This is a genomic window from Marinobacter sp. C7, assembly GCF_022343555.1.
GTDB lineage: Bacteria > Pseudomonadota > Gammaproteobacteria > Pseudomonadales > Oleiphilaceae > Marinobacter.
Genome location: NZ_JAKQZH010000001.1, coordinates 1643122 through 1698742, shown reverse-complemented (window position 1 = coordinate 1698742; position 55621 = coordinate 1643122). Strand labels below are relative to the sequence as shown.

Below are 55621 nucleotides of genomic sequence, written 5' to 3'. Positions count from 1 at the left end.
TGAAAGGTTCCTGATACCCTCTACGAAATTTGTCTACGCCGGGGGTAATCATAACGGGGGTATACCCCTCAGGCGTCTCCCAGCAGTTTGGAAAGAAGAAAACTTGGTTATCCCTATCTTTAAACCAATCAAAGGAGCCATGAACCTTCCAGATACAGACTGTCCGTACAGGTCTACCAGCCTGATGAACCCTCATATTTTCGTCTCTGGCTCTTCGATTAATGTATCCGTATTCAAACCCAGTGAAATAGGAATACCCCGCTAGGTCGGAAGCATACTCCGCAATGCGGTCATAGTTCGGAGTAACCACATGGATAGTTTGATGGGTACTCTGAAACAGGAAGTGATAAAGCCTTGATAGGGGGAGTGATTCCCTTTCGGATATTGCTCTCAAGAACACATCGTGATCGTGAGGAAACAGGAACGAACGGGTTGAATGGACAATGTGGTCTGTAAGGTGTTCGGGTAATCTTGTCTTGGTCAACGCTGACTCAAGGTCAAGCTGATCAAGCGATTCGCTAAACTGGTTCCAGCCTTGCGCGTCTTCAGAGGACATACCTTTGGGCGGGTTTTCTTTGATATGCGCCCCTAGAGGCCACATTCCTGGTATTCCGTGCGCTGCTGAAGCCCCGCTACCAAGAAGAACTACAGGTGTCTTTGACACACACTCTTGCGCAAACTCGATGGCTTTTTCGAAATCTGACATTTGCTGGCATCCGTTCCCTACCCCGTCCTAAAGAGGTAATACAAATAAACAAAATTGACGAGATTTGCAATCGCCAACTGTCTACATTGCGTCTACATTTCAGTTTATGGATTCAGTGCAGACCAAAAGCTTCAGCTTAACTTATTGATTTATATGGTGCCCGGAGCCGGAATCGAACCGGCACGGCCTTGCGGCCGAGAGATTTTAAGTCTCTTGTGTCTACCAATTTCACCATCCGGGCATTCGGAGGGAGGTTTTGAGGGCGAGAATTGTATAAGGCCATGTGCCGTAACGCAATTCTGAATCCTTTGGGCAATCAGTCTTCTGCAGGTTTCACTGCCCTGCCCTTGTAGATGTAACCGGCGATCTTCGGAGCCTGGGGGATGTACAGGTTTTCAAGTTCCCGGATTTCGAAACCGGCGACACTGAGGAGATCCGCAATATGCCGGTTCAGGTGGCAGCCACCGGCGAGTTTCTTCCAGGCTGGCGTGATGCGGTTTTGCCACTTCCTGACCCCAGGATCTTCGGATTCCCCGTGTTCCAGAAAGAGCAGTTCACCACCGGGCTTGAGCACACGCTTCATCTGTTGGAGCGCTGCCTGCCAGTCCGGAATGGTACACAAGGTGAAGGTGAGCAGGACCGTATCCACGGAATTATCATCCAGTGGTATCTCCTCACCAGGCAGGTCCAGCCACTCCACCTTGATCCGGGAGCGTTGCAGGTTTGGCCGGGCCTTTCGTCGCATACCGTCGGAGGGTTCAAGGCCGTAGACCAGTTCCACCCGGTCGGCATCATAGAACTCAAGGTTGATGGCTGACCCCATCCCCACTTCCAGTACCGTGCCACGCGCGTTGGGGACAACCTGGCTCCGAAGTTTCATCACCTGGCCCATAGAGCAGGCCTTATCTATGATGTGTGGGAGTATCCTGTCTTCGTAAAAGCTCATCGGAGTCACCATAATTGTTTTAAATCAAGCGGTGCGACAATCTGCCCTATCGGTTTGTTTGTGCTGTTTAGTAGCATGTTATCCATCTGCCGGTAATTACAACATAACAATATGAGCTATGGCAGCGGCTGAGCGGGACATAAGGACTCGTTCTTATTGTGATGTGTGGTTTTACCGGAGGTTCCCATGGAACTTGATCCCCTCTTACTATCGCGAATTCAGTTCGCGTTCGTGGTGTCATTTCACGCCATCTTTCCGGTGTTCACCATCGGGCTGGCATCCTACATTGCCGTGCTCGAAGGCCTGGCATTCAAGACCGGCAATCCGGTCTGGCTGAAGCTCTCGGGCTTCTGGACCAAGGTCTTTGCCGTAGTGTTCGGCATGGGCGTGGTCTCTGGCATTGTCATGTCGTTCCAGTTCGGCACCAACTGGAGCAACTTCGCCCAGGCTACCGCCAACTTTCTCGGGCCGGTACTCAGCTACGAGGTAATTACGGCCTTCTTCCTGGAAGCCGCGTTCCTGGGTGTGCTGCTGTTCGGCCGCGACAAGGTTCCCGCGGGCGTTCACCTGTTTGCCGCCATCATGGTGGCCACCGGTACCTTCATCTCCTCGTTCTGGATACTGTCAGCGAATAGCTGGATGCAGACCCCTGCCGGCTTCGAGCTGCGTGACGGTGTGTTCCACGTAACCTCCTGGAGTGAGGCGATCTTCAATCCCTCCTTCCCATACCGGTTCCTGCATATGGGGCTTGCCTCGTTCCTGACTGGCAGCTTCGTGGTCGCCGGTGTCAGCGCCTGGTACCTGCTGAAGGGACGGGAAAAGGAAGCCAATCGCAAGGCGCTGTCCATGTGTCTGTGGCTGATCCTGTTCCTCGCCCCGGCCCAGGCGGTGGTGGGTGATTTTCACGGTTTGAATACCCTGGAACACCAACCCACCAAGGTGGCGGCGATGGAGGGTAACTGGGAAACCTCCTCCAACGTGCCCCTGTTACTGTTTGCAATTCCCGACCAGGAGGCCCAGACCAACCGCTTCGAGATCGGCGTACCGAGCCTTGCGAGCATGATCCTGACCCACGACTGGGACGGTGTGGTACCCGGTCTGAAGGATGTGCCCCGGGAGGAGCAGCCGCCGGTGGCCATCGTATTCTGGTCGTTCCGGGTCATGGTGGGCATCGGTACCCTGATGATCCTGGTGGGCCTGACTGGCCTGGCGCTACGCCGGGGTGGTCGTTACTTCCAGTCTCGATGGTTTCTGCAGGTACTGCGGGTAATGAGCATTGCCCCGTTCCTTGCGGTGCTGACCGGCTGGTTCGTCACCGAGGTGGGGCGGGCGCCGTGGCTGGTGTACGGCATTATGGATCAGGCATCGGCAGTCACGCCGTCACTCACCGGCGGCATGGCATTGTTCACGCTGATCGGCTATATCGTGGTCTATGCCCTTGTGTTCTCCGCCGGCATCTATTACCTGATGCGTGTGCTGTACGTCGGTCTGGAGGATCGTCCCGACGAAGACGAGCATGAGGCGGAACGCCCGGCTCGCCCGTTCTCCGCCGCGCACGTACCGTTCGAATACGGCGATGACGAACACAGAAACCCGGCCGGCCAGGGAGGTCACTGATTATGGAACTGTTCGATCTGCCCCTGATCTGGGCATTCATTATCGGCTTCGGCATCATCATGTACGTTCTCATGGACGGCTTCGACCTTGGAGTCGGCATTCTCTTCCCGTTTGCCCCGAGCGAAGGGGATCGGGACACCATGATGAACTCGGTGGCCCCGGTTTGGGACGGCAATGAGACATGGCTGGTGCTCGGCGGTGCCGGCCTGTTGGCGGCTTTCCCGATGGTGTACTCCATTTTCCTGCCAGCTTTGTATATTGGCGTGTTCCTGCTGCTCGCCGGATTGATCTTCCGGGGCGTGGCCTTTGAGTTCCGGTTCAAGGCGCGGACTTCCCGATACCTCTGGAACTGGGCCTTTGCCGGCGGGTCCACTGTGGCCTCCTTCGCCCAGGGTGCAGTGGTTGGTGCCTACATTCAGGGATTCGAGACGGTCAACGGCGCCTATGCCGGGGGAGCCCTGGACTGGTTGACGCCCTTCACCGTGCTTACCGGCCTTGGCATGTTAGCTGGCTACGCCCTGTTGGGCTCTACCTGGCTGATCATGAAGACCGAAGGACGATTGCAGGAATGGGCTTACAGGATCACTCTGCCATTGCTCGCCGCGGTGCTGGTGATCTTCGGCATCATCAGTGTCTGGACCCCGTTCGTGGACGACCTCGTTCGCGAGCGCTGGTTCTCGAACCTGAGCGTGATCTGGATCCTGCCGGTGCTGACCCTGCTGTGCGCGTTCCAGATTTTCCGCTCGGTGCGTAACCGCTTCGAGGGCATGCCATTTGTGGCCACCATGGGGCTGTTCATCACGACTTACCTGGGCCTGGTGGTCAGCCGCTGGCCGTATGTGGTGCCGCCGGAATACACGCTCTGGGAGGCCGCGTCCGCCTATGAATCCCAGCTGTTCCTGTTGCTGGGCCTGTTGTTCGTCATCCCGATCGTACTGACCTACACGGCCTGGACCTATTGGGTCTTCCGGGGCAAGGTCCGCGCCGGCGAGGGCTACCACTAAATGACAGCTCCGGACCAGCGAAACGTTCGCCGCTGGCTCACGGAGCTCGCCGCTGGCAATCGGCGATGGATACAGGGTGCCGTACTGACCGGCACCCTGGCCGGCATTGCGACTATCGTACAGATGGTCTTGTTGGCACGAATCATTCACCTGGGCGTGCTCGAAGGCGTTCCAGCCTCACAATTGACCGGACTCTTTGTCGCCCTGGTCTTCACCCTTATCGTCCGTGCTGTCTTCCAGGGGCTGCAAACCCGTCTTGCGGCCCAGTGCAGCAAACGGATTCGCCGTTCGGCCCGCAGGCAGATTCATCGGCGTTGGCAGGCGTCAGGTCCGGTCGCCATGGGCCGGGAGTCACCCGGAGCGCTTGCCCGGGAATGGATTGATCACGTAGAAGCCCTGCACGGCTATTACGCCAGGTTTCTGCCCCAGATGCAGTTGTCGGTCATTGTGCCGCTGCTGATTCTTGGGCTGGTTTTCTGGGTCGACTGGCTGGCCGCAACCTTTCTGCTGCTCTCTGCCCCGCTGATCCCCCTGTTCATGGCCTTGGTGGGAATGGGAGCCGAGAAACTCAATCAGCAGCATTTCAAGTCCATCAGTCGACTTTCCGGACAGTTTCTGGACAAAGTGCGAGGCCTCACTACCCTGCAACTGTTCGGCCAGACCGAACCGGCCGCAAACCTCATTGCCCGGCGCTCCGACCAGTACCGGGTCGTCACCATGAAGACCCTGAAGGTCGCCTTTCTGTCCTCTGCGGTACTGGAATTCTTTGCGTCCGTGGCCATCGCGGTCATCGCCATCTACGTTGGTTTTGGGTTGTTGGGATACATCAGTTTTGGTCCCGCCGATGAACTCACCCTGTTCAGCGGATTGCTGATCCTGCTTTTGGCACCGGAGTTTTTCCAGCCATTACGGACTCTCTCTCAGTTTTATCATGACCGCGCGGCCGCGCTCGGTGCCGGCGCCGAGATCCTGGCCCGGCTCCATCAAGGGGTGGAAGGCCCACCGCCACGAAAATCAGTACAATCAGCGCCAGCGGCGAAAGGTTATGAGCATGTCGTTACGATTGATAACGTCACGCTTACCCATCCGGGTGACCAATTGCCATGGTTCCGGAACCTGAATCTGACAATCGAGAAAGGCCAGGCAGTTGCCCTTACCGGACCGTCCGGGGGCGGCAAATCCTCGTTGCTGTATCTGCTGGCCGGCTTTCTGGCACCGGATTCCGGTGAAATCCGGGTGTTTGGTCAGGCTCCCGGGAAGGCCGGCTTTGGCTGGCTGGGCCAGAAAGGATTTCTCGTGCATGGGAGCTGGGCTGATAACCTGAGGCTCACCTCACCCGACGCCTCGGATATTGCCATTGATACCGCACTCCGCCGGGTGGGCCTGGGAGATCTCGTGAACGGCCGCAAGGACGGAATCTACAGCGAGGTTTCCGATCAGGGCCGGGGCCTCTCCGGTGGTGAAGCCCGGCGATTGAGCCTGGCCCGGATATTTGTCGCCGATTACGACCTGATACTGCTGGACGAACCAACCGCCGGGCTCGATTCCGCCAGTGAGATTTTCATTCTGGAAAGCCTCCGCAAGCTGTCTCAGTCCGGCAAGACCCTTATCTTTTCCACTCACCACCATGCCCTGCTCGCCCTGGCCGATCGCGTCCTGACCGTCGACAACGGGGAGGTTGCCGATGCGTGAACTGACGCCCTGGCTTGCCCTGATCTCCCGGCGCCCGTGGCGACTGGTTCTAGGCGGGGTGCTGATTCTGGCGACCCTGGTTTCCGGCATAGCGCTGCTGGCACTGTCGGGCTGGTTCATCACCGATACAGCCATCGCCGGAATCCTGCTTGCCGCCGGCACCCAGGTGGCAGTCAACCTGTATGTTCCCGGCGGTGGTATTCGATTCTTTGCGGTTTCGCGGACAGTGGCCCGGTATCTGGAACGGATCTACAACCACGATACGGTTCTGAGGCTGTTAATGGACATCCGGGTGGCGCTGTTCCGCAAGCTTGCGAGCACCAATCGGGTGGGTCAGTCAAAACTTTCCGGGGCTCAGTGGCTGTCACGCCTGACCAGTGATGTGGATGCGCTGGATACGATCTACCTCAGGGTGATTGCACCTGCCGGGCTAGCCGCGCTCATCACCCTGCTGGTCACGTTGCTCGCCTGGCGTCTCTTCAGTGGCACCGTGGCTCTGGTGCTGCTTGCCACCACCACCCTCAGCTTTGTGCTGGCGACGGCTATCGTCTATGTCCGGACCCGCAAACCATCCTATCGTCAGGCCGATCGACAGGAAGCGCTGCGAACCGCCGTGGTGGAACACATTGAGGGGTTCGCGGAACTGCGCGCGGCCGGACGTACCGGGCGCCACGGCGCCTGGTTGCTTCGCCAGGCCCACCGGATGAATTCGGAGCAAGTTGAAATAGACTCCAGAGTGGGCTGGCACCAGGCCATCAGCCAACTCCTGATCAACCTCAGTGCGGTATTTGCACTCTGGGCCGGCTATGCCCTGTTTGAGTCCGGTGCTATTTCAGGCCCGGTCCTGGTGCTGCTGCCGATTGCGATTCTGGGGCTTGCAGAAGTGTATTCAATGCTACCCGATGCATTCGGCAAGTTGGGCGCTACTGTCTCGTCAGCGGCGCGGCTTAATCGGGATGTCTCGCCAGCCGGCAAAGCTGACAGGATAGCGGTCGACGAACCGTCCGAGGAAATGGCCCTGGTTGCCTCGGACATCGCGGTCAGGCACGAGGGCTTCGCTCCCGTGCTCACCCATTTTGATCTTACCCTGGCCCGGGGCGAACGGATCGGCATTCTGGGGCGGTCCGGCAGCGGCAAGTCGTCACTGGCCGATACTCTGGCAGGACTGTTACCGCCATCCAGGGGGAAACTTGCACGCCAAGCCTGCGTCTACCTGACCCAGCAGACCGTGCTGTTCGACGACACCTTGCGGGCCAATCTGGTGCTCGGGAATCCGGAGGCCAGCGACGCCCAGATGTGGCAGGTGCTGGAACTCGTGGAGTTGGGCGAGCGTTTTGCCCGGGAGCAGGATCAGCTGGATACCTGGCTGGGGAACACAGGCAGCCGCCTTTCCGGAGGGGAGGCCCGCCGGGTAGCACTGGCTCGGGTGCTGCTGAATCCGGCACCCCTGGTTATCCTCGACGAACCCTTTACCGGGCTGGACGCGGACACCAGAGGCCGGATCAGTAAACGACTGGACCGCTGGCTGGAAGGCCGATCTGTACTGAGTCTGGCTCACGGGTCGGAAACTTTGCCGGCAACCGACCGCGTAATTCACCTCGGATGAGCGTTTCTAGCGGGTCTCAACCACTTCGAAGGTCAGGCCCGCTTTTTCCGTTAGCCGTTTAAGCAGGTCGCCATCGAGCAACGACGCGGGAGTCCAGAAACCACCGGGTTTGTCGTCCGGAACGTCGAACGCCAGGCACATGCCGGCTTCACCCAGCATCTTGGCAGTGGAGCCATAGCCGGGATCACGATCACCGGTCACCTTGGTGATCATGGTCTTGCCATCTTCGGTGCGCCCGACGAAGCGAATATCGAAAAAACCGGTGCGTTGCTCTTCGGGGCTCGGCCCCTCTCCGGGCTTGGGCACCAGCTTTTCCACGACCCAACGGGTGGGCTTGATGGCTGAGGCGGTAAAGAACGCACCCAGCGCCGCCGTCATACCGTAGGCACTTGCCCTGCCCTTGAGGCCCCGGCCCGTCATCATGGCCTCGTCATAGGTGAATTCCTTCCCGTAACCTGCGTCCTGCAAGGCGTTTGAACGGTGCACAACACGGGTATTGATCGCACCCATCACAAATGGTGCCAGCCAGACCTGGAAGGTCTTGTCGAATTCTGCGGTCTTCAGGCTCGGTTGGCGGGTTTGCGACCGGTGCTCCGGTGGGCAGATGGAAAAGGGGTTGGCCAGTTCCTTGCGCAGTGCCGGATCGGAGCCTGCTTCCTTCGCAATGTTGATCATGGAAGCGACAGTTCCGCCAGAAAGCCCGCCTTTGGCAGCCTTGACCCGCATACGGACATCCTTGCACGGGGAGCCGAAGGTTTCCCCGGCCTGTTGTTGCAGGAACCAGACACCGAGATCGGAAGGAATCGAGTCAAAGCCACAGCAGTGGACAATACGGGCACCGGAAGATTTCGCCTCCTCTTCGTAGCGCTCAATCATCTTGCGGATCCACTGGACCTCTCCGGTCAGGTCACAATAGTCGGTGCCGGAACGGACGCATGCCCGGACCATGGGTTCGCCATAGAGTGCGTACGGCCCGACAGTGGAAATCACTGCCCGGGTCTGGCCGCAAAGGGTTTCGAGGGAGGCTTCGTCCGATACATCGGCGAGTATGACCGGTAACTTCCCGGCCTTGCTTCCCAGTTCGCTTTTTACGCCCTCCAGCTTATGGCTGGAACGGCCGGCAATAGCCCAATTGACCGATCCGCCTACCCCGTATGTCTCGAACAGGTAGCGGGTCAGGATCTGGCCCACAAAACTGGTTGCCCCGAATACGACGAGGTCATAGGTAGTATTTGGTGTCTTTGCCATCGGAGTTCCTCTCCTTGCATTCAGAATTTGATTATAGGGTTGAGGAATTGGGGCGTGCGCCCATCAGACGGACCAGAATGGCAACGCCCAATCCCCAGAATCCGTTGAGTAACAGTCCGCCAATCCACGTCTGCGCAGTTACCTCCAGCCCTTTAAGAGGAAACACCACAAGCATGGCGACAGCAGTCGGCGCCAGGGCTCCGACGAGGATGTGACCAAGCCAGAACCCGACTCCCGCGAGTCTGCCCAGAGCCAACCAGAGCGCCATACCCCAAAGGCCGCCGAAGAAGGCCAGGGAGACAACCTGGGGCACGCCAAACGGCGGAACCGGTGTCATATTGAATGGCTCGCTGGGCACCATGCCTGCGAGGTAAAAAACCATGAAAAGCCCCTGATGAAAAATCAGGGTCGCCAGAAATCCGGCTATAAATGCCTTGATCCAGACCATTGCTGGGTTCCTTTGTGATAGGGAGATCCGCTAACCGGTTGATTCTCCGTTTACCATGAGACAGCTGCAAATCAAGGTAGCAGCTTTGTGCATTGCTTCCAGTTTCCGAGTTTCTTTCCGGGTCGCGTCTACTCGGCCAATCGTTTGGATTTCAGGTTGCTGCACACTGGCGGCTGATCTCCTGAAACCAACGTGGAGGCCTCCGTTGCTGACATTATTACTGGTACTGAGCGTTATCCTGATCCTGTTCAGTGGTTTTCTCTTCTGGCAGATCCTGGAGCAGAGAAAAGTCATATCCCGGATCATGGAGCAGGACAGCATCGATGAAACCGGATCTGATCCGGAGCTGGTGCTTACGCTCAAAGTGCTTGACCCGATTTCCGTTGCCAAACGGGAATCGCGATCCGCACGGCTGCTTGCCGACCGACTGCCGGTCATGGTGAGCAAGATGGTGTATCAGGAGGTGATGAAGGAGCTCGAGCAGGAACTGCGGGAGCGCGAAATCGATGTCTACATGCAGATCGAATACCGCTGAAGGTGCCGGATATGGTCGCTGAAGTGCTTCTGTCTCTGGTCCTGCTGCTCCCGGCTGCCCTCCTGGCCCTGGTCTTCCGTCAGCTACAGGCCTGCCGGGTTTTGCTAAGAAGAATCAACTCACGGCGGATAGCCAGTCGCAGTGTCATTCAGAAAAGGCGAATGGACCTGATGGAAGTCCGTAACCGGACGAAACTGTTCGAGGAGACGGTTTCCGGTGGCGCGAGTGCGGTGGAAAAGGTGCACAGGGCCATCTCGAGCACTACCTTTGGCCTGATCGACCGATTCTCAAAGGACGACGACTTCAGGGAGAACGCCATGCGGGCACGTGCCACGCACGACCAGACCACCAGTGAGTTCTATGGCGCAGTCCGTACCACCAACCGGGCCCTGCATATTCTGGCGGATACGCTGATTATCAGTAAGGTCGAAAAACGTATCCTCTCCCGTCAGAACCAACGTCCCTCTGACACTGACTGAAAGGCCAAGTGAATCCCGGATTGCTACCAGGCAAGTTCGAGGGAGGTGCCGTCAAGCATTTCCAGCACTGTGCCGTAGTCACGGCAGGTCTCATTCAGCCGGTCACCAAGCCAGGCCGCCTCCCGTGGTGTGGCCCGGTTCAGCCGAAACCGCTCCATGCGCATGGGCACCATCCGAAGGCCTTCCAACAGACCCTTGTCGCGGTCGATCGTTGCCAGATACAGCAGCGACAATTCCGGGTGAAAAGCCTCGTAACCGCGGATGCCTTCGTAGTCATTGATCAGGTCGCCGCAACCATAAAGGATCAGGCGCCCCTTCCACACTTCGATCCCGAGCGGATGGTGAGAGGAATGGCCGTGCACCACGTCGACACCCGCTTCCTCAATCAGCCGGCGCGCAAATAACCGCGCCTCGTCATCCACGTAATAACCCCAGTTGCCACCCCAATGGACCGAGACCACGACCCGGTCATCCGTTCGCCTATATCGTTTGAGGTTCCGGACAATCGCCTCCACCGCCTGATCGTTCAAACCAGGCAAAAGAAACACCCCGCTGCGCCCCTTACCCGCTGCCCAATCCCGGGGAATGCCACTTGATTCGAGCCCGCAGGCAACGACCAGTAGCCTTCCACCGCCGTTCAACGGAAGAGCAGCCGGGGTCATTGCCTCTGTCTTATCCCTGCCAGCTCCGGGCGTCAGGAACCCCGCGGTGCGGAGGACGCGCAGAGTTTCCTCAAGGCCTCCCCGTCCCCAATCGAGTACATGGTTGTTGGCCAGGCTACAAATGTCGAGACGCGCTGCCAGGAGGCAGCCAATGTTGTCCGGGTGCATTCGATAGTGAATGCCTTTGTCGGGCCAGGGGTTATCGTTGGTCGTTAAACTGGTTTCCAGGTTGACGATGCGTGCATCTGGGCGGAACTGATCCAGCACAGGCAGCGCGTCACCCCAGATATAATCACCGGACACCTGTCTCGGTATGGGGCCGGCATCCCTTTCCGCAAGAGCGACATAGTCCCGGGCATCGATCACGCTGGGCTCATATAGCCTTGGTCTGGAGGGAACAGGCATGATCTGGTCGATACCCCGACCGGTCATCACGTCGCCAGCAAAAAAGAGTTTCAGGGGTTGCTTTTTCATCGTTCATCCATCAGCTATTGTCTATAAAATAGACAATAAAGGACGTCGGAGGAATCGCTCATGCTGGATACGAACCCGGACACCGTTTGTCATCTGGTTCAACTGGCGCGGGAGTTTCACGCCCAGGAACAGGTTGTCATACCGACCGACTCCGGTGATGCAAGTGAGGACTGGCATCTGCAGATGCTTGCCTCCCATGCCGGTGACGCCACCCTGGAGGAGTTCCGTTCGGTGATTACCGACCTGGAACCTGATCAGCAACAACAGGTGGTGGCGCTGCTATGGCTGGGCCGCGGCGACTACAGTCTGGAGGAATGGAGCGAGGCGCTATCCTACGCTGCAGACGCGTGGAACGATAAAACCGCCGATTACCTGATCGCCCATCCACTGTTACCGGACTACCTGCTCGAGGGGCTGTCCCTGATGGGCTATTCCTGCGACGACTGATCGATCAGCCTTTGACCACACCCAGGGGACGCAGCCGGGCAACCCGCCGGGCCAGTCCGGCCATCTCCGCGGATTCCACTACCCGGTCTACGTCTTTGTAGGCACCCGGAGCTTCCTCGGCAACACCGCGCATACTGGGGCTCCGGACATGAATGCCCTGGCCCCGGAGGTCATCCACCAGTTTGCGTCCCTGCCACAACTGCCTGGCGTGCCTGCGGCTCATGGCGCGGCCGGAGCCGTGGCAGGCAGACCCGAACGACTTGTCCTCGTTCTCGGCCAACCCTGCCAACACATAGGAAGCCGTGCCCATGGAGCCTCCAATTAACACCGGCTGTCCGCTGTCGCGAAACTCCTGAGGCAACTCTGCGTTGCCAGGACCGAACGCACGGGTAGCGCCTTTGCGATGAACCAATAACTTGCGAGCCCGGCCCTGGACTGTGTGGATTTCCTCTTTGCAGGTATTGTGAGAAACATCGTAGAGCAGGGTCAAAGCCGCCTCGGACACCATCTCCGCGAACGTCTGGCGCGTCAGGTGCGTAATTATTTCGCGGTTCGCCAGGGCACAGTTGGTGGCCGCGCGCATAGCACCCAGGTAACGCTGGCCAACTTCGGACTGTGCCGGAGCACAGGCGAGTTCCCGGTCGACAAGAGCGATACCGGCAGTTTTCGCGGCTTTCACCATTTCCAACAGGAACTCAGTGCCTATCTGGTGCCCGAGTCCCCGGGAACCGCAATGAATGCTTATCACGACTTCGCCGGGTTTAAGACCGAAGCGATTTGCCGTATCGGTGTCATACAGGTCAGTCACCTGCTGCAACTCAAGATAGTGGTTGCCGGACCCGAGGGTTCCCATTTCATCCGCCTGCCGCCTCCGGGCATGGTGAGACACGTGTTCCGGCATGGCCCCGGCCATGCGACCGTGCTCCTCGATATGGTCCAGATCTTCAGCCAGGCCCCAGCCCTGCTCCACGGCCCACCAGGCACCTCCCCTGAGCATTTCGCTCATGCGAAGATCGGACAGGTGAATCTGGCCCACACTGCCAACACCGGCCGGAATGGTATTGAAAAGAGCGTCCATGAGATCCGGGAGTATCGGCCGTACCTGCTCGATCGTCAGTCCGGTGTGCAGCAGGCGAACGCCGCAGGAAATATCAAAACCAACCCCTCCGGCTGAAACCACGCCGCCCTGCTCAGGATCAAAGGCCGCCACCCCGCCTATTGGGAAACCATAGCCCCAGTGGGCATCCGGCATGACATAACTCGCACCCACGATGCCGGGCAGGGTCGCCACGTTCCGGACCTGTTGGTACACCTTCTCATCCATGGCCTCGACCAGTGCCCGGGAGGCGTAAAGCACCCCGGGGACCCGCATATTACCCTTCTGAGGCAGCTCCCATTCGAATTCACTGCGTTGTATAAGCCTGGAAAGGTCCATAATCCGCCTCCGTGCGATCTGCGATCACATAATCAGACGTCCACGACACACTGGGCCCGCCAACGTCCGGACTTCTGACCTACGAAAAGTTCGGTTGCAGTGGCACCTTTAACCTCCACCGCCGGTTGGTGACGATCAATGTCGACAAGCTCGCCATAGGCGGTTCCCCGGAGTTCCGGGCCATCGATGGTGATGTTTATATGATGGAACAGCATACGACGGACGGCCATTTCAAAGATGATGGCATTCAGGAAGGCAAGAAAGAGGAGCTCGGGATCGTCGTCGGACACTTCGATGGGAACAGGAATGCGTGGTATGACAAGATCAGGTTCAGTGACAACTGCGGTAAGGGCAATGGCGGCCTGTTCGAAGGCCTCGCTGAGGGTTTTACCTTCCCCGCGGATACCTTCATCCGCTTCATGATAGAAAAGTTCCCAGCCCATTCCCGGTGGCTCCCTGCCATCTTTACGTCCATTCATTATTGATACCGGGCCAGGGAAATATCAATAAAAAAAGGCACCCTCAGGTGCCTTTTCTCAAGCTATTCTGAAAGTTAGAGAACTTTCTTCAGCTCTTCTTCCAGCTGCGGAACCGCTTCGAACAGGTCCGCGACCAGGCCGTAATCGGCTACCTGGAAGATCGGGGCTTCTTCGTCCTTGTTGATCGCAACGATCACCTTGGAATCGGACATGCCCGCCAGGTGCTGGATGGCACCGGAGATGCCCACGGCAACGTACAGTTGCGGAGCAACGATCTTACCGGTCTGACCAACCTGCATGTCGTTCGGTACGAAGCCGGCGTCGACTGCGGCGCGGGACGCACCAACGGCAGCGCCCAGCAGGTCGGCAACACTTTCCAGCATCTTGAAGTTGTCGCCGTTCTGCATGCCGCGACCACCGGAGATCACGATACCGGCAGAGGCCAGGTCCGGACGGTCGGATTCGGCTTTCTCTTCGCTCACGAAGGCAGACAGACCCGCGTCCTTCACAACGTCCAGCTGCTCAACAGAGGCAGAACCACCTTCAGCGGCAACGGGATCAAACGCGGTCGGACGAACGGTGATGACCTTGATGCTGTCGCTGGACTTCACTGTCGCGATGGCGTTACCGGCGTAGATCGGACGCACAAAGGTGTCGTCGGATTCAACGCGGATGATGTCGGAAACCTGGGCAACGTCCAGCAGCGCAGCAACGCGCGGCATGAAGTCCTTGCCAGTGGTACCGGCAGCGGCCAGAACGTGGCTGTAGCCCTTGCCCACTTCGGCAACCAGCTCGCCCAGGTTCTCGCCCAGGAAGTGACCGTAAGCAGCGTTGTCGGCAACCAGAACCTTGTTCACGCCCTCAGCCTTGGCGGCAGCTTCGGCAACGGCACCACAGTTCTCGCCGGCGACCAGTACGTCGATGTCACCGCCAATGGCCTTGGCAGCCGCTACAACATTCAGGGTAGCCTGCTTCAGGCTGCTGTTGTCGTGTTCAGCAATTACCAGGATGCTCATTTAGATCACCTTCGCTTCATTCTTCAGTTTATCGACCAGCTCAGCTACGTCAGCCACCTTGACACCCGCCTGGCGCGCGGCCGGGGCTTCGACTTTCAGGGTGGACAGGCGCGGAGCAACATCAACACCCAGGTCGGCCGGGCTCATGTTGTCCAGCGGCTTCTTCTTGGCCTTCATGATGTTCGGCAGAGACGCGTAGCGCGGCTCGTTCAGACGCAGGTCGGTGGTGACGACGGCCGGGAGGTTCAGGGAAACGGTCATCAGACCACCGTCCACCTCACGGGTTACGTTGACCTTGTCGCCCTCAACAACCACTTCGGAAGCGAAGGTGCCCTGACCCATGCCGGTCAGCGCGGCCAGCATCTGGCCCGTCTGGTTGTTGTCGGAATCGATGGACTGCTTGCCGAGAATGACCAGCTTCGGCTCTTCCTTCTCAACAACAGCCTTCAGCAGCTTGGCCGCTTCGAGAGACTGGACTTCTTCGTCGGTCTCGACGTGGATACCACGGTCAGCACCCAGGGCCAGAGCGGTACGGATTTGCTCCTGTGCAGCCTTCGGGCCGATGGAAACCACCACGATTTCACTGGCAACACCCTTTTCTTTCAGACGAACCGCTTCTTCAACAGCGATTTCGCAGAACGGGTTCATTGCCATCTTGACGTTGGCGAGGTCAACACCGGTGTTGTCCGGCTTGACGCGCACCTTCACGTTGTAGTCGATAACTCGTTTTACAGCGACCAGAACCTTCATAGATTCCTCGTTCTTCTACGATGGGTTTAATGACTCGCAGTCCCCGCGGAGCCTGCCGAAATTCAGTGCGCACTAATGATGGAGGCAACGCTCAGCAGAATCAATAGCCTCAAACGACGCGCCGGGACTGCTTTAAAAGCCAATTCGACGGTGTTGACCCCGATTGGCAATGAGACGATACTAAAAATCGACTCAAAACACACGATATTTCGGTGTACACGTACAATGCCAAAGCTTAACCCGAATTTCAAACAAACGTTTGTTTGATTTATTAAATGCGGTATGCTTTCGGTTAAATTGGCCGGGTTATTCGGCTCGGGGCAGTCGTCTATAGGCATTTTTACCGGTATGATGACGCCCCTGTAATCGGCCTGCGGGCAAATAATATCCAATAGAAGCTGTTTGAGGAGACCAACGTGGAACGCGAATCGATGGAATTTGATGTTCTGATCGTCGGCGGCGGCCCTGCGGGCCTGTCGGCAGCCTGCCGCGTCATGCAACTGGCGCAGGAAGCCGGCGAAGAACTGACCGTATGCGTGGTAGAGAAAGGGTCCGAGATCGGTGCGCATATCCTCGCCGGTACCGTATTCGAGCCCACTGCCCTGAACGAACTCTTCCCGGACTGGAAAGAGAAAGGCGCTCCGCTGAACACCCCGGTTACCCGGGACGACATCTTCCTGCTGAAAAACCAGGAAAACGCCACCAAGATCCCGAACGCCTTTGTGCCCAAGAACATGCACAACCATGGCAACTACATCATCAGCCTGGGCAACCTGTGCCGCTGGCTGGCCGAACAGGCCGAGCAGCTGGGTGTTGAAGTGTACCCGGGCTTTGCCGCGGCCGAGACCATTGTTGAGGATGGCCAGGTCAAGGGCATCATCACCGGTGACATGGGCGTGGCCCGTGACGGTTCAGAAAAAGACGGCTACATGCCGGGCATGGAACTGCGCGCCAAGTACACCCTGTTTACCGAGGGCTGCCGTGGTCACCTGGGCAAGCGCCTGATCAACGATTTCAAGCTGGACGAAGGCAAGGATCCGCAGCACTACGGCATCGGCATCAAGGAGCTGTGGGACATCGATCCGGCCAAACACGAGCCGGGCCTGGTTATTCACACCACTGGCTGGCCGCTGAACGAGTCCGGCTCTACCGGCGGTTCCTTCCTCTACCACCTGGAAAACGGCCAGGTTTACGTGGGCCTGATCACCGATCTGTCCTACAGCAACCCGCACCTGAGCCCGTTCGAGGAATTCCAGCGCCTGAAGCTGCACCCGGAAATCAGCAAGTACCTGGAAGGCGGCAAGCGTGTATCCTACGGTGCCCGCGCCATCGCCAAGGGCGGCTACAATGCCCTGCCGAAGATGAGCTTCCCGGGTGGCCTGCTGCTCGGCTGTGACGCCGGCACCCTGAACAGCTCCAAGATCAAGGGCTCCCACACCGCCATGAAGTCCGGCCTGCTGGGCGCAGAAGCGGTATTCGAGGCCCTGAAGGAAGGCAAGAGCGGTGAGGAAATCACCAGCTTCCAGAAGCGTTTCGAGGAGAGCTGGCTGTACAAGGAGCTCTACGCCGAGCGTAACTTCGGCCCGGCCATGCACAAGTTCGGTAACGTTGTGGGTGGTGCGATTGCCTTCTTCGAGCAGAACATCCTGCGCGGCAGCCTGCCGATCACCTTCCATGATACCACTCCGGACTACGCCACCCTGAAGCCGGCGTCCGAGGCCAAGAAGATCAACTATCCGAAGCCGGATAACAAACTGACCTTCGACCGCCTGTCCTCGGTGTTCATTTCCAACACCAACCACGAGGAAGACCAGCCGGTTCACCTGAAGCTGACCGATCCGGACATTCCGCTGAAGGAAAACCTGCCCAAGTACGACGAGCCCGCGCAGCGCTACTGCCCGGCCGGCGTATACGAAGTCGTCGAAGCGGAAGACGGCAGCGGCAAGAAATTCCAGATCAACGCTCAGAACTGTGTTCACTGCAAGACCTGTGACATCAAGGATCCTGCCCAGAACATCAACTGGGTAACTCCGGAAGGTGGCGGTGGCCCGAACTATCCGAACATGTAAATTTCGGAGTTCGGAGTGAACATGGGGTCAGATGAACGCGTTCATCTGACCCTTTTTTGTGTACCCCAGGGGTCTGAAGAAAACCTTCTTCTGACCCCATCTTTAACCTTGCCCCCTTTTATTCCAGACACATATTCCAGGCACAAAAAAACGGCCCACAAGGGGCCGTTTTTCGCAAAGGCGGGGATAGAACCTCAAGTTGGGGTCAGACCCCGTTTTCAGGACCCCGCTTCCATTCCCGCCTTCAGGCGCGACTTCAGTGCACGTGGCCGTGCTCCTGCTCTTCGTCAGTCGCGTCACGGGTCTCGACCACTTCCACGTCAAAGTGCAGGGTCTGGCCAGCCAGAGGATGGTTGGCATCGATGGTGACGGTCTCGTCGCCAACTTCCACTACACGAACGATCTGGGGGCCGCCCGGAGTCTGTGCCTGGAACTGCATTCCCGGCTCGATGGTGTCAACGCCTTCGAAGGCAGAGCGCGGAACCGGCTGGATCAGTTCTTCGTTTACTTCGCCGTAGCCTTCTGCCGGCTCAACGGAAACCTTCACCTGATCACCGGAGTTCTTCTCGGTCAGCGCGCTTTCGAGACCACCGATGATGTTCTGCGCGCCTTCGAGGTAAGTCAGCGGCTCACGACCTTCTACACGGGAAGAGTCCAGTTGCTCGCCCTGGTCGTTGGTGAGGGTGTAATGAATGGTAACAACACGAGGTTGGGCCATTTTATCTCCTTGCGTGTCGCAATGACTGCATTTATGAATTAAGGCAATCGAAAGTGATCATGGACAGCCGGACTGCACAGAGGGACTAACGACCACCGGGCCTCGTTAGAGAGCCAGGCTCGATAACAAGTAAGAAAACACAGTTTAACAAGTGACAGGATGCGTTTTCTACCGTGGTTGATGGGGGCAAAGCGGTCTTTTTCAACCGCCCTGCCCGACTTTCCAGAATTTTCCGTGGCTCATAACGCCATAAACGGTTTCTTCGCCAGCGTTTTTTTCAATCACCAGATCCGCCAGCTCGTAGAATGCGGCCGTAACAATCCGGGCTTCGACACCATGGCGAACCTTGACCGTGGGCCGCGGCTCACCCGAATCCGGATACTGCCCCACCTCCAGCGGGTGGTCCTCGCTGATTTCCAGCGTACCACCAACATTGGTGGTAAGGGCCAGCACCTGGTCATCGCCGGAACCACGCACTTCAAGGGAATGCGCCAACAACGGCGTATCCTCAACCTGGATTCGCCACTTCTCGACGGGGGTGACGAGGTAGAATTGGCCATCGTCTTCTCGCCGTAGGATGGTGGAAAACAGCCTGACAATCGCCTCCCGACCCAGAGGCTCACCCTTGAAGATCCATTGGCCGTCCCGGCGAATCACCATGTCCATGTCTCCGGACAGCTCCGGGTGCCACTGTTCCAGCGGCGGAAGGCCCGGCTTGCTGACGGTGTCCTCAACTTCTTTGGCGAAGGTATCCGGATTCTTGCCCATGGCTCAATGCCTCCTAGAGTCCACGCATCCATTCTGCCCGCAGCGGCGCCGCGCCGGGATTGCTGATCGCGAGATTCACCTGATCGAGAAGTTTTGGTTTATCCCTGCCCAGAATACCCTTGAGCACCAGGTAGTTGGAGGCGTGATCACTCCGGAAAACGGTTTTCTCAAGCTCAAGATGCTCCAGGAATAGCCGGATTTCCTCGAACAACCCCTGCTGTGACAAAGGGACGAAATCCTCACCGAAACCGGCGCGGAAGCGATCTTCGCCCTGTGGAAAGCTAACCACCAGGGTGGACAGATAGTCCGGCTGGGTTTCGTTACACAGATGCGCCGTATTAATGGCGTGTTGGCGGGACAGGTTTTCACCCCCCAGGCCATTCAGTACCATAACCGAGCTGGTCAGACCCGCTTCCCGGATCTTGACCAGAGCCGAACGGGTGGACTCCCATGTTTCGCCCTTGTTGACCCGGCGAAGCACCTCGTCGTCGCCGGACTCCATGCCAACGTATAGAATGGCCAGCCCGGCTTCCCGAAGTTCCGCCAGCTCCTCGACACTTTTCTTCGCCAGGTTACGGGGCAAACAATAGCTTGATACCCGCTGAAGATCCGGAAAGGCCGCTTTCAGGTCCCCAAGGATCTCCAGCAGACGACGGGTTGGCAGGACCATCGCATCCCCATCGGCCAGGAAGACTCGCCGGACACCACCGAGCGTCCTGGCAGCGTTCTCGATATCCTTGCGGATTTCATCCGGTTTCCGGGCCCGGAACTTCTTCTGTGGCTGGGTGTACATCTCGCAGAACGTACACTTATTCCAGGAGCAGCCGTTGGTAACCGGCAGTATCAGGGATTTGGCCTCACTCGGTGGACGAAACACCGGCTCGACATAGTCGATGGGAAAGCTGTACATAGGTGCTTCCGAAGTCAGAAAGTGTTTGTGAGTAAGATCAGGGCAAAAACTGGGCTTTCAAGTCCGCGCACCCCGGACCGACCACAGGCATGTCCAGCATTACCGCCTGGGCAGTCATGAAGGGGATACCTCGCCGATGGCCATCAACCAACAGGGTGGACAGGCTCCCGACAAAGGGCATGTGGGAAACGATCAGCAAGCGTGATTCCCGGAACTCCAGCAGGGCATCCAGGCAGGCGCCGGGATCATCATCGGGAGTAATGAAATCCTGCTCATCGATCCGGCAATTCAGAATCTCGGACATGATGCCGGCTGTCTGGCGCGCCCGGACGTAAGGACTGCTCCAGATCAGAGCCGGCCGCCAGGGTGATTCGGCAATCCGGTGCGCCACAGCACCGACTGCATCCCTCCCGGCTTCGGTCAGCTCCCGTTCCTGGTCAAGAGTATGCCAGCTGGCTTCGCCGTGGCGCATGATGCTCAGTTGCACGGCAACCTCCGGGTGATGCAGTTTATTGGCTGATGGTGCGGGGCAGAATGAACTCCACGTCGGAATTCTGTACCGCCATCATCAGGCTATTGATGACCGCCTTGATCGACGCTGTGCCATAGAGAATCTCGTACAGCCCACGCACCAGCGGCATATAGATGCCAATCGATTCGGACTTTTCCTTGACCAGCTTCAAGGTGTAAATGCCCTCTGCCACCTGCCCCAGCTCCTTGACGGCTTCATCCAGGTTCTGACCCTTGCCGACCGCATAGCCGACGCGAAAATTACGGCTCTTGGACGAGGTGCAGGTCACGATCAGGTCACCAACGCCTGCGAGCCCCATGAACGTCATGGGATTGGCACCGAGGCTAACCGCAAACCGGCTCATTTCCGCCAGGCCACGGGTTATCAGCATAGCCTTGGCGTTCTCGCCCATATCCAGTGCGGATGCAAGACCAGCAACAATCGCGTAGATATTCTTCAAGGCGCCCGCCAGTTCAACGCCGTAGACATCAACATTGGCGTACACACGGAAATACTCGCAACCGAGCAGATCCTGCACGGCGCGACGCACATCCGGATCCTTGGCAGCAATCACGGTGGCTGTCAGGTCCCGGGCGGCAATTTCCGCCGCCAGGTTGGGGCCACTCAGCACGCCGATCTGGCAGCGGGGAATTTCTTCCTGCAGGATCTCGCTCATGAGCTTGAAGCCGTGCTCTTCGATGCCCTTGGTGAGACTGACCACGATCTGGCCATCGCGGAAATCGTTGCTGTGCTCCCGGATCACGGCCCGGAAAGCCTTGCTGGGAATGGCGACAAAGACGACCTCGGCCTTGCTGACCGCACCCGCAAGATCCGTGGTGGGCTCGATATCACCCTCGAGTTTGACACCGGGCATGTAGCGACTGTTGATACCCGTTTTCCGAATCTCGTCGGCCTGGGCCTGGTCCCGCATCCAGAAGTGCACCCGGTGGCCGTTTTCACCCAGTACCTTGGTCATCGCGGTTCCGAAACTGCCGCCGCCCAGCACTGCAACGTCATGTGGCGGATTCTGGGCCCCTGAATCGTGGGACGCATTAGTATCAGACATAGTCATTCCGTGTTGTTATCGGATCAGCCGTGCTCTTCACATTCCAGAGCACGCACCAGATTCTTGAACTCTTCCCGGTTCTTCCGGTTCATGCCCATCAGTACCTTGTGGGCGTCGAGAACCTTGTCGCGAACCTGCTGTTCGCTGGCTTTCAGTACCGGAATCTCTTCCAGTTCCTCAATTCGGGAGGCGGGTTCCCGGACAATGATGAAGATCTTGTCGAACCCCATGGAGGTGATGATGCGGGTGATATCAGGATTGGTGGAAATCAGCGTGGGCAGAAAATGGCTCTGTTTCTGGGCTGCCATGGCAATCTTGGCGAGCAGACCGAGCGTCGTGCTGTCGATGATATCGGTCTCGGTAAGATCGATTACCACGGTCTTGAACTGTGGATCCTGGGTAATGGACTCAACCAGATTATCCAGCGTCGAACAAAGGTTCAGCCGGATTTCACCGATAAACTTGAGGACATAAATGCCCTGCTTCTCAGCTTGCAGGATCTTGTAACCAGTCATGTTTCACACTGCCACTATTGAGGGGACGTGCTGTCTGACCTTTTAATGGTATCAGTTACCGATACGATAGCGATATCGTCCGGAAGTTCTGTCATGCCGTCCAGACTCAGCGCCTCGTTGAGAGATGCGATAGTGTGACTACCTCCCGACACGAGTTCAAGTAGTGTCTGCTCCTTTTCATCAAGGGACTTGGCCTGGATGACCTCCAGAATGCCATCGGAAAAGAGCAGGAGCCTGAACGGCTGCTGGAGCGCCACCTCATAGACCTCCCACTGGGGTTCCTCGAATAACCCGACCGGAAGCCCGCTCCCCTCGAGGAATGCCGTTCGGCCTCCTTCAAAGGAGAGGATCGGCATCGGAAAGTGAGCCCCGACAGCATATCGCAGAGTCCGTTCCGACTCTGAGATAATGCCCACAAAAACAGTCACATGCTTGCCAAGCCCTGTATCGAGCAGCTCCGAGTTGATTCGTTCCAGAAAACGGTCCGGGTAAAGAATATCGTCGCTGGATTGCCGCCGCAGGTTACGCTGCAACCGGTTGGTCAGGTTTTTGAGCAGCACGGTCACGAACGCCGAGCTGGCACCGTGACCGGAAACATCGGCGATGTAGACCAGCAATTTATCGTCGGAAATCCGGAAATAGTCGAGGAAGTCGCCGCTGAGATACAGCGAGGGCTTGATCAGATGATCCACATGTAACCCGCCCATCATCTGTTCCCGGTCCGGCAGCATCCGGAGCTGAACCTTTCGCCCTGCCCTCTGGTCAGCCCGCAGTTCCGCAATACCGTTCCTCAGGTCCCGGTTCGCCTCCTCCAGCTCCTGACGGTAAAGCTGGTTCAGGCGGTTTACACGAACCCGGTCCAGGAGCTTCCCGATGACGTCATCCAGGGCACCCTTGTCATCGTTGCATGGTTTGAGAACCACATCCGCCGCCCCGGCACGCAGGGCGCTGATTACCTCGGCACTGGATTCGGTGCTGGTGCAGGCAACGATCGGAGTGAACGTCTCCGACTCTTCAAGCCTGCTGGCGAGTTCGCCAATGGCCTCGGGCCCCAGATCTGCAAAGATGACATCCGGAGTGTTATCGTCGAACAGGCTACGGGCGGCAGCCACATCGGGAAAACCGGTCACATAGAAGCCGCGCGCCTCAAGGTATCGGGAGAGGTCGGTACGGGCCTTTTCGTCGGCGTCAATAATCAGAATGCGCTCGGTGCGCGATGCCATGGCTGTTGCCCTAAACTACCATCGATAAACGATAAATTGGCTTGATAAAGCCTATTCTGGCACGACCCTGTGATATAACAAGGCCAGTTTGGCGATTTGGGGAGATTCCTGACCATGAGACGTGCGGTAAACGATTTGCTCGGAGCTTACGACAAGCTGATCATGGATCCTGTCCACGGTGGTATTCCCCTGTACCGGCACGAAATCGAGGTCATCGATCATCCCCTGTTCCAGCGTCTGCGTAACATCTGCCAGAATGACATCCTGAGCCTGGTATTTCCGGGAGCTACCCACTCCCGTTTCCTCCATAGCGTGGGTGTGATGCACGTCGGAACGCGCATGTTCCGCTCCATGATTGATGCCTACCTGCGCGAACGTCAGCTGAGCGAGCAAACCGATCTGACCCTGAGCCAGCTGGACGCCATCGATTACCTCGCCAAGACGATTCGCCTCGGCTGCCTGCTCCACGACAGCGGCCACTCGAGCTTTTCCCACCAGTTCACCCAGGCCCGTCGCATCCGCGAGCTGATGTCCCGGCCTGACCGGTTCCGCAACCTCTGGACCGGGGTGGATTTTTCGCAATATCACAGTGAGGAACCGGAAGAGCTGGAACACGAACACTATTCAGTGCGGGTTGCGCACGAGGTACTCTGCGCAGTGGATCTTGAAGGCGCCGGACTCGACCGCCGGGATGTCATCGGCATCATGGAAACCACAGAGGTCCGGCCCAGCGAGACCTTCCGCCGCCACGCGGAGACCTTCTGGAACTTTATCGCTGGTGAAGAGGCGAAGTCCGGCTCCATGCCGGACGAAAACATTCCCGGCCTGGTCATGGATCTGCTCTCATCCATCGTATCCGGGGAGATCGACGCGGACCGCGCCGACTACATGCTCAGGGATGGCTTCCATTCTTCCGTCACCATCGGTGGTCTGAACCTGGATCACCTGCTGACCAACTTCCGGTTCGGCTGGGATGTCTCCGAGCCCTGGCTGGGCCTCGCCATCACCCACAAAGGACTGGGCGCACTGGAGGACTTTGTCTACAGCCGCCACCAGATGTACCGGAAAGTCTATGCCCACAAGACTGCACTGGGCTTCGACTGGCTGCTCCGGGAGGCCATCAATGAAGTACTGGAAGATCAGGACAACTTCGAGTGGATCGACACCTGCCTGAGCGACATGCGCTTTTTTGCGGAGCTGACGGACAGTTTCTTCTGGGAAGCCTTCCGCAAGGTGGCGCGCCAGAATCCCCAGAGTTACTCCTTCTGCATCGTCAACCGGGTGAAGCTCGACCACCTGGACACCCGGGAGGATTTCAGCCAAAAGGGAATTGCCCGTCACAGCGAGTGGCTGGCCCGGGAGCTGGGGCTGAACCCGGCGCACGTAGTGACCTGTTCCATGCGTGCCCGGTTTTCCAACATCCAGGATAACTTCAATGGCATCAAAGTCCTGGTGCGCGACCCCATCAACCGGACCCGCTCACTTCGCAAGATCACGGAAGTGAGCGCGTTCTTCAGCAAGTTCAGCGATGGCACCGTCACCCATTTCTATACCCGACCGGATATCACCCTGGCACCGCCCGATAACATGACGGAATAGCAGACTCAGGCCTCCATGGCCTTTACCAACCCGCGGGCACTGTTAAAGGCGCCCTCAACCCGGCCACCATCAAGCCAGTCGCCGGCCAGGCCGATGCCCAGCTGATCGAACCACAGATGGCCCGGGAAATTCTCACCCTCGGCGCGGGCATAGAGCCAGCGATGCGGTACAAGATCGTCCGGCCGGGCATCAGAGCCGGTGAGTTCCTTGAACGCCTTCACCATCTCCGCACCCACCTGATCCGGGGACGCATCGACATGGGCGGTGGTCCACTCCGCGTTCGCGTGCAAGACCCACCACTGCCCGGAATCCTCGCGGCCCGGCTTGCTGGAATTGTTGGCGACCCAATACAACACAGGATGCTGACAGCGGATGCCATCAAAACCGGGGTCCAGATGGTGACTGAAATGCGCCGCCACCGCCCAACAGGGCGCCACAGCCGATACCGATTGCTCCAGGCGGCCGGCAACCTCCCGCAGTCCGCTGGCCTGCATCAGGCCGCTGGTCTGGGCGGGCGGCGCGGTCACGACTATCCGGTCGAAACGACCCACACTGTTGCCGCCGGTATCGACCAGTTCCCACTGACTGTCTTTGCGGGCCATTCTTTCGATGCGGGTCTCGGTGACCAGATCAACATGGGCTGCCAGCGCCCGGCTGATGGCGGTCATGCGGGGAGTCCCGACATAGCGCTCTTCCTCCGGGAAAGGTTCCCGGCTTCCGTCCCGATGCTGGAACACCAGGCGCCCGTGCCAGGTGGTGAAACTGCCTTCCCCTGCGTACCGGGTCAGGAAATCCGGAAAAGCAGGGTTTCTCGAGGTGAAATACTGGGCGCCGATATCTGCAGAACTTCCCGGAACCCGTTTTGCAGCGAGGCGACCACCGGGGCCACGGCTTTTCTCGAACACAGTCACCGAGTGGCCCTGTTCCTTGAGCAGGATCGCCGCAGTCAGCCCTGCAATCCCTGAACCGATGACGGCAATTCGGCGTATAAGGTGTCTGTCGGGTGCTTCATTAAACATCGTGTCTGGTGCATCCAATTTGAGTAACGAATACGTAAAACCCCTCGAGCGTTGAGCGATGCTTCGCCGACTTGGTTTCACACAGAAGTAGAAGGGCAATCAGGGTATGACCCGAGTGCAACACTGGTTTATAAACATTCTGAGGTGGTTCGACTCTGACGCGGGTTCGGATCACATCGACACGAGCTCCCGCTCCTTTAATTTCATCCGGGTGGTGCCATTCATTTTGCTGCATCTGGTATGCCTGCTGGCATTCTACACGGGGGCAAGCGCGTTCGCGGTCGGCTTTGCGGTGGTTTTTTTCCTGATCCGCATGTTTGCCATTACCGGCTTTTATCATCGTTACTTCGCTCACAAGACCTTCAAGACCAGCCGGCCAGCCCAGTTCCTCTTTGGTTTACTGGGCGCCAGTGCCGCGCAGCGTGGCCCCCTCTGGTGGGCAGCGCACCACCGTCATCATCACCAACACTCCGACCGTGAGGAGGATCTCCACTCCCCCCATCACGGAGGCTTCTGGTGGTCGCACGTAGGCTGGTTTACCTGCGACGCCGGATTTTCCATGAATGAACGGCGCGTACGGGACTGGCTGAAGTACCCGGAGCTCCGTTTCATCAACCGTTTCGATTCCCTCGTGCCTGCAGTGGCCGCAGTAGGCATCTATGGCCTCGGTGAGGCTCTGGCGGCCTTTGCGCCCTCTCTGGGGACCAACGGCCTGCAACTGCTGGTATGGGGCTTTTTCATCTCAACCGTGGTGCTTTTCCATGCCACCGTCTCGATCAACTCGCTCTCCCACGTCTGGGGCAAGCGCCGTTTCGACACCAACGATGACAGCCGAAACAACTTCTGGCTGGCGCTGATCACACTCGGTGAAGGCTGGCACAATAACCACCACCGGTGGCCCCAGTCGGTTCGCCAGGGCTTCCGCTGGTACGAGATCGACATCACCTGGTATGGGCTGTGGTTATTGTCCCGTCTGGGCATCATCTGGGACCTGAATCCGATTCCGCGGCACATTCAGGAGGAAACCCGACAGCTCGATGCAATGAGGAGGAAGCAGTCATGACGACAGCCTCAGCGATTGAAGTAGGTACGAGGAATTCAGCCGTTCCTGCCACGATCGAGCACTTTAAAGCGCTATTCAACGAGCTCGATCGCGGAAACCTGAACAGACTTCAGGAGGTTTACAGCGAAGAGATCCGTTTCCAGGATCCTTTTGGCCAAGTCGTCGGGCTTGATCAGCTCACGCATTACTTCGCGGGCGCCTACCAAAACGTCATTTCGTGCCATTTCGAGTTTGGTACACCGGTCGCCAGTGGCCCTTGGGTCGCTCTGCCCTGGGTGATGAAACTCCGGCACAGGCGGATCCGCGGTGGTCGTGAAATCTCTGTGGACGGCATCAGCCACCTTGAAATCGATGACGGCCGGGTAAGGTTTCACCGGGATTATTTTGATGCAGGCCAGCTGCTCTACGAGAACCTCCCGGCTCTCGGGCGGTTCATTCGCTGGATCAAGGGACAGGCAGGATGAGCACACGATTGCAAGGGCCGTCCAACATCTGGATCACCGGCGCAAGTTCCGGTATCGGGGAGGCACTGACCCGGTCACTGGCTCGTGGTGGGCATCACCTGGTGATTACCGGACGAAGGCCCGATGCCCTCGAGAAGCTGGCGGAACTCGCGCCAGGGCGAGTCAGACCGGCGGTTGCAGATACCACGCGCAAAGAAGACCTTGCCTCGATTGCCCCGACTCTCGAGTCGGTCGGAGCGCTGGACATGGCCATCCTCAACGCCGGAACCTGCGAATACCTGGAAATCGACCGCTACAGCAGCGATGTTATCGAAGCGAATATCGTAACCAATGTATTGGGTACCGCCCGTTCGCTGGACATCGCCCTGCCCGCACTCCGCCGGACCCGGGCGTTGGGCCGTCCGGCGACGCTGGTGATCGTCAGCTCTTCGGCCTGGTGGTTTCCTTTTGGCCGGGCGGAGGGCTACGGTGCCTCCAAGGCAGCACTCAGTTATTTTGCCCACTCGCTTCGGGCCGACCTGGCCGCCGAGGGCATTGATGTGGTGGTGGTGTCACCCGGCTTTGTGAAAACACCGCTCACCGACCGCAACGATTTCCCAATGCCCTTCCGGATTTCCGCCGAGGACGCCGCAGAGCGTATCGTCAGCGGCCTGGCAAAGGGCCAGAACGAGATTGCCTTCCCCAAACGGTTCACCTGGACGCTGAAACTACTGGGCGCGCTGCCCGGGGCGCTGGTTGACCGCATGGCCGCCAACATGGCGCGCAAGAGCACTGATCAACAGGAAACAACCGAATGACCAACGAACGTCAGCGTATTGCTGTCATTGGGGCCGGCGTCTCCGGTCTCACCGCGGCCTGGAAGCTCGCGGAGAAACACGATGTTCAGCTGTTTGAGGCCGGCGACTATGCCGGTGGCCACACCAACACCGAGCAGGTGGAGTCCGGCGGCCGCACCTGGCCGGTGAATACCGGTTTCATCGTCTACAACGACTGGACCTACCCGAACTTCATCAAACTCATGGATCGCCTGGGAGTTGCCTCCGAGGTCAGTGACATGAGTTTCAGCGTGGATTGTTCCTCCTCCGGGCTGCAGTATAACGGCACCAGCCTGAACACCCTGTTTGCCCAGCGCAGGAACCTGCTGAACCTGCCGTTCCTGCGCATGATCCGGGAAATCCTTCGGTTCAACCGGGAAACCCGGAGGGATCTGTCCGAGGGCAACATCACCGACGCCGAAACCCTGGGCGAATACCTGAACCGCAACGGCTACTCAAGGTATTTCCGCAACTACTACATCGTTCCCATGGGGGCAGCGATCTGGTCCGCACCCGAGATTGTCCTCGAGCAGTTCCCGATCCGTTTCTTCCTGCAGTTCTTCAACAACCACGGCATGCTGTCCGTGGATGACCGCCCGACCTGGAGGGTGATCAGTGGCGGCTCTGCCGAGTACGTGAAAAAGATGATGGAGCGGATCGGAGACCGCACCCACCTGAACAGTCCGGTCAGTTCGGTGCGACGGCATGAGAACGGTGTGACCATCGAAGTGAACGGCCAGAGCCACGAATTCGACCAGGTCATCCTGGCCTGCCACAGCGACCAGGCACTGGCGATGCTGGCCGATCCGACCGATCAGGAACGGGATGTCCTGGGCGCCATCGCCTACCAGAACAACGACGTGGTCCTGCATACCGACAGCAGCGTGCTGCCTTCCAACCGGTTGGCCTGGGCGGCATGGAACTATTTCATTCCCCAACACAATACCCAGCCGGTGTCGGTCACCTACAACATGAACATCCTGCAGAATTTCCACGATGCCCGGGAAACCTTCTGCGTGACCCTCAACCGCAGCCAGGACATCGACCCGGGCAAGGTCATCAAGCGCTTCGAGTACGCCCACCCCGTGTTCACGCTGGAGGCGGTCGCCGCCCAGCAGCGCTATGAGGAAATCGGTAATCGCAACCGCACCCATTTCTGTGGCGCCTACTGGTTCAACGGCTTCCACGAGGACGGTGTACGCAGTGCGGTACGGGTACTGAGTGATTTCGGGATGGAGATCTGAGTATGGTCAGCCAGTGGCTTGAGGGCTCCGTGCGCCATCGCAGGATGCAGCCAATCAGCCATGCGTTCGAGTATGGCACCGGGATGCTGGCGCTCGATGTGGATGAGTGGAACAGCATCTCCGGGATCAGCCGGTTCTTCTCCCTTGAGCGATTCAACTGGATGTCCCTGCGCCGGGACGATTACTTCCGCCCGAACGTGCGGAACCTGTCGGCGGCGATTCGTGATTACGTGCAGGATGCAACCGGCTGGTATCCGGACGGAACGGTGGAACTGATCACCCACCCCCGCTACTTCGGGTATGTGTTCAACCCCGTGAGCTTCTATTTCTGCTACCAGCACGGGGATGATCCGGCTGAAGGGGCAGTGCCCCGGGTGATTGTGGCGCAGATCACCAACACCCCCTGGCACGAACGGCACGTCTACTGCCTGGAGACCACCGGAGCACAGGCCAACAGCGCCGGATGGCGAACCGAGCGCTTCGGCTTTTCAAAGCGTTTCCACGTATCGCCGTTCAACGGTATGGACCAGGAGTACCAGTGGACCTTCAGTTTCCGGGGCCCGGAGATGCGAATCCACATGAACGTGCTCCAGGAACAGCACAAACATTTTGATGCCACCCTGGTGGTCCAGCGCACCCCTCTCACTCGTAAAGAATTGCACAGAAGCCTGCGCCGTTTTCCGGTGGAAGCGATCAAGGTGGTCGCGGGCATCTACTGGAACGCGCTGCGCCTGAAACTCAAAGGCGCACCGTTCTACACCCACCCGGACAAGCTGTCCGGAGAGGACCCGGCCTATCGCCGGGGGACTGAAGATGCCGGCCTGGATGTAACCAACGGCAATGACCTGAACAGCTCTGGTGGAAGGGTAAGCTCATGGAGAACCTGAATACATCCGTTGATACACGCGAACATGCCGGATCCGTCCGCCTGCCTTTGACGAGCCGGATCGCCCGGCAACTTGTGGTGCAACAACTCAAGGTCCTTCAGCACGGCGTGCTGACTATCAAGGAAGCGGGGGCAGAAACCCTCGTCTTTGGTGACGGAGATACCCGTTACGCCCCGGCTGAACTGATCATCCACGACCACAGCACCTGGCGGGACCTGTTGACCGGCGGCGGTGTGGGTGCGGCGGAGGCTTACGTGGCCGGCGACTGGAACACACCGGATCTGGTGTCACTGCTCCGTTTCTTCACCCGCAATGTCGACCGGATGAACGAATTCGAGGACCGGTTCAGCTGGGTCACCAAGCCGGCCCTCAAAGGCCTGCACTGGCTCAACCGCAACACAAAGGAAGGCTCCCGGAAGAATATCAGCGCCCATTACGACCTGGGTAACGACCTGTTCGAAACCTTCCTGGACCCGACCATGATGTACTCCTCGGCCATTTATCCGCGCGAGGATGCCACCCTGGAGGAAGCGGCGGTCCACAAGCTTGATACCATCTGCCGCAAACTGGACCTTGGCCCGGACGATCGTGTGATCGAGATTGGCACCGGTTGGGGTGGCTTTGCGATCCATGCCGCGAAGCATTATGGCTGCCACGTCACCACCACGACCATTTCCCGTGAACAGCTGGAACTGGCACAGGCCCGGGTAAAAGCCGAGGGGCTCGAGGATCGTATCACCTTGCTGTTCGACGACTACCGGGATCTTGAAGGCCAGTTCGACAAGCTGGTCTCCATTGAAATGATCGAGGCGGTGGGACCGCAATTCCTGGACAGCTACTTCGAGCAGATCAACGCCTTGCTCAAGCCGGACGGTCTGGCCCTGGTGCAGGCCATCAACATGCCCGAGCAACGCTATGTGCGCGCGCTGAAGAATGTGGATTTCATCCAGCGTTACATCTTCCCGGGCAGCTTCATTCCTTCGTTCGGTGCGATTCTGGAATCGGTCCGCAACCGCTCGAATCTGGTGCTGACCCATTCAGAGGATATCGGCTTCCATTACGCCCGCACGCTACGGGACTGGTGTGAGAGGTTCATGGCCAGAAAAGATAGCCTGGAGCAAATGGGGTACGACCAGGCGTTCCGCCGCCTGTGGCATTTCTACTTCGCCTACTGCGAGGGCGGATTCAGCGAGCGGGCCATCGGCGTATCCCAGTTGGTGTTTGCCAAGCCCGGCAACAAGCGCGCGAACATCCTGAGCGTATGATTGCCTCGGAAACCTCCCGAAACATCCTGAACTTTGTCCTGTTTCAGGCGGGCTGGTTGCTTTGTGTGCTGTATCCGAACCGGCTTGCGGTTCTGGTCGTGGCTGGGTTCCTGATTCTGCACTTCGTGCTGGTCAGCCAAAGGCGATTCAGTGAACTACAGTTTATCGGTTTCGGTACCGTGGCCGGCGCCGCCCTGGACACCCTCTGGTTCCAGACCGGCGTGCTTTATTCAGAGACCGCCGAATTGCTGATTGTGCCCCCGTGGCTGGTGGCCATCTGGGCCATTTTCATGACCACCCTGTGCCATTCCCTGGACTGGATCAGCCGGAATCGCTGGCTGCCGTTCATCCTGGCGCCCATCGCCGGGCCCTTTGCCTACTGGTCCGCCAGCAAACTCGGTGCTGTATCCCTGCCTGACCAGACGCTGTCCCTACTGGCATTGGCCGCGGGCTGGCTGGTGGTGTTTCCGATGCTGCTCTTCATTCGCAGGTACCTGTATCCGGAGCTTGCGCGATGAAAACGATGCGTACGCCGGCCCTGGCCGTCCTGTTACTGGCCGCCTTCGGAACGGCCTACGGGAAAACTTTTGAGTTTGCCGGTGAGGCCCGGGCCGAGAATGGGGATGTACTGTACACCGAACACCATCGGGTTGTAGGCGAATGCAGCCAGGGCCTGTTCCGCCCCCTGGACCACCGGGTGGAATACCGCGATCCGGCTCAGAGTGAAGCGTTTGCTGACAAGGTGCTCCGTTATCAGCGCTCTCCCGTTCAACCGGAAGTGGATTTCGATCAGCCCCGCTTTGATGAGTCCCTCCGGATCGCCTACCCCGGCGATGACATCATTGAAGTAGACTGGCAGATGCCCTCGGGTGAAACGCGGGCATTCAATGTTCCCCTTGCGGGTCGAGCCGTGGTTGATGCCGGTTTTGACAACCTGGTTCGCCAGAACTGGTCAGCCCTTCAGGAGGGCCGCCCTGTGGAGTTCCGGTTCCTGGGTCCGACCCGCGGCGAACTCTTTGGTTTCATCCTTGAGCCAAGCGACCACCCGGACCTGGAAGCGCACCTGGAAGTCGCGATCCGCCCCACCAGTATGCTTCTGCGGTTCCTGGTCGATCCCATACAACTGGGCTACAACAGCCAGGGCGCCCTCACCCACTACCTGGGCCTCACCAACATCCGCAAGAACCCGGATACCAACTACCAGGCCCACATTCGCTACGACATCACCAGTTACCCGGAATGTGAACTGACTCCCTGATCCTGTCTGTGCTGCCAAGGCAGCAACCCCGTGCCAGTATGTTAAACTCCGCCGGAACCCACGCCGGAGACCTTCACAGCCATGATGTTTGTATCCTTCAACGTCAACAGTATTCGCACCCGCCTGCACCAGCTTGAAGCTGTTATCAGGGACCTGAACCCGGACGTGATAGGGCTTCAGGAAACCAAGGTGCAGGATGAGAATTTTCCGGTGGAGGAGATACATAAGCTGGGTTACCGGGTCCATTTCCACGGCCAGAAAACCCACTATGGCGTAGCCCTGATGTCGAAGGAGGAGCCCGAAAACGTACTCAAGGGATACCCCTGGGACGGCGAGGACTCCCAGCGCCGGCTGATCACCGGCCAGTTCACCGTCAATGGCGAAAAGCTGACCGTCATCAACGGCTACTTCCCCCAGGGCGAGAACCGCGACCATCCGGTGAAGTTTCCGGCCAAGGAGAAGTTCTACGCCGACCTGATGCGCTATCTGGATGAGCTGAAACAGGAAAGCGGCCATGTGGTGGTGATGGGCGACATGAACATCTCACCCACCGACAGGGACATCGGAATCGGGGCCGACAACGCCAAGCGCTGGCTGCGTACCGGTAAGACCAGCTTTTTGCCGGAGGAGCGGGAATGGCTCGGCCAGGTAGAGCAGCGTGGCTATACCGACGTGTTCCGCTACCTGCACCCGGAAGAGGACAACACCTTCAGCTGGTTTGATTACCGCAGCCGCGGTTTCGAGCGGGACCCGAAACGGGGCCTGCGCATTGACCTGATCATGGCCAGCGACAGCCTGCTGCCCAAGGCCCGCTCGGCCGGGGTTTCCTATGACATTCGCGCCATGGAACGGCCCTCGGACCATTGTCCGGTCTGGGCCAGTTTCGATCTCTGAGGCGCGGCCGGGCGCGACATGAAAAAAATCAAAACCCGCGACCGCATCCTCGACACCAGCCTGGCGCTGTTCAATTGCGTCGGGGAGCCCAATGTCACCACCCTGCTGATCTCCGACGAACTGGAGATCAGCCCGGGCAACCTTTACTACCATTTCAAGAGTAAGGGTGACATCGTCGAGGAACTGTTCGAGAGATTCGAAGCTGAGATGCTGGACCTTCTGGCGGTTCCGGAGGACGCGGATATCAGCCTCGACCAAAACGGCTTCTTCCTGCACCTGATGTTTGAAACCGTGGCGCGGTACCGTTTCCTCTACCAGGATCTGGTCAATGTGCTGTCAAGATACGATCAGCTCCAGGCAAGATTCAAGCGACTGCTGAAAAAGAAGACCGGGGCGTTCGAGGTTATCTGTGAAAGCTTCCGGCGCCAGGGAATGATGAATATCAAAGAAGAAGAGCTTCAGTCCTTGTGCGAGCAACTGACGCTAACATGTTGTTACTGGAGCAGTTTCGATACATTATCACACTTGGAAGACCGGGAATCAGTCGATCCTGGCCGGGGTGTTTTCCAGATGATGCACCTGGTTCTTCCATACCTGACGCCCGAGGAACAGGAGCAGGTCCGGCTGATGAGCCGGGATTACCTCTGAGCTACTCTTCCTCGTCGCTCCCGGACTGATCGCGAAGGCGATTCAGCTCATTTTCAAGGATCTCGATCCGGCGCTCCAGCGCCTCGATCTCTTCCCGACGGTGAATCCCCAGACGGCGTAAAGCACCGGACACTCTCTCATCGAACATGTTCTCGAGCTTGTCCCAGGTTCCGGTGGCTCGCTCACGAACCCCCTCAACCCGGTCTTCGACCGACTTGATCTGTTTGCCGACGACTCCGCGGGTCTTGCTTTCCAACTGCTCACCCTCCTGCACCAGACGCTCGAAAAACCGACCGGTGTCCTCTTCGGCCTTGGTGTAGGCGCCCAATCCCGCCAGCCAGATCTGCCGCGCAGAACCCTTGATCTTGGCGGCCAGCTGCGCGTCGGTCTCCGGCTTCGTGGGTTTCTCGTCTGACATTTATCAACCTCGGGGTGGAAATTTCGAATCTTAGCCCTATTGTATTACACCGCCGACGGGATTGCAGTGGCCCTGAAACCCGCACGGGAAAAGGCCGCAGTATAAACAGACATTCGATATGAAAAAATGTTTTCAAACGAGAGGGGCTCTCGCTTGAAGTGTTCAAAATATGGTCAATACTTCAGCATACCGGTATCCCTGCTGATGCCGGTTTGTCTGGAAGTCTTTCATGGATACTACTCGCACGCCTCTGCCCGGCATCCCTTGCCGGGCTTTTTTTGTGGTATTATTCCCCGTACTTATATGCTTATTACTTTAATCAATTCGCTGTCTTTTTGGAGTAATGAATGATTGAGATTGCCTGGAGTGATTTCACTCCCTGGTCGGCTCTGGCCGGCGGTATTCTGGTTGGTCTGGCTGCGGCCAGTTTTCTGTTGCTCAATGGCCGAATCGCGGGAATCAGCGGCATTCTGGGTGGACTCCTTACCCCCCTCAAAGGAGACATCGGCTGGCGGGTGGCCTTCATGCTGGGTCTGATCGGAGCTCCGGGGGTCTGGTTACTGGCCGGAGATCTCCCTGCCATCGAGATTAACGCGGGCTACCCTGCCCTTATCATTGCCGGCCTGCTGGTGGGTATCGGCACCCGTTACGGCTCCGGTTGCACCAGCGGTCATGGTGTCTGCGGCCTGTCCCGCCTGTCCCTGCGGTCCCTGGCGGCAACCCTCAGCTTCATGGCCACCGGTTTCATTACGGTGTTCGTCATCCGTCACATGCTTGGAGCCTGATTAAAATGAAGTATTCCCTTGCATCCTTGTTTGCCGGCCTGATTTTCGGATTCGGCCTGATTGTGTCCGGCATGGCCAACCCGGAAAAAGTGTTGGGGTTCCTTGATATTGCCGGGCTCTGGGATCCCTCCCTGGCCTTTGTCATGGGTGGCGCCATCATCGTCGGTGTTGTGGCCTTTGCGGTGGCACGTCGCCGTACCCTGTCGTTTCTCGGCTTCAACATGAAAATCCCGTCCAACACCAAGATTGACCGGCGCCTGGTCATCGGCAGCCTTATGTTCGGCGTTGGTTGGGGAATTGCCGGCATCTGTCCCGGCCCCGGCATTGTCGCCCTGGGGGCTGGCGAGACAAAAGCAGCGGTATTTGTCGTCTCGATGGTTGCCGGCATGGCGATTTTCGAATTAATTGAGCGGAACCGGGCAAAAGCCTGAACGATTTCTGGTAATTTAGGCGCACCAAATTTGCGGAGGTACTCCATGGATATCCGAAAAATTGATGACACCATTTCCGTAGCACCTCAGATCAGCGTCGACGATGTTGCTGAAGCGGCTCGCCTCGGGTACAAGACCCTCGTTGCGAACCGCCCGGACCATGAGGAACCCGGGCAGCCGTCCATGGCGGATATCGAAGCCGCCGCAAAAGCCGAGGGGCTGGACTGGGTCTATATGCCGGTTCAGTCCGGCAATATCACGGATGAGGACGTGGATAGGTTTGCCCCGATGATCCGGGAGGCAGAAAAGCCCGTATTGGCCTTCTGCCGTTCCGGCACCCGCTGCACCGTTCTCTGGGCCCTCAGTGCCGCTCGATCCGCTCCGGCACAGGACATTTTCACAAAGGCCCGCAATGCCGGTTACGACATCTCCGGTCTTGCCCCGAGGATGGCGCAACAAGCACAGAACAAGGGATAGCCACCCGCCCATAAACCAGACCAGGGACCGACTTGATGAAATACAAAGGCTCAGAGAATTTCAGCCATAACCAGCCCGATCGGCTGGGCGTATTGGTGACCAATCTTGGTACACCGGATGCCCCCACCACCTCAGCCCTTCGACGCTACCTGGCCGAATTCCTCTGGGATCCCCGGGTGGTTGAGGTGCCCCGGCCCCTGTGGTGGCTGATTCTGAACGGCATTATTCTGCGCATCCGTCCGAAACGCAGCGCCGAGGCCTACGCGAGTGTGTGGGAGGCAGAGGGCTCGCCGCTGCTGCTTCACACCGCCAAACAGGCCGAAGGTATCCGTGAGGCCTTGAAGCAGAAGTATGGACCGAACGTCGTGGTCGGGTTTGCCATGCGTTATGGCAACCCGTCTATCAGCAAGGTGCTGGATGAAATGCAGGAACAGGGCGTGCGCAAGCTTCTGGTGGTGCCACTCTACCCCCAGTATTCCGCCTCGACATCCGCTTCGACATTCGATGCGGTGGCCAGGGACTTCACCAAACGCCGGTGGCTGCCGGACCTGCGCTTCGTCTCGCACTACCCGGACTATCCGCCCTATATCGAAGCTATGGCCCGACACATAGAGGCGCACTGGGCCAACCATGGCCGCAAGGACAAACTGATTCTGTCCTACCACGGGGTGCCCCTGAAATATCTGCTGAAAGGTGACCCCTACCACTGCGAGTGCCACAAGACCTCGCGTCTCCTGGCCGAGCGACTGGGGCTCTCGTCCGAGGACTATATGACCACCTTCCAGTCCCGCTTCGGACGGGAAGAATGGCTGAAGCCGTATACGGACGAGACACTCAAATCGCTTCCTGGCAAGGGCGTCAAATCGGTGGATGTGTTCTGCCCCGGATTTTCCTCCGACTGCCTGGAGACGATCGAGGAGATCAACGAGGAAAACCGTGAATACTTCATGGAGGCCGGTGGTGACGGGTTCAGTTATATATCGGCTTTGAATGCAACACCGGGCCATATCGAGGCTCTGGTGAAGCTGATTGAGGACAACCTTGCGGGCTGGCAGATTCCGACCAATGCCCCGGAAGGCCTGGCCGCGCGCCAGAAGCGCGCGGACCAGCAGAAAGAAATGACCTACCCCGGCAGATCCCTTTAGGGATCCTTCTTATCAACGATCAGTCCGATGATTTCTGGCCACCGGAGACCGGCTCGTCTCCGGTGGCCTTCTCCTTCTCAGTCACCTGAAGATCCGGAACGGACTGGCAGAAAGTGCACTCCTCGGTATCCACCAGTGCCCCCCCGGTCTCTACATAACGAACCCGGTGACTGGCCTGGCCACGGTTGGCCGATACCGCGAACTTTCGGTCTTTGCGTCGGGAAGCTGTGCTGGATCTGTTATCGGGCATAATTCCTCCTGATCTCCCACTATCCCATTATGATGGGGGCTGCAGGACAGTAAACCCAGTACGCACATTCCCGGGGCCGCCTACAGAACAAGCCTCTCCACCAGTCCCTCGGCGCCGGCGAGCTTCGCTGCCATCGATGCAACAGCCAGGTCCTGCAAACCCACCCCGGTACCGTCAAAAAGAGTAATATCCTGCTCTGCCCTGCGTCCCGGATGTCTTCCATTGATCACATCCCCGATCGCGATGATCCGTTCCGGCGCCAGTATTCCACTTGCCGCCGCATGCTGGGATTCTCCAATACTGGTGGCCTGGGCGATCTCGTCGGTGAAGATATCTGCCCGCGAATACAGCATGGGGTCAACCTCCTGCTTCCCCTTCGTATCTGTCCCCATGCACGCAATGTGGGTACCCGGCTTGACCCATTCAGACATCAACAGCGGTTCGGAGGCCGATGTGATGGTAATGATCACATCGGACCGGGCAGCAAGGTCGGGCAATGAAACCGCTTCAAATGGGATACCCTGCTCCTCACAGACCGCTGCCAGGCGTACCAGGTGTTCCGGATCCCTGTTCCAGGCAACGACCTGGTCAAAATCCCGTTGCTCAAGCGCCGCTCTAAGCTGGAACGCGGACTGGTGGCCAGCCCCGACCATGCCCAGAACTCTGGCATCCGGGCGCGCCAGGTGCGCAATGGACACTGCAGAGGCAGCCGCTGTGCGGATCGCAGTCAGGTAGTTGCCGCCTACCAGCGCCGCCAATCGTCCTGTATCAGGGTCAAACAGAACGACCGTTGATTGATGATTGGTCAATCCCTGCCGGGTATTGCCGGGCCAGTAGCCACCGGATTTCACGCCAAGGACCATACCCGCCCGATCGAATCCGGACTTGAACCCATACAGGGCATCGGCATGTCCGATCGCCTCCCTGACGACCGGGAAATTGCGGGCGGACCCGCTCGCCATGGACGCGAACACCGCTTCGACGGCTTCAAACGCCTGCGTTCGACCGATCACGACCTGGCAGGCTTCTTCCGGAACCACGGTTACCTGATGGCCAGTCTGACCAACATTCATTGACGTCTCCATCGTAACCTCCTCAGAAAGCCTTGCCGCGGGCGCTGACGGGCCACAGGGTTTCAACTTTGCCGTTGCGCACCCCCACGTACCAGTCGTGAACATTACAGGTGGGATCGCAGTGTCCCGCCACCAGCTTCAGTTTCTCGTTGACGGCCAAGACGCCTTGAGGATCGGCAATGACCCCATGCTCATCCGAGCACTTGATGTACTCCACATCGTCCCGCCCAAAAATAAATGGCAGACCACTGTCCACCGATTGGGCCTTGAGGCCCGCGTCGCAGATGGCCTTATCGGACTTGGCGTGACTCATGACGCTGGTGAGGATAAACAGGGCGTTCCGCCATTCACCCTGGTCGATGCGGTTGCCCTCCTTGTCCAGGATTCGTCCGTAGTCCGCGTCCATGAAGGCGTAGGAGCCGCACTGGAGCTCGTTGTAAACGCCCGAATTGCTCTCGAAATAGTAGGAACCAGTCCCCCCACCCGACACCAGTTCCGGCGCAAGACCGACCTCCTTCAGCGCGGCGACCGCTTCACGGACCATTGCGATCGCGGCGTCCAGTTTGGCCTTGCGTTCTTCATAGGAGGTCATGTGCTGCATTGCCCCCTGGTAGGCCTGGATGCCGGCGAAGCGAAGGTTCGGTGCTTCATCAATCGCTTTCGCTATATCGACGACCTCTTCTGTCGTGGTGACACCGCAGCGACCGGCCCCGCAGTCAATTTCCACAAAGCAGTCCAGCTGAGTGTCATAGCGCCTGGCGGCTGCCGACAGCTCCGGGACATTGTCAGGGTCGTCGACGCAGACAATGGTCCTGGCGCCCAGCTTCGGAATTCGCGCGAGCCGGTCGATTTTGCCGGGGTCCCGCACCTGGTTGGACACCAGGATGTCCTTGATGCCGCCGCGCGCAAAGACTTCTGCTTCCGAAACCTTCTGACAACACACTCCGACGGCGCCACCGAGCTGTTCCTGCAACCGGGCGACATCCACGGACTTGTGCATCTTGCCGTGAACCCTGTGGCGCATGCCGTGGGCCCTGGCGTAGTCCCCCATCTTCTTGATGTTGTATTCCAGCGCATCCAGATCCAGCACCAGGCACGGGGTCTGGATCTCGCTTTCATCCATGCCAATCGCTGCCGGAATGTCATAGCCCACTTCCAGGCCATCAGTGGTTTTCAGGTTCATGTTTGTCATTACCGATATCCTCGTTGATTGTTATTCAGGTCCAGGGAAGTGCGTCCAGGTCCACATTGCCGCCGGTTACGATCACGCCGACCCGCTTGCCGCGGAACAGCTCGGGGTTCTTGAGAATGGTCGCCAGGGGTACGGCGGAGCTCGGCTCCATGACTATCTTCATTCGCTTCCAGATCAGCTTCATGGCGTCGACAATCTCGTCCTCGCTGGCGGTCAGGATGTCCGAAACGTGATTGCGAACGAAGTGCCAGGTGAGCTCTTTCAGGGGAACCTTCAGGCCGTCTGCGACTGTGTCCGGGGCATCGTCGGCAATGATGTGACCTGCCCTGAATGATCGGGCAGCATCGTCCGCATTGAGAGGCTCGGCGGCATAGATCGCCACCTCCGGCGCCATGTTCGATAACGTCAGGCAAGTGCCCGATATCATGCCCCCGCCCCCAATGGGCGCTATCACGGCATCCAGGTCCGGTACCTGCTCCTGCAACTCCATCGAGCAGGTAGCCTGGCCAGCTATCACCCGCGGATCGTTGTAAGGGTGGACAAAGTCTGCACCGGATTGCGCCACAACCTCGGCAAAAACCGCCTCGCGCGAGCTGGTCGATGGCTCGCATTCAACGATGGTGCCGCCATAACCCAGTACCGCCTCTTTCTTCGCTCGCGGCGCCGTGTGCGGCATGACGACGGTTACCGGGATACCCCGCCGGCCCGCCGCATAGGACAGGGACAACGCGTGATTACCGGAAGAATGGGTAGCGACACCGATTCGGGCCTGGGCTTCACTCAGGCCGAAAACCGCATTGCAGGCTCCCCGAACCTTGAAGGCGCCGGCCTTCTGGAAATTCTCACATTTGAAGAACAGCTCGGCGCCGGTGAGTTCGTTGATAAACCGGGAGGTCAGAACCGGCGTGCGATGAATGTACGGCTCTATGCGCTCCCTGGCGGCCAGGGCGTCTTCAAAGGTCGGTATCTGTTTGATCTGATCGTTCATGGTTTACCTCGCTGACGCGTCAGCCTGCTGTGCGGCGGAAATAGTCCTGGGCGGCACGAACACCGGCCCCCAGTTCAATCGGATAGTTAAGGTCCGCCATCGCCATCTCTATGGTTGCCAGTCCGGACAGCACCATGACGTCGGTGAGCGAGCCCAGGTGGCCGATACGGAATGCAGTGCCGTTCATTTCGCCCAACCCCACGCCAAAGGACACGCCGTATTTTGCAAAGGCGTGGTCGGTCAGCTCATTGCTGTCAAAGCCGTCGGGTACCAGAATGGCACTGACCGTATCCGAGTAGAGCTCTGGCGCCTTGGCGCAAAGCTCCAGTCCCCAGGCACGGACGGCACAGCGAACCCCTTCGGCCAGCCGGTGGTGACGGGCATAGACATTGCCCAGCCCCTCCTCGAACAACATCCGCAGGCTTTCCCGCAGACCGTGAATCAGCTGCAGCGGTGGCGTGTAGGGATAACCGCCCTGTTCGTTAGCCGCCAGCATGGCCTGAAAATCGAAGAACGCCCGTGGCAGACTCGCGTGCTCCGCGGCAGTCAGCGCCCTGGGGCTGACTGCAACGATGGCCAGGCCGGTGGTGAGCATGAAGCCTTTCTGCGAACCGGCGACCGCCACATCCACGCCCCAGTCGTCCATGGCAAACGGCATGGACGCCAGCGAACTGACGCAGTCGACAAACAACATGGCCGGGTGGGAGGCACTGTCCAGAGCGTTTCGCACTGCAGCGATATCGCTCTTCACACCCGTGGCGGTCTCGTTATGGGTGACCAGCAGGGCTTTGATCTCATGCTCCGTATCGGCCCGGAGCAGTTCCTCAAACCAGTCCGCCGGAGCACCGCTGCCCCAGGTGCATTCAATAACCTCAACCTCCAGCCCGTGCCGGCGGCACAAGTCAATCCAGCGCTGGGAAAACATGCCGTACCTGGCAACCAAGACCTTGTCCCCGGGAGACAGGGTGTTACAGATCGCTGCCTCCCAGCCGCCAGTGCCGCTCGCGGGAAAGATGATGACTTCGCCACTATCGGTACCGAATACTGACTTGCACTGGTGCAACACAGGCCCCAGCGTCTCCACAAAGTCCGGCGCGCGGTGATCACGGGTCTGAAGCTGCATGGCAGAACGCAACCGGTCGGGAATATTGGTGGGGCCGGGTATGAAAACGGGATTCTGATCCGACATTGATTCCACTCCGTTTTTGTATTTTTGTCCGGTGGCGGTGTCTTCATTGCTGCTTGCCGCCTTCCAATCCACCGTAGGATTGAGCCATTTTTTGCGCAATACGCAATCATTCCACATTGTGGAAATGCAATTAAATGCTTTTGGCGTTGGATTTTTTTGTCACTTTTTCAGCCAGTTAAAGCGCATATACATAGCTAACGACACATTCCGTATTGTGGAAACTGCGTCCGTATGACAAAATTAGCGTCATGAATTTCCCCCGCGAACCGCTGCCAGCTGAAGGGATAAAGGCATTTCAATGATGGATACGAAAACGGAATCGAGAATTCAGGTAATCGACCGGGCGGCGATGCTCATGGAAGCCATCTCCCGGTACTCCAAGCCGGTGAAACTGAAAACCCTCAGTGCCGATACCGGGCTTGCCCCCTCCACCGCCTATCGAATCCTGCATTCGTTGATCAGCAACCGTTTTGTCGAGCGTGATTCCAAAGGCGACTACCGGTTGGGCCAGCGGCTATTGCAGCTGGGCAACCGCCTCCACACAGACATAGACCTGCGGGCTGTGTCCCTCCCCTACATGGAAGCCCTGTGCAAGCAGCTTGGGGAAACCATCAACCTCACCATCCGCGAGGGCGACGTTGTAATCTACTTCGAGAAGGTCACCCCGAACCGGATGATGCATGTCAACCAGATAGTGGGCAGTCGGGCCCCTTTGCACGTGACAGCGGTGGGAAAACTGATGTTGGGACTGGCGGGAGAGGAAGCCATCCAGGCCTATGCAAGCCGGACCAACCTGCCCGCCTATACCCGCAACACTCTGTCGTCGCTGCCGGAACTGGAGGAGGCATGTATGGAGAGCATGCGCCAGGGCTATGCCCTCGACAATGAGGAAGCCGAAATTGGCGTTGGCTGCATCGGCGTGCTCATCTACGACCGGTCGGGAAACGTGAGCGCGGGGCTATCGGTTTCCGCGCCTATCGAGCGTCGCAAAGATGAATGGATCGCAGAGTTGAAACGCGCGGGAGAGGATATTTCACGCCAGCTGGGTTACCGGCCTGACAGGTAGAGAACCAAACAGCGAGGACCATCAGGAATGCCGGGTAAGGCGGAAAAAGAAGGGAAATATCAGTGCAAACCGGAGAAAAAATGGCGGTGGGCCAGGGATTCGAACCCCGGGACGGCTACTAACCGTCGGCGGTTTTCAAGACCGCTGCATTCAGCCACTCTGCCAGCCCACCTTTCAAAACCATTGCTGCCGTTGCGACAGCGAGGTGCATGATACCGGAATTGCCTGTGCTGTCAACGCCCTGCATAAATCCCGCCGCACTTTTCAACATTAACGGGGTTTAATGGAATCCACGGAGCACTTTATTGTCGTAAATGATTGAAAGTTGCGTATTCGACATTATGATTGGAGACAGTATCCAGTCGTTACACAAACGGAGATGACAATGGAAAACAGAAGATTCGGCGTTCAGAACCAGCAAGGTGCCTATTCCGCGCCTCAGGCTGAGCGCGCGACTACTGGAATCAGCGCTGATGCCATGAAGGTGCTGCGCAACACCTACATGCTCCTGGGGATGACCCTGGCCTTCTCGGCCCTGACCGCATTCCTGAACATGAACGGAACCCACCCGGGTTTCCTTATCACCATCGTAGGCTACATCGGTCTTCTGTTTGCCACCTATAAGCTGAAAAACAGTCCCTGGGGCATCGTGACCACCTTCGCCCTCACCGGCTTCATGGGTTACACCCTGGGTCCCATCATCGGCGCCTTCGTGGCCGCAGGTGCGTCCCAGATCGTCGCCCAGGCTCTGACACTGACTGCTGTCGCCTTCGTTGGCCTGTCCGCAACCGCGATCATCACCAAGAAGGACTTCAGCTTCATGTCCAGCTTCCTGACCGCTGGTGCATTCGTGCTGATCGGTGCCATGGTTCTGGCGTTCATCATGGAGAGCTCTGCCCTACACCTCGCGGTGTCTGCAGGCTTCACCATTTTCGCCTCGATCATGATCCTGTTCGAGACCAGCCAGATCATCAAGGGCGGTGAGCGCAACTACATCATCGCTACCGTGGGTCTGTACGTCTCCATCTACAACCTGTTTGTCAGCCTGCTTCACCTGCTGGCAGCGTTCAGCGGCGAAGACTGATCGCATCTGAAGACAGGTAGTTCGAAGCCCCGGCCTTGCCGGGGCTTTTAGTTTGAGTAAACTGAAACCGCGTTCAACACGGTACCGGCCATGCAGGATTCCAGCCCTCTCTCCTTCACCATCGTTATCACCGGAGCACCCTACAGCTGCCAGGCGCCACAAAGTGCGCTCAGCTTCGCCCAGGCTGCCCTCAGGGCCGGCCACCGCATTGACCGGGTGTTCCTCTACGGCGATGGCGTGCACCTGGCCTCTGCGCTCGCCTCGCCACCCTCCGATGAACCTCACTGGCCCAGGGAGTGGAGCGCGTTCCTCAATGAGCACGACATTCCCGGCGTCGCCTGTATTGCCTCGGCCCTGAGGCGCGGCCTGGTGGACGAGGGTGAGCAAAAGCGCTTTGAGCTGCCTGCCAGTAACCTCTTGCCTCCGTTTACCATCGCCGGTCTGGGTGAATGGGTTGAGGGCCGGATGATGTCCTCACGAACCGTTTATTTTCACGGGAGCGACTGATGAGCACGCTGATTCTAATTGACCAGCCCCCCTATGGCGGCTGGACTGGCCGGGAAGCCCTGGATATGGCGTTTTCACTCGCAGCGTTTGATCAGCCAGTGTCGCTGCTGTTCTGTGGCGCCGGCGTAAACTGGCTTCGAAAGGGACAGGAGCCCGGACAGGTTCGCCAGAAGTCCGTGGAAAAGAACCTTTCGGCCGCGACGATCTTCGGCGTGGAGGCGTTGCTCGCCGATAGCGACGACTGCAACCGTTATGGGCTTGAGGCCGCACAGTTACTGAGCGGCGTGGAGCTGGTTCGCGCCGATGCACAGCTTTTCGCTGGCTATAGCCACACCGCCTTTGCCGGATAACATCATGACCAAGATCCAGACTCTGCACATCCTGAACAAGTCGCCGGAACACCCGAGATTTGCCCGCTGCCTCTCGATGGCAAGCCCGGACGACGCCATTCTGCTGATCGAAAACGGCGTTCTGGGGCTGGCTTCCGCTGCAATCAGTACATCTGGCCAACTCCTGGCCCTGGCACCGGACATGGCTGCCCGGGGACTGGACGACGGCTCCACCTCGTTTGAGACAATCGACTATGACGGCATGGTCGACCTGACCACCCGCGCACAACAGGTAGTCAGTTGGTGAGCCATGAGTGAGCAACAGATGCCGCACCGGAACAATGAGGGTTTTCTGGAGGATGCCTGGGCCTGGAACCCGTCGGTGGCGGAAGCCATCGCGGCCGAGGACGCCATTGACCTATCTGAAAATCACTGGGAAATCATAAGGTTTTTGAGGGATTTTTATAAAAAACATGAAGTTTCGCCGCCCTCGAACCGGCTCTTCGTCAAGGCGGTGAAGGAAGCTTTCGGGGAAGAGAAAGGCAACAGTATTTACCTGATGCAGCTTTTCCCCGGGACCCCGGCCAAGACCGCCTGCCGTATCGCGGGACTGCCCCGCCCGACCAACTGCCTCTGAGACAGCGTGCGGTCAGAACACCAGGTAGGTGAGACTTACGAACTGGAGGAGTCCGGCCAGGGCGCCAAACACACCGCCCACCACCATCAGCTGCAACTCTTCCTCGTGAAAGGCCGGGCGGAGGATGCCCTGAAACTCCTCAGGCCCAAGTGATTTCATCTGGCCGGCCAGGACCTCTGCCACCACCGGCGCCCTCTCGCGATTAAAGGCCGGATCCGAGAAGACATCGCCGGTTGCCGTCACCGCTTTCTGGTAGAGCGCTTTCTTGAGCTCTGTGTAGCCAGTCACTCCCACCGATACCTGGGCGGTCAGCTTCATCACCGGCGAGCTGTCCAGCAGAGGCCGGAGGTGCTTCTGGATAATCGCCCGTGTCCGGTCACCGTGGGCGCCGTGGATCATGGCATCGGCCACCCGCTCGACGGTAATCAGCTCTTCCGCCACCAAACGGGCCCAGACATCGCTGATCTCGGGCTGCCGCCGCAGGAACAGGCCCTGGATCTTCCAGAACAGGAAACGCCTGGGCTCGACCGGCGCAAAGATGAGATTGATTGCCAGCCAGTTGGTCAGAAAACCAACCGCAAAACCGCCAAGGGGCAGTAGCCAGGGTTCTGGATAGCGAATCCATAACGGCACAAGTGCGGCCCCCAGCAGGCCGCCGATGATAGCTCCCAGGTTGATCACCGATTGCAGTTCCACGGAACCGGCCTGCTTGAAAATCCGGTTCATCAGATCCGGATGGCGCTGAAGCTCCCGGCTGAGCAAGGCCTTGAGATCAACCAGCTCGTCGAGGTCGTCACCGAAGTCCTCCACCAGCTCTTCTACCCTTTCCGGCAACGCTTCTCTCGCCCATTTATAGATTCGGTTGCGAACAAACAAAGGCACGTTGTCCCAAAGGATCGGATGATTGTCGTACATGATCTCGTCAATGTACTCGTCCACCCTTGGAGTGATCTGCGAGACAACCTGTTCGACAATGCGTTGCGGCTCAAGTTTTTCATACACGGAATTCAGATCACCGAATTTCTGAAGCGTCCGGTCAATGCAGATGTGCGCCATCTTTTCCGCCTTACGGGGAATAACCCCCTGCCAGCCGATCACACCGTAGCCAATGAAACGGACTGGATGGAAAGACATCTGGATGGCCAACCAGTTGGTCACCCAGCCAGTGACAGCTGCCATGACAGGCACAGACAGGAGTGCTAGGTCGATCAAGAGTTACCCCGGTTGAAATCGCGGCCCAAGGCCGATGAGAATTCGGTTTTCAGGTGCCAGCCACCAGTGTAGAGGCCCGGCGCGTCAGTTTATGTGACCGATGATGAAGTAATGGAAATGTCACAACATTGGCCGTAAAGCCATGGAATGCGGGGAATTGCGGCAGCAAAAACCCCGGCCTGGCGGCCGGGGCTGAGGACACGGCTTACTGGTAGTAAGCGTTTTCGGTGTAGGAGTGATCTGTCACGTCGCGCACGGCGGTAATTTCCGGCACACGCTCCTTCAGGGTGGTTTCAACGCCCTGTTTGAGCGTCAGGCTGACGGCCGAACAGCCCTGGCAGCCACCACCGAAGCGAAGGACGGCCACCGACTCGTCCACGATCTCGACCAGCGAGACATCACCGCCATGGGCCGCCAGGTTGGGATTGATCTCGGAGGCCAGTACGTAGTTGACGCGATCGGGCAACGGTGCATCGTCGTCAATCTTGGGCACCTTGGCGTTCGGGGCCTTGATGGTCAACTGGCCGCCCATCTGGTCCTTGGAGTAATCGACATAGGCCTCCTCCAGGAACGGAACCGAGTTATGGTCCAGATACAGGGTAAATTTGCCCAGATCCAGCTGCTCGTCCGTCGGGACGACTTCATTAGGTGGGCAGTAGGCCAGGCAGGTCTCGGCATTACGGGTGCCGGGCTGGGTGACGAAAATCCGTACGCCCATGCCTTCTACATCCTGCTTTTCAATGAGTTGCGCGAGATAGTCCCTCGCGGAATCTGTCACGGTAACCAATGCCATGTTTTCTACCCGTTTCGAAGTTTGATTCCTATTTTAAGAGAGTTCGCGGGAACATGAAAGACCAAGTAAAATGGTCGGGCTTTAACCGTGTACCGAATTTCCCGTATGAATTCTTGTGCAGGCGCCGACCGCCCGGCACTTGATAATGATCATTCGGACTAAGACGGAATCCTGCATTTTTGCTATGATCCCGCGCCATTGACTGAAACACGACGTTATCCACGACATCCGGAAGAGTTTCCTATGACCGATCGCACGACCCGTCTGGACCAGCTCCATAAAGCCCTCAAGGAACGCATTGTGATTCTTGACGGTGGCATGGGCACCATGATCCAGAACCAGAAACTGGATGAAGCCGCATTCCGGGGTGATCGGTTCAAGGACTTCGGTCGAGAAGTCCAGGGCAACAACGACCTGCTCAATCTGACCCAGCCCGCCCTGCTCCGCAACATCCACGCGGAATACCTGGATGCGGGCGCTGACATAATCGAGACCAACACCTTCAACTCCACCCGCCTGTCCCAGGCCGACTACGGCATGGAAGACCTGGCACGGGAGCTGAACGTCGCCTCGGCACGTCTGGCGCGGGAGATCGCCGACGAGTTCACTGCCAGGGATCCGGGCAAACCCCGCTTCGTTGCCGGTGCGGTCGGCCCCACCTCGCGGACTGCGTCGATTTCTCCGGATGTGAACAATCCCGGCTACCGCAACGTCGATTTCCAGACTCTGGTGGATAACTATTACGAAGCGGTTTCAGGCCTGGTGGAAGGCGGTTCCGATCTGATCCTGATCGAGACTATTTTTGACACTCTGAACGCCAAAGCGGCGATCTACGCCACGCAGCAGTTCTTTATCGACAGTGGCATCGAATTGCCAATCATGATCTCCGGCACCATCACCGATGCATCGGGCCGCACACTTTCCGGCCAGACCACCGAGGCCTTCTACAACTCCATCGCCCACGCCCAGCCCATTTCCGTGGGCCTGAACTGTGCCCTCGGTGCCGATGCGCTACGCCCCTATATCGAAGAGCTGTCAGCCAAGGCCGAAACCTACGTTTCCGCCCACCCCAACGCGGGCCTGCCCAACGAATTTGGCGAGTACGACCAGACACCGGAGGAAATGGCGGAAATCATCGAGGGCTTCGCCAAAGACGGTTTCCTGAACATCATCGGTGGCTGCTGTGGCTCGCGCCCGGATCATATTGAGGCCATTGCCAAAGCGGTCGCCAAATACCCGCCCCGACAGCTCCCGGAACGCCCCAAGGCCCTGCGCCTGTCCGGACTCGAGCCGTTCACCGGTGACGAAAACACCCTGTTCATCAACGTTGGCGAGCGCACCAACGTGACCGGCTCCAAGCGGTTCCTGCGACTGATCAAGGAAGAACAGTACGAGGAAGCCCTGAGTGTGGCCCGGGACCAGGTGGAAAACGGTGCCCAGGTCATCGATATCAACATGGATGAGGGCATGCTGGATTCGAAGGACGTCATGGTGACGTTCCTGAATCTGGTGGCCTCCGAGCCCGACATTTCCCGCGTACCCATCATGATTGACTCCTCGAAGTGGGAGGTGATCGAGGCGGGCCTGCGCTGCATCCAGGGCAAGGCGGTGGTGAACTCGATCAGCCTGAAGGAAGGCGAAGAGGAATTCATCAAGCGGGCGAAAGACTGCATGCGCTATGGCGCCGCCGTCGTGGTGATGGCTTTTGATGAGGACGGACAGGCGGACACCTACGAACGCAAGGTCGAGATCTGCAAGCGCTCCTACGATGTGCTGACCGGCATCGGCTTTAACCCGGCCGACATTATCTTCGACCCGAATATCTTTGCCATTGCCACCGGCATTGAGGAGCACAACAACTACGCGGTGGACTTCATCAACGCCACCCGCTGGATCAAGGACAACCTTCCGCACGCCTCCATTTCCGGTGGTGTGAGCAACGTGTCCTTCTCGTTCCGCGGCAACGATGCGGTGCGTGAAGCCATCCACTCCGTATTCCTCTACCACGCCATCAAGGCCGGCATGAACATGGGTATCGTCAATCCCGGCCAGCTGGTGATCTATGACGAGATCGAGCCGGATCTCAAGGAGCTGGTCGAGGACGTTGTACTCAATCGTCGGGACGATGCGACCGATCGCCTGCTGGAAGCCGCCGAAAAGTTCAAAGGCAAGGGTGGCAAAACCCAGGAAGAGGACCTGGCCTGGCGCGAATGGCCAGTGGAGAAGCGGCTGGAACATGCCCTGGTGAAGGGCATCACCAATTACATCACCGAAGACACCGAAGCCTGCCGCCAGAATGCGAGCCACCCCATCGAGGTCATCGAAGGCCCGCTGATGGACGGCATGAACGTGGTCGGCGACCTGTTCGGCGACGGCAAAATGTTCCTGCCCCAGGTGGTCAAGAGTGCCCGGGTGATGAAACAGGCGGTGGCGTATCTTATCCCCTACATCGAGGCGGAAAAGACCGAAGACCAGAAAGCCAAGGGCAAAATTCTCATGGCCACGGTCAAGGGCGACGTCCACGACATCGGCAAGAATATCGTAGGCGTGGTGCTCCAGTGCAACAACTACGAAGTGATCGATATGGGCGTCATGGTGCCCTGTGACAAGATTCTGGAAACGGCAAAGAAAGAGAACGTGGACATCATCGGTCTGAGCGGCCTGATCACCCCGTCGCTGGACGAGATGGTTCACGTGGCCCGCGAGATGCAGCGACTGGACTTCAACATCCCGCTGATGATCGGCGGCGCCACTACCTCCAAGGCGCACACGGCGGTCAAGATCGAGCCCCAGTACAAGAATGATATCGCCCTGTATGTCTCCGATGCCTCCCGCTGCGTCAACGTGGCCTCCCAGCTGCTGAGCAAGACCGCCAAGCCGGCCTTTGTCGAGGCAGCGCGCAACGAATATGACGAGATCCGCGAGCGCCGGAAGAACCGGGGCGAACGCACCAAACTGGTCACGCTCAAGGAGGCCCGGGCACGGGCGCCTGAAATCAGTTTTGAAGACTACGAGCCGCCCAAACCCTCATTCACCGGAATCCGGGTGTTCGAGGACTATGATCTCAACGAGCTGGTCGACTACATCGACTGGACCCCGTTCTTCATTTCCTGGGACATCTCCGGGAAATATCCGTCCATTTTTGACGACCCCAAGCGTGGCGAGGCCGCCCGTAGCCTGTTCAATGATGCCCAGAAGATCCTCAAGCAGATGATTGAGGAGAACCGGGTGACGGCCCGGGGCGTGATCGGCTTCTGGCCGGCCAATCGCCGTGGCGACGACATCGTGGTCTACACCGATGAATCCCGTAGTGAGGAACTGACCACCCTGCACCACCTGCGCCAGCAGGATGAGAAGGCGCCCGGAAAGCCAATGATGGCGCTGTCGGATTTCCTGGCACCGGAAGATTCCCAAAAGGTCGATTACGTGGGCGGTTTTGCCGTGACCACCGGCATCGGTGCGGAAGAGTTCTCACAGGAATTCAAGGACAGGCACGACGACTACAACGCCATCATGGTGAAGGCCCTGGCCGACCGTCTGGCCGAGGCGTTCGCCGAGCGGATGCACGAACGGGTGCGCAAGGAGTTCTGGGGTTACGCCAGCGATGAAAAGCTCGGCAACGAAGACCTGATCAAGGAACGCTACCGCGGTATCCGGCCGGCACCGGGATACCCGGCCTGCCCGGATCACACCGAGAAGGCGACCCTGTTCAAGCTTCTGGAGGCTACGGAGAAAACCGGCCTCGAGCTGACCGAGCACTTTGCCATGTTCCCCACGGCGGCGGTTTCGGGCTGGTATTTCGCCCATCCCGAGTCCAAGTACTTTGCCGTCGGCAAGATTGGCGTGGATCAGGTTGAGGACTATGCTGAACGTAAAGGCATATCCAAGGCAGAGGCGGAGCGCTGGCTCATGCCCAGCCTCGCCTACGATCCGGCTGAATAAAAGGAGAACAGGGACCCAATGACCCAAACGACCGACAGTGACAACAACAAGAAAGATCGGAAATCGGGATCACCAGGCGTTCTGAAGGTAATGCAAAGCATCCTTGCCGGCGCTTTCGGAGTTCAGTCCGACAAGCGCCGGGAAGAGGATTTCTCCAGCCATAGCCCCTGGCCCTACATCATTGCCGGCATTCTGTTTACTGGAGCGTTCGTGGGAGGGCTGATTCTTGTGGTGCAGGCGGTACTCGCCAGCCAGTGATTTACTGACCGGAAACCCAAACGACCGCGAAGGCCACCACCAGCACGACGACCAGGACCGCAGCGATGGCATCTGCCTGACTGTCTGAACGCATGCTCTTCTTCATGGAAGCACCTCTTTCTCTTTTTTAGTGGTTGTTTTATACCTTCAGTTAAGCAGGAAATTGATATTCGTCCAGCCTGCCTGCAGTGCACTTATCGCCTGAATCGATAAACATATTTTGAAATAATCATTTTGGAAATAAAAACCTGGTGATATCCTGCCGTCCAGATATAAGAGGCAGGACTTTTCCTATGTACGTATACGACGAACACGACCGGCAAATGGCCGCAGAACGGGTCGCCCAATTCCGGGATCAGACCCGTCGGGCCCTGGCAGGCGAACTCAGTGAGGAAGAATTCCTCCCGTTGCGCCTTCAGAACGGACTCTATGTCCAGCGCCTTGCTCCGATGCTCCGAATCTGCGTACCTTACGGTATGTTGCGTTCCGACCAATTGCGTCGTCTCGCCCGTATCACCCGGGATTACGACAAGGGCTACGCCCACTTCACGACCCGGCAGAACGTGCAGCTCAACTGGCCGGCACTGGAAGATGTCCCCGATATTCTGGCCGAGCTGGCAGAAGTGGAGATGCACGCCAACCAGACCAGTGGTAACTGCATCCGCAACACCACCACGGACCAGTTCTCCGGCGTACAGGCCGATGAGATCACAGATCCGCGGCCCTACTGTGAAATCATCCGCCAATGGTCAACGTTCCATCCTGAATTTGCATTCCTTCCCCGCAAGTTCAAGGTGGCTGTAAATGCCTCCGAAAAGACTGACCGTGCGGCGATCCGGATCCACGACATCGGGCTCCAGATGGTTCGTAACGAGGCTGGCGAACTTGGTTTCCGGGTACATGTGGGTGGTGGCCTGGGCCGGACCCCGATGGTAGGCCCGGTCATCCGTGAATTTTTGCCGGAACTGGACCTCCTCACCTATCTAGAGGCCGTCCTGCGGGTCTATAACCGCTATGGCCGCCGCGACAACAAGTTCAAGGCCAGGATCAAAATTCTGGTCAAGGCTCTGACCCCGGAAGGCTTTGCCGAGAAAGTGGAAGCGGAATGGGCCCATATCAAGGATTCACCGACCCGTCTGACGCCGGAGGCCATCGAGCGGATCAAGGGATTCTTCACCGAACCACCCTATGAAGCTCTGGAAAATGCCTCGGATCTGCTGGCCCGCCAACGGTTCGAGAATCGTGGTTTCGATCAATGGCTGAGCCATAACGTGGACGTGCACAAAAAGCCCGGCTACGCGATCGTGTCCCTGACACTGAAGAAGACCGGCACACCACCAGGTGACGTCACGGATCGACAACTGGAACAGATTGCCGACCTGGCGGACGAATACAGCTTCGGGGAAGTCCGGGTCACCCACCAGCAGAACGTGGTGTTGGCGGATGTGCGTCAGGACCGCCTGCTGGAGCTGTGGCAGGCGATCACGCCCATGGGCTTCGGGACCGCCAATCTGAACACCCTGACCGACATCATCTGCTGTCCCGGTGGCGACTACTGCGCTCTGGCCAACGCCAAGTCGATCCCGGTGGCGGAAGCCATTCAGCGTCGCTTTGACGACCTGGATTACCTGTACGACCTTGGCAACATCGACCTGAACATTTCCGGCTGCATGAACGCCTGCGGTCACCACCATGTCGGCAATATTGGCGTGCTGGGCGTCGACAAGAAAGGTGAGGAGTTCTACCAGGTGAGCCTGGGCGGGTCCTCCCATCACGATGCGGATATCGGTAAGATCCTCGGGCCTTCTTTTGCCCGGGAAGACATGCCGGATGTCATCGCCAAGATTATTGATGTGTATGTCGACCATCGTACCGAAGAGGAAGAGTTCCTCGACACCTACCGCCGGGTTGGCATCAAACCTTTCAAGGAGCGGGTCTATGCCTGATGTAATCAAAGCAGACGGCAGTGTCCGTCAGGATAATTGGGTGGTTGTTCCGCGCCCGGAGGAAGGCGAGTCCCTGGCTATTCCATCTGACCAGCCGGCGTTGATTCCGGCCGATCTGTGGCTCGCGGGCTATGGCCATTTTACGGGTAACGACCAGATCGGTGTCTGGTTCGACAGTCATGACGAGCCGGAAATCATTGCTGACAAAGTCAACGAACTACCGCTGATCGGCGTGAACTTCCCCCGCTTTGTGGATGGCCGTGGCTACAGCATTGCAAGGCTGCTGAGGGAGCGCTTCGGCTACCGGAACGAGCTGCGCGCCATCGGGGACGTCCTGCTCGACCAGCTCCAGTTCATGAAGCGCTGCGGGTTTGATTCCTATGTCTTGCGGGCAGACAAGGACATCAGTCAGGCGGCGAAGTGCCTGAACTTCTTCAGCCAGGGCTATCAGGCAGCGACGGATACAGATCTGCCGCTGTTTCGCCGGCGGGCGTGAAGAAGTTGGGGTCAGAAGAAAGCTTTCTTCTGACCCCGATCTAACGTCACCTCACCGGCTATGATCCAACACGATCTTGCCGGCAGACGCCCCCTTCAGAAACGCTTTCAGCGCCTCATCCAGCTCCCCACGGCCAATGTCCCGGGCCGAGGCTTCAGTTTTCGGACACTTCCACTCGCCGGAAAACTTCTCCCAAACCGCCTGTTTGTCCGCCAGTGGAATCTCCACCGAGTCTACACCCAGCAGGTTTACCCCGCGCAGGATGAATGGCAGCACCGTAGTCGGCAGCTGAGGGCCGGCAACCAGTCCACAGATCGAGACTGATCCACCCGGCTGGATCTGCTTGAGCAGTTCCGCCAGAGGTGTGCCACCCACAGTATCAACCGCATTGGCAAAGACCGGCTTGAGCAGCGGCTTTTTCTCCTCTTCCAACGCCTCACGCCCGATAACCTCACCGGCCCCCAGGTCCCTGAGACTATCGGCATGATCGGCCTTGCCGCTGATGGCGACCACGTCAAACCCAAGATTGGCCAGCAGCTCGACAGCCACGCTGCCCACTGCCCCGGAGGCACCGCTGACGGCAACCTTACCCTGTTCCGGGCTTGCCCCCATCCGCAGCAATTTCTGGACACAGAGACCGGCTGTCAGGCCCGCAGTGCCATAGATCATCGCCGTACGCGTATCCCACCCGGAGGGCATCGGTACACACCAGGCTGCCGGTACACGGATATACTCGCCGAAGCCGCCATCGGTATTCATGCCCAGGTCGTACCCGGTCACAATTACCTGGCTGCCCACTGCCGGTTTCCCGGTCGTGGATTCCACCACCTCGCCGGCCGCATCGATCCCGGGGGTATGAGGAAACGAGCGTGTAACGCCTTTGTTGCCGGACGCGGAAAGCGCGTCCTTGTAGTTCAGCGACG

The 55621-nt window shown here is 58.3% G+C and carries 59 protein-coding genes and 2 tRNA genes (2 of these 61 running past the window's edge); 33 read left to right on the top strand and 28 right to left on the bottom strand.

Annotation, left to right across the window (positions count from 1 at the left end; all coding sequences use genetic code 11):
• The 3 genes from MD273_RS07835 to MD273_RS07825 all read right to left on the bottom strand — a co-directional run.
• On the bottom strand, positions 1–706 hold the 5' portion of the coding sequence (locus MD273_RS07835) for an SIR2 family protein (protein ID WP_239037182.1). The gene continues 326 nt to the left of window position 1, outside the view; only the first 706 of its 1032 coding nucleotides appear in the window; it begins with the start codon at positions 704–706; its stop codon lies off the left edge, out of view.
• Positions 707–860: 154 nt separating this feature from the next.
• Positions 861–947 (bottom strand) — tRNA-Leu (locus MD273_RS07830).
• Between the two features lie 75 nt (positions 948–1022).
• Entirely contained in the window at positions 1023–1652 is a 630-nt protein-coding gene (locus tag MD273_RS07825; protein ID WP_239037181.1) for a class I SAM-dependent methyltransferase, read from the bottom strand.
• Positions 1653–1838: 186 nt separating this feature from the next.
• Between MD273_RS07825 and MD273_RS07820 the strand changes: the two genes are divergently transcribed.
• Genes MD273_RS07820 through cydC form a run of 4 tightly spaced genes read left to right on the top strand, consistent with a single transcriptional unit; the run spans position 1839 to position 7571 of the window.
• Complete coding sequence (locus tag MD273_RS07820; RefSeq protein ID WP_239037180.1) at positions 1839–3269, top strand: cytochrome ubiquinol oxidase subunit I; 1431 nt, start codon at positions 1839–1841, stop codon at positions 3267–3269.
• A 2-nt stretch (positions 3270–3271) separates the two neighbouring features.
• On the top strand, positions 3272–4273 hold the full coding sequence (gene cydB, locus MD273_RS07815; RefSeq protein ID WP_239037179.1) for a cytochrome d ubiquinol oxidase subunit II: 1002 nt from the start codon (positions 3272–3274) through the stop codon (positions 4271–4273).
• Positions 4274–5965: a thiol reductant ABC exporter subunit CydD gene (cydD, locus tag MD273_RS07810; protein WP_239037178.1), complete on the top strand. Its 1692-nt coding sequence runs from the start codon at positions 4274–4276 to the stop codon at positions 5963–5965.
• A complete protein-coding gene (gene cydC / locus MD273_RS07805) occupies positions 5958–7571 on the top strand; it encodes a thiol reductant ABC exporter subunit CydC (RefSeq protein WP_239037177.1) in 1614 nt (537 codons plus the stop codon). The genes cydD and cydC overlap by 8 nt, the downstream gene beginning before the upstream one ends.
• A gap of 6 nt (positions 7572–7577) precedes the next feature.
• On the opposite strand, the gene MD273_RS07800 is transcribed toward cydC, so the two are convergent.
• Together MD273_RS07800 and MD273_RS07795 are read right to left on the bottom strand one after the other, a co-directional pair.
• Positions 7578–8819 (bottom strand): saccharopine dehydrogenase family protein, encoded by a 1242-nt coding sequence (locus MD273_RS07800; protein WP_239037176.1) that lies wholly within the window; start codon positions 8817–8819, stop codon positions 7578–7580.
• Positions 8820–8850: 31 nt separating this feature from the next.
• Positions 8851–9267: a hypothetical protein gene (locus MD273_RS07795; protein WP_239037175.1), complete on the bottom strand. Its 417-nt coding sequence runs from the start codon at positions 9265–9267 to the stop codon at positions 8851–8853.
• Between the two features lie 205 nt (positions 9268–9472).
• Between MD273_RS07795 and MD273_RS07790 the strand changes: the two genes are divergently transcribed.
• Positions 9473–9802, top strand: a complete 330-nt coding sequence (locus MD273_RS07790) for a hypothetical protein (RefSeq protein ID WP_239037174.1) — start codon at positions 9473–9475, stop codon at positions 9800–9802.
• Positions 9803–9813: 11 nt separating this feature from the next.
• Positions 9814–10281, top strand: coding sequence for a hypothetical protein (locus MD273_RS07785; protein WP_239037173.1), 468 nt, complete (start codon positions 9814–9816; stop codon positions 10279–10281).
• 23 nt (positions 10282–10304) lie between these two features.
• On the opposite strand, the gene MD273_RS07780 is transcribed toward MD273_RS07785, so the two are convergent.
• Complete coding sequence (locus tag MD273_RS07780) at positions 10305–11417, bottom strand: CapA family protein (RefSeq protein ID WP_239037172.1); 1113 nt, start codon at positions 11415–11417, stop codon at positions 10305–10307.
• Positions 11418–11477: 60 nt separating this feature from the next.
• Here MD273_RS07780 and MD273_RS07775 point away from each other — a divergent pair, with 60 nt between their 5' ends.
• Complete coding sequence (locus tag MD273_RS07775) at positions 11478–11864, top strand: DUF3775 domain-containing protein (RefSeq protein ID WP_239037171.1); 387 nt, start codon at positions 11478–11480, stop codon at positions 11862–11864.
• A 4-nt stretch (positions 11865–11868) separates the two neighbouring features.
• Here MD273_RS07775 and MD273_RS07770 read toward each other — a convergent pair whose 3' ends face one another.
• The 4 genes from MD273_RS07770 to MD273_RS07755 all read right to left on the bottom strand — a co-directional run bounded on the left by MD273_RS07770 (position 11869) and on the right by MD273_RS07755 (position 15544).
• The gene (locus MD273_RS07770; RefSeq protein ID WP_239037170.1) at positions 11869–13299 is read right to left on the bottom strand and encodes an RtcB family protein; all 1431 of its coding nucleotides are present in this window, start codon (positions 13297–13299) and stop codon (positions 11869–11871) included.
• 32 nt (positions 13300–13331) lie between these two features.
• A complete protein-coding gene (locus tag MD273_RS07765; protein ID WP_239037169.1) occupies positions 13332–13742 on the bottom strand; it encodes an archease in 411 nt (136 codons plus the stop codon).
• A gap of 110 nt (positions 13743–13852) precedes the next feature.
• Entirely contained in the window at positions 13853–14794 is a 942-nt protein-coding gene (locus MD273_RS07760) for an electron transfer flavoprotein subunit alpha/FixB family protein (protein ID WP_239037168.1), read from the bottom strand.
• Entirely contained in the window at positions 14795–15544 is a 750-nt protein-coding gene (locus MD273_RS07755) for an electron transfer flavoprotein subunit beta/FixA family protein (protein ID WP_092005995.1), read from the bottom strand.
• A 416-nt stretch (positions 15545–15960) separates the two neighbouring features.
• Between MD273_RS07755 and MD273_RS07750 the strand changes: the two genes are divergently transcribed.
• Positions 15961–17613 carry an electron transfer flavoprotein-ubiquinone oxidoreductase gene (locus tag MD273_RS07750; RefSeq protein ID WP_239037167.1) on the top strand — a complete coding sequence of 551 codons (1653 nt, stop codon included), beginning with the start codon at positions 15961–15963 and terminating at the stop codon, positions 17611–17613.
• 256 nt (positions 17614–17869) lie between these two features.
• Here the strand turns inward: MD273_RS07750 and MD273_RS07745 are convergent, their stop codons facing one another.
• From MD273_RS07745 to MD273_RS07715, 7 genes are all read right to left on the bottom strand, one after another.
• Complete coding sequence (locus tag MD273_RS07745; RefSeq protein ID WP_239037166.1) at positions 17870–18331, bottom strand: FKBP-type peptidyl-prolyl cis-trans isomerase; 462 nt, start codon at positions 18329–18331, stop codon at positions 17870–17872.
• A gap of 201 nt (positions 18332–18532) precedes the next feature.
• Entirely contained in the window at positions 18533–19099 is a 567-nt protein-coding gene (locus MD273_RS07740) for a DUF1285 domain-containing protein (protein ID WP_239037165.1), read from the bottom strand.
• A 13-nt stretch (positions 19100–19112) separates the two neighbouring features.
• A complete protein-coding gene (locus MD273_RS07735; RefSeq protein WP_239037164.1) occupies positions 19113–20009 on the bottom strand; it encodes a radical SAM protein in 897 nt (298 codons plus the stop codon).
• Positions 20010–20046: 37 nt separating this feature from the next.
• Entirely contained in the window at positions 20047–20496 is a 450-nt protein-coding gene (locus MD273_RS07730) for a SixA phosphatase family protein (protein WP_239037163.1), read from the bottom strand.
• Positions 20497–20518: 22 nt separating this feature from the next.
• A complete protein-coding gene (locus MD273_RS07725) occupies positions 20519–21586 on the bottom strand; it encodes an NAD(P)H-dependent glycerol-3-phosphate dehydrogenase (RefSeq protein WP_239037162.1) in 1068 nt (355 codons plus the stop codon).
• A 23-nt stretch (positions 21587–21609) separates the two neighbouring features.
• A complete protein-coding gene (locus MD273_RS07720; protein WP_239037161.1) occupies positions 21610–22101 on the bottom strand; it encodes an STAS domain-containing protein in 492 nt (163 codons plus the stop codon).
• 14 nt (positions 22102–22115) lie between these two features.
• The gene (locus MD273_RS07715) at positions 22116–23324 is read right to left on the bottom strand and encodes a PP2C family protein-serine/threonine phosphatase (protein ID WP_239037160.1); all 1209 of its coding nucleotides are present in this window, start codon (positions 23322–23324) and stop codon (positions 22116–22118) included.
• Positions 23325–23438: 114 nt separating this feature from the next.
• Between MD273_RS07715 and MD273_RS07710 the strand changes: the two genes are divergently transcribed.
• On the top strand, positions 23439–24923 hold the full coding sequence (locus tag MD273_RS07710; protein WP_239037159.1) for an HD domain-containing protein: 1485 nt from the start codon (positions 23439–23441) through the stop codon (positions 24921–24923).
• Positions 24924–24928: 5 nt separating this feature from the next.
• Here the strand turns inward: MD273_RS07710 and MD273_RS07705 are convergent, their stop codons facing one another.
• Positions 24929–25942, bottom strand: coding sequence for an NAD(P)/FAD-dependent oxidoreductase (locus tag MD273_RS07705; protein WP_239037158.1), 1014 nt, complete (start codon positions 25940–25942; stop codon positions 24929–24931).
• Positions 25943–26048: 106 nt separating this feature from the next.
• Here MD273_RS07705 and MD273_RS07700 point away from each other — a divergent pair, with 106 nt between their 5' ends.
• From MD273_RS07700 to MD273_RS07655, 10 genes are all read left to right on the top strand, one after another.
• Positions 26049–27005: an acyl-CoA desaturase gene (locus MD273_RS07700; RefSeq protein ID WP_239037157.1), complete on the top strand. Its 957-nt coding sequence runs from the start codon at positions 26049–26051 to the stop codon at positions 27003–27005.
• Positions 27002–27469 carry a nuclear transport factor 2 family protein gene (locus tag MD273_RS07695; protein ID WP_239037156.1) on the top strand — a complete coding sequence of 156 codons (468 nt, stop codon included), beginning with the start codon at positions 27002–27004 and terminating at the stop codon, positions 27467–27469. Before MD273_RS07700 ends, MD273_RS07695 begins: the two co-directional genes overlap by 4 nt.
• Positions 27466–28266, top strand: a complete 801-nt coding sequence (locus MD273_RS07690) for an SDR family NAD(P)-dependent oxidoreductase (RefSeq protein ID WP_239037155.1) — start codon at positions 27466–27468, stop codon at positions 28264–28266. Before MD273_RS07695 ends, MD273_RS07690 begins: the two co-directional genes overlap by 4 nt.
• The gene (locus tag MD273_RS07685) at positions 28263–29528 is read left to right on the top strand and encodes an NAD(P)/FAD-dependent oxidoreductase (protein ID WP_239037154.1); all 1266 of its coding nucleotides are present in this window, start codon (positions 28263–28265) and stop codon (positions 29526–29528) included. Before MD273_RS07690 ends, MD273_RS07685 begins: the two co-directional genes overlap by 4 nt.
• A gap of 2 nt (positions 29529–29530) precedes the next feature.
• On the top strand, positions 29531–30415 hold the full coding sequence (locus MD273_RS07680; protein WP_239037153.1) for a DUF1365 domain-containing protein: 885 nt from the start codon (positions 29531–29533) through the stop codon (positions 30413–30415).
• Positions 30403–31680, top strand: a complete 1278-nt coding sequence (locus MD273_RS07675) for an SAM-dependent methyltransferase (RefSeq protein WP_239037152.1) — start codon at positions 30403–30405, stop codon at positions 31678–31680. Before MD273_RS07680 ends, MD273_RS07675 begins: the two co-directional genes overlap by 13 nt.
• Entirely contained in the window at positions 31677–32198 is a 522-nt protein-coding gene (locus MD273_RS07670; RefSeq protein ID WP_239037151.1) for a DUF2878 domain-containing protein, read from the top strand. Before MD273_RS07675 ends, MD273_RS07670 begins: the two co-directional genes overlap by 4 nt.
• Positions 32195–32938 (top strand): hypothetical protein, encoded by a 744-nt coding sequence (locus MD273_RS07665; RefSeq protein ID WP_239037150.1) that lies wholly within the window; start codon positions 32195–32197, stop codon positions 32936–32938. Before MD273_RS07670 ends, MD273_RS07665 begins: the two co-directional genes overlap by 4 nt.
• Before the next feature lie 81 nt (positions 32939–33019).
• Positions 33020–33832 (top strand): exodeoxyribonuclease III, encoded by an 813-nt coding sequence (gene xthA / locus MD273_RS07660; RefSeq protein WP_239037149.1) that lies wholly within the window; start codon positions 33020–33022, stop codon positions 33830–33832.
• 18 nt (positions 33833–33850) lie between these two features.
• Positions 33851–34480, top strand: coding sequence for a TetR/AcrR family transcriptional regulator (locus MD273_RS07655; RefSeq protein WP_239037148.1), 630 nt, complete (start codon positions 33851–33853; stop codon positions 34478–34480).
• Between the two features lies 1 nt (position 34481).
• Here MD273_RS07655 and MD273_RS07650 read toward each other — a convergent pair whose 3' ends face one another.
• Positions 34482–34898: a phasin family protein gene (locus tag MD273_RS07650; protein ID WP_239037147.1), complete on the bottom strand. Its 417-nt coding sequence runs from the start codon at positions 34896–34898 to the stop codon at positions 34482–34484.
• Positions 34899–35245: 347 nt separating this feature from the next.
• Between MD273_RS07650 and MD273_RS07645 the strand changes: the two genes are divergently transcribed.
• From MD273_RS07645 to hemH, 4 genes are read left to right on the top strand one after another with little or no spacing between them, the layout of a single operon-like run.
• Positions 35246–35683 carry a YeeE/YedE family protein gene (locus MD273_RS07645; protein ID WP_239037146.1) on the top strand — a complete coding sequence of 146 codons (438 nt, stop codon included), beginning with the start codon at positions 35246–35248 and terminating at the stop codon, positions 35681–35683.
• A gap of 5 nt (positions 35684–35688) precedes the next feature.
• Positions 35689–36114 carry a YeeE/YedE family protein gene (locus MD273_RS07640; protein WP_239037145.1) on the top strand — a complete coding sequence of 142 codons (426 nt, stop codon included), beginning with the start codon at positions 35689–35691 and terminating at the stop codon, positions 36112–36114.
• A gap of 45 nt (positions 36115–36159) precedes the next feature.
• Entirely contained in the window at positions 36160–36591 is a 432-nt protein-coding gene (locus tag MD273_RS07635; protein WP_239037144.1) for a protein tyrosine phosphatase family protein, read from the top strand.
• Between the two features lie 35 nt (positions 36592–36626).
• The gene (gene hemH / locus MD273_RS07630; RefSeq protein WP_239037143.1) at positions 36627–37736 is read left to right on the top strand and encodes a ferrochelatase; all 1110 of its coding nucleotides are present in this window, start codon (positions 36627–36629) and stop codon (positions 37734–37736) included.
• A gap of 19 nt (positions 37737–37755) precedes the next feature.
• Here hemH and MD273_RS07625 read toward each other — a convergent pair whose 3' ends face one another.
• The 5 genes from MD273_RS07625 to bhcA all read right to left on the bottom strand — a co-directional run bounded on the left by MD273_RS07625 (position 37756) and on the right by bhcA (position 42428).
• Positions 37756–37986: a hypothetical protein gene (locus MD273_RS07625; RefSeq protein WP_239037142.1), complete on the bottom strand. Its 231-nt coding sequence runs from the start codon at positions 37984–37986 to the stop codon at positions 37756–37758.
• Between the two features lie 80 nt (positions 37987–38066).
• Complete coding sequence (gene bhcD / locus MD273_RS07620) at positions 38067–39071, bottom strand: iminosuccinate reductase BhcD (RefSeq protein WP_239037141.1); 1005 nt, start codon at positions 39069–39071, stop codon at positions 38067–38069.
• A 10-nt stretch (positions 39072–39081) separates the two neighbouring features.
• Positions 39082–40251: a 3-hydroxy-D-aspartate aldolase BhcC gene (gene bhcC / locus MD273_RS07615; protein ID WP_239037140.1), complete on the bottom strand. Its 1170-nt coding sequence runs from the start codon at positions 40249–40251 to the stop codon at positions 39082–39084.
• A 25-nt stretch (positions 40252–40276) separates the two neighbouring features.
• On the bottom strand, positions 40277–41239 hold the full coding sequence (gene bhcB, locus MD273_RS07610; RefSeq protein ID WP_239037139.1) for a beta-hydroxyaspartate dehydratase BhcB: 963 nt from the start codon (positions 41237–41239) through the stop codon (positions 40277–40279).
• Between the two features lie 19 nt (positions 41240–41258).
• A complete protein-coding gene (gene bhcA / locus MD273_RS07605) occupies positions 41259–42428 on the bottom strand; it encodes an L-aspartate--glyoxylate aminotransferase BhcA (protein ID WP_239037138.1) in 1170 nt (389 codons plus the stop codon).
• A gap of 298 nt (positions 42429–42726) precedes the next feature.
• Here bhcA and MD273_RS07600 point away from each other — a divergent pair, with 298 nt between their 5' ends.
• Positions 42727–43494 carry an IclR family transcriptional regulator gene (locus tag MD273_RS07600; RefSeq protein ID WP_239037137.1) on the top strand — a complete coding sequence of 256 codons (768 nt, stop codon included), beginning with the start codon at positions 42727–42729 and terminating at the stop codon, positions 43492–43494.
• An 81-nt stretch (positions 43495–43575) separates the two neighbouring features.
• On the opposite strand, the gene MD273_RS07595 is transcribed toward MD273_RS07600, so the two are convergent.
• Positions 43576–43666, bottom strand: a tRNA-Ser gene (locus tag MD273_RS07595).
• A 213-nt stretch (positions 43667–43879) separates the two neighbouring features.
• Between MD273_RS07595 and MD273_RS07590 the strand changes: the two genes are divergently transcribed.
• The 5 genes from MD273_RS07590 (at position 43880) to MD273_RS07570 (ending at position 46051) form a co-directional block, all read left to right on the top strand.
• Positions 43880–44578: a Bax inhibitor-1/YccA family protein gene (locus tag MD273_RS07590; protein WP_239037136.1), complete on the top strand. Its 699-nt coding sequence runs from the start codon at positions 43880–43882 to the stop codon at positions 44576–44578.
• Positions 44579–44668: 90 nt separating this feature from the next.
• Positions 44669–45085: a sulfurtransferase complex subunit TusD gene (gene tusD / locus MD273_RS07585; RefSeq protein ID WP_239037135.1), complete on the top strand. Its 417-nt coding sequence runs from the start codon at positions 44669–44671 to the stop codon at positions 45083–45085.
• Positions 45085–45435 (top strand): DsrE family protein, encoded by a 351-nt coding sequence (locus MD273_RS07580; RefSeq protein WP_239037134.1) that lies wholly within the window; start codon positions 45085–45087, stop codon positions 45433–45435. Before tusD ends, MD273_RS07580 begins: the two co-directional genes overlap by 1 nt.
• A 4-nt stretch (positions 45436–45439) precedes the next feature.
• Positions 45440–45721 (top strand): sulfurtransferase complex subunit TusB, encoded by a 282-nt coding sequence (gene tusB / locus MD273_RS07575; protein WP_239037133.1) that lies wholly within the window; start codon positions 45440–45442, stop codon positions 45719–45721.
• Between the two features lie 3 nt (positions 45722–45724).
• Positions 45725–46051: a TusE/DsrC/DsvC family sulfur relay protein gene (locus tag MD273_RS07570; RefSeq protein ID WP_353050302.1), complete on the top strand. Its 327-nt coding sequence runs from the start codon at positions 45725–45727 to the stop codon at positions 46049–46051.
• A gap of 12 nt (positions 46052–46063) precedes the next feature.
• On the opposite strand, the gene MD273_RS07565 is transcribed toward MD273_RS07570, so the two are convergent.
• Positions 46064–47230: a DUF445 domain-containing protein gene (locus MD273_RS07565; protein WP_239037131.1), complete on the bottom strand. Its 1167-nt coding sequence runs from the start codon at positions 47228–47230 to the stop codon at positions 46064–46066.
• 238 nt (positions 47231–47468) lie between these two features.
• Positions 47469–48056 (bottom strand): Fe-S biogenesis protein NfuA, encoded by a 588-nt coding sequence (gene nfuA, locus MD273_RS07560; RefSeq protein ID WP_239037130.1) that lies wholly within the window; start codon positions 48054–48056, stop codon positions 47469–47471.
• A 243-nt stretch (positions 48057–48299) separates the two neighbouring features.
• Here nfuA and metH point away from each other — a divergent pair, with 243 nt between their 5' ends.
• The 4 genes from metH (at position 48300) to MD273_RS07540 (ending at position 54698) form a co-directional block, all read left to right on the top strand.
• Entirely contained in the window at positions 48300–51998 is a 3699-nt protein-coding gene (gene metH / locus MD273_RS07555; RefSeq protein ID WP_239037129.1) for a methionine synthase, read from the top strand.
• Between the two features lie 18 nt (positions 51999–52016).
• Entirely contained in the window at positions 52017–52256 is a 240-nt protein-coding gene (locus MD273_RS07550; RefSeq protein ID WP_239037128.1) for a DUF2970 domain-containing protein, read from the top strand.
• 293 nt (positions 52257–52549) lie between these two features.
• Entirely contained in the window at positions 52550–54202 is a 1653-nt protein-coding gene (locus tag MD273_RS07545; RefSeq protein WP_239037127.1) for a nitrite/sulfite reductase, read from the top strand.
• Complete coding sequence (locus MD273_RS07540) at positions 54195–54698, top strand: DUF934 domain-containing protein (RefSeq protein WP_239037126.1); 504 nt, start codon at positions 54195–54197, stop codon at positions 54696–54698. Before MD273_RS07545 ends, MD273_RS07540 begins: the two co-directional genes overlap by 8 nt.
• Positions 54699–54749: 51 nt before the next feature.
• On the opposite strand, the gene MD273_RS07535 is transcribed toward MD273_RS07540, so the two are convergent.
• Positions 54750–55621: the 3' portion of a YhdH/YhfP family quinone oxidoreductase gene (locus MD273_RS07535; RefSeq protein WP_239037125.1), read on the bottom strand. Its footprint extends 127 nt past the window's final position; only the last 872 of its 999 coding nucleotides appear in the window; its start codon lies off the right edge, out of view; it ends in the stop codon at positions 54750–54752.

What these genes read in the sequence shown, in the direction of transcription:
- MD273_RS07775 (WP_239037171.1), top strand. Translation starts at nt 11,478, where the DNA reads ATGCTGGATACGAACCCGGACACCGTTTGTCATCTGGTTCAACTGGCG.
- metH (WP_239037129.1), top strand. Translation starts at nt 48,300, where the DNA reads ATGACCGATCGCACGACCCGTCTGGACCAGCTCCATAAAGCCCTCAAG.
- xthA (WP_239037149.1), top strand. Translation starts at nt 33,020, where the DNA reads ATGATGTTTGTATCCTTCAACGTCAACAGTATTCGCACCCGCCTGCAC.
- MD273_RS07725 (WP_239037162.1), bottom strand. Translation starts at nt 21,586, where the DNA reads ATGTCTGATACTAATGCGTCCCACGATTCAGGGGCCCAGAATCCGCCA.
- bhcD (WP_239037141.1), bottom strand. Translation starts at nt 39,071, where the DNA reads ATGGAGACGTCAATGAATGTTGGTCAGACTGGCCATCAGGTAACCGTG.
- MD273_RS07700 (WP_239037157.1), top strand. Translation starts at nt 26,049, where the DNA reads ATGACCCGAGTGCAACACTGGTTTATAAACATTCTGAGGTGGTTCGAC.
- MD273_RS07770 (WP_239037170.1), bottom strand. Translation starts at nt 13,299, where the DNA reads ATGGACCTTTCCAGGCTTATACAACGCAGTGAATTCGAATGGGAGCTG.
- MD273_RS07590 (WP_239037136.1), top strand. Translation starts at nt 43,880, where the DNA reads ATGGAAAACAGAAGATTCGGCGTTCAGAACCAGCAAGGTGCCTATTCC.
- MD273_RS07780 (WP_239037172.1), bottom strand. Translation starts at nt 11,417, where the DNA reads ATGAAAAAGCAACCCCTGAAACTCTTTTTTGCTGGCGACGTGATGACC.
- MD273_RS07685 (WP_239037154.1), top strand. Translation starts at nt 28,263, where the DNA reads ATGACCAACGAACGTCAGCGTATTGCTGTCATTGGGGCCGGCGTCTCC.
- MD273_RS07645 (WP_239037146.1), top strand. Translation starts at nt 35,246, where the DNA reads ATGATTGAGATTGCCTGGAGTGATTTCACTCCCTGGTCGGCTCTGGCC.
- MD273_RS07680 (WP_239037153.1), top strand. Translation starts at nt 29,531, where the DNA reads ATGGTCAGCCAGTGGCTTGAGGGCTCCGTGCGCCATCGCAGGATGCAG.
- MD273_RS07715 (WP_239037160.1), bottom strand. Translation starts at nt 23,324, where the DNA reads ATGGCATCGCGCACCGAGCGCATTCTGATTATTGACGCCGACGAAAAG.
- MD273_RS07655 (WP_239037148.1), top strand. Translation starts at nt 33,851, where the DNA reads ATGAAAAAAATCAAAACCCGCGACCGCATCCTCGACACCAGCCTGGCG.
- bhcC (WP_239037140.1), bottom strand. Translation starts at nt 40,251, where the DNA reads ATGACAAACATGAACCTGAAAACCACTGATGGCCTGGAAGTGGGCTAT.
- MD273_RS07635 (WP_239037144.1), top strand. Translation starts at nt 36,160, where the DNA reads ATGGATATCCGAAAAATTGATGACACCATTTCCGTAGCACCTCAGATC.
- MD273_RS07740 (WP_239037165.1), bottom strand. Translation starts at nt 19,099, where the DNA reads ATGGGCAAGAATCCGGATACCTTCGCCAAAGAAGTTGAGGACACCGTC.
- MD273_RS07570 (WP_353050302.1), top strand. Translation starts at nt 45,725, where the DNA reads ATGAGTGAGCAACAGATGCCGCACCGGAACAATGAGGGTTTTCTGGAG.
- cydD (WP_239037178.1), top strand. Translation starts at nt 4,274, where the DNA reads ATGACAGCTCCGGACCAGCGAAACGTTCGCCGCTGGCTCACGGAGCTC.
- MD273_RS07580 (WP_239037134.1), top strand. Translation starts at nt 45,085, where the DNA reads ATGAGCACGCTGATTCTAATTGACCAGCCCCCCTATGGCGGCTGGACT.
- MD273_RS07690 (WP_239037155.1), top strand. Translation starts at nt 27,466, where the DNA reads ATGAGCACACGATTGCAAGGGCCGTCCAACATCTGGATCACCGGCGCA.
- MD273_RS07640 (WP_239037145.1), top strand. Translation starts at nt 35,689, where the DNA reads ATGAAGTATTCCCTTGCATCCTTGTTTGCCGGCCTGATTTTCGGATTC.
- bhcB (WP_239037139.1), bottom strand. Translation starts at nt 41,239, where the DNA reads ATGAACGATCAGATCAAACAGATACCGACCTTTGAAGACGCCCTGGCC.
- MD273_RS07825 (WP_239037181.1), bottom strand. Translation starts at nt 1,652, where the DNA reads ATGAGCTTTTACGAAGACAGGATACTCCCACACATCATAGATAAGGCC.
- bhcA (WP_239037138.1), bottom strand. Translation starts at nt 42,428, where the DNA reads ATGTCGGATCAGAATCCCGTTTTCATACCCGGCCCCACCAATATTCCC.
- tusB (WP_239037133.1), top strand. Translation starts at nt 45,440, where the DNA reads ATGACCAAGATCCAGACTCTGCACATCCTGAACAAGTCGCCGGAACAC.
- MD273_RS07795 (WP_239037175.1), bottom strand. Translation starts at nt 9,267, where the DNA reads ATGGTCTGGATCAAGGCATTTATAGCCGGATTTCTGGCGACCCTGATT.
- MD273_RS07710 (WP_239037159.1), top strand. Translation starts at nt 23,439, where the DNA reads ATGAGACGTGCGGTAAACGATTTGCTCGGAGCTTACGACAAGCTGATC.
- tusD (WP_239037135.1), top strand. Translation starts at nt 44,669, where the DNA reads ATGCAGGATTCCAGCCCTCTCTCCTTCACCATCGTTATCACCGGAGCA.
- MD273_RS07550 (WP_239037128.1), top strand. Translation starts at nt 52,017, where the DNA reads ATGACCCAAACGACCGACAGTGACAACAACAAGAAAGATCGGAAATCG.
- MD273_RS07755 (WP_092005995.1), bottom strand. Translation starts at nt 15,544, where the DNA reads ATGAAGGTTCTGGTCGCTGTAAAACGAGTTATCGACTACAACGTGAAG.
- MD273_RS07800 (WP_239037176.1), bottom strand. Translation starts at nt 8,819, where the DNA reads ATGGCAAAGACACCAAATACTACCTATGACCTCGTCGTATTCGGGGCA.
- MD273_RS07650 (WP_239037147.1), bottom strand. Translation starts at nt 34,898, where the DNA reads ATGTCAGACGAGAAACCCACGAAGCCGGAGACCGACGCGCAGCTGGCC.
- MD273_RS07545 (WP_239037127.1), top strand. Translation starts at nt 52,550, where the DNA reads ATGTACGTATACGACGAACACGACCGGCAAATGGCCGCAGAACGGGTC.
- nfuA (WP_239037130.1), bottom strand. Translation starts at nt 48,056, where the DNA reads ATGGCATTGGTTACCGTGACAGATTCCGCGAGGGACTATCTCGCGCAA.
- MD273_RS07600 (WP_239037137.1), top strand. Translation starts at nt 42,727, where the DNA reads ATGATGGATACGAAAACGGAATCGAGAATTCAGGTAATCGACCGGGCG.
- MD273_RS07760 (WP_239037168.1), bottom strand. Translation starts at nt 14,794, where the DNA reads ATGAGCATCCTGGTAATTGCTGAACACGACAACAGCAGCCTGAAGCAG.
- cydC (WP_239037177.1), top strand. Translation starts at nt 5,958, where the DNA reads ATGCGTGAACTGACGCCCTGGCTTGCCCTGATCTCCCGGCGCCCGTGG.
- MD273_RS07735 (WP_239037164.1), bottom strand. Translation starts at nt 20,009, where the DNA reads ATGTACAGCTTTCCCATCGACTATGTCGAGCCGGTGTTTCGTCCACCG.
- MD273_RS07625 (WP_239037142.1), bottom strand. Translation starts at nt 37,986, where the DNA reads ATGCCCGATAACAGATCCAGCACAGCTTCCCGACGCAAAGACCGAAAG.
- MD273_RS07670 (WP_239037151.1), top strand. Translation starts at nt 31,677, where the DNA reads ATGATTGCCTCGGAAACCTCCCGAAACATCCTGAACTTTGTCCTGTTT.
- MD273_RS07665 (WP_239037150.1), top strand. Translation starts at nt 32,195, where the DNA reads ATGAAAACGATGCGTACGCCGGCCCTGGCCGTCCTGTTACTGGCCGCC.
- hemH (WP_239037143.1), top strand. Translation starts at nt 36,627, where the DNA reads ATGAAATACAAAGGCTCAGAGAATTTCAGCCATAACCAGCCCGATCGG.
- MD273_RS07820 (WP_239037180.1), top strand. Translation starts at nt 1,839, where the DNA reads ATGGAACTTGATCCCCTCTTACTATCGCGAATTCAGTTCGCGTTCGTG.
- MD273_RS07785 (WP_239037173.1), top strand. Translation starts at nt 9,814, where the DNA reads ATGGTCGCTGAAGTGCTTCTGTCTCTGGTCCTGCTGCTCCCGGCTGCC.
- MD273_RS07565 (WP_239037131.1), bottom strand. Translation starts at nt 47,230, where the DNA reads ATGGCAGCTGTCACTGGCTGGGTGACCAACTGGTTGGCCATCCAGATG.
- MD273_RS07745 (WP_239037166.1), bottom strand. Translation starts at nt 18,331, where the DNA reads ATGGCCCAACCTCGTGTTGTTACCATTCATTACACCCTCACCAACGAC.
- MD273_RS07540 (WP_239037126.1), top strand. Translation starts at nt 54,195, where the DNA reads ATGCCTGATGTAATCAAAGCAGACGGCAGTGTCCGTCAGGATAATTGG.
- MD273_RS07675 (WP_239037152.1), top strand. Translation starts at nt 30,403, where the DNA reads ATGGAGAACCTGAATACATCCGTTGATACACGCGAACATGCCGGATCC.
- MD273_RS07695 (WP_239037156.1), top strand. Translation starts at nt 27,002, where the DNA reads ATGACGACAGCCTCAGCGATTGAAGTAGGTACGAGGAATTCAGCCGTT.
- MD273_RS07705 (WP_239037158.1), bottom strand. Translation starts at nt 25,942, where the DNA reads ATGTTTAATGAAGCACCCGACAGACACCTTATACGCCGAATTGCCGTC.
- cydB (WP_239037179.1), top strand. Translation starts at nt 3,272, where the DNA reads ATGGAACTGTTCGATCTGCCCCTGATCTGGGCATTCATTATCGGCTTC.
- MD273_RS07720 (WP_239037161.1), bottom strand. Translation starts at nt 22,101, where the DNA reads ATGACTGGTTACAAGATCCTGCAAGCTGAGAAGCAGGGCATTTATGTC.
- MD273_RS07765 (WP_239037169.1), bottom strand. Translation starts at nt 13,742, where the DNA reads ATGGGCTGGGAACTTTTCTATCATGAAGCGGATGAAGGTATCCGCGGG.